Below are 56,075 nucleotides of genomic sequence, written 5' to 3'. Positions count from 1 at the left end.
ATCCTGCGATCGCATCTGCACGTGCATGCAACTTTGCAGATGCGATTGCCCTTCCGCTTGTCCATCCGGCACCATACGCCGCGTGCGCAGCCAAGTGCTCCCTCCCAGGCAGCCCTCGCCCAGCCGGCTGGACGGTCGCCCGAACCAGGCTCACCAGATCCTGGGGCGCCAACTCCGTCTGCTGAGAGAGTCCCGCGGCATGTCCGCCGCCGGAGCGGGACTGGGCATCGCGGCGTCGAAGTCGAAGATCAGCCGGATCGAGTGCGGCCAGATCGGAGTGGCCGAAACCGACCTGCACCGCATGCTCGAGATGTATGCCGTGACCGAGCCTCACCAGCGGGAAGCCCTGCTCCGGTTCGTTCGCGAGCTCAGCCAGCCGCAATGGTGGCACGACGACCGCACCGTCCTGGGCGGCTCCCTCTGCTCGTACCTCATCCTCGAGTCCCTGGCGCAACACATCAGGACGTACGAGGTCAGGTTCGTGCCCGGCCTGCTGCAGACGCCCGCCTACGCCGAGGCCGTCATCCGCCTCCGGTACACCGACACGACCGAGATCGACCGGCGCGTACGGGTCCGCATGCAGCGACAGAAGGAGATCCTGCGCGGCCGAACACCCCGCTTGTGGGCTCTGGTCGACAAAGCCGCCCTGTCCGAGGCATTCCCCGGAGAGAAGGTCATGCGTGAACAGATCGAGTTCCTTCGCCAGGTCAGCTGGCTGCCCAGCGTCAGTCTGCAGGTGCTGCCGTCCGGCGCGGGTGGCCGGCGGGGCATCGGCAACTCCTTCTCCATCCTCCGTCAGACGATCACCAACTTGTCGGACGTCGTCTACATCGAACACATCGGAGATCCGCTGTTCCTCGACACGACAGCCGCATCGGATCCCTACCGTCAAGCGATGGAAGAACTCGCACTCGAGGCGGGCAAGCCGGCGGACACCATGGCCGAGCTCGACGACGCCCTGGCCAGGCTCGGCAAGCCCTGAACCGGGGCCGGCCCATGACCGTCTCGCCCGCTGACGCCTGGGTGTTCCGCTGGAGGGTCACCTTCACCCTGCGCCTGGACTCCCGCAGCACCTACGAGACCCACCGCACCGTCAACACTCCCGACGAGCTCTGCGATCTCGTACTGCACAGCAGCATGGACCCCCGGATCGTGGCCTACAGCTACCACCGATACGCCGTCCTCGACACGGGCGCCGCGCCCACCGCGTGCCGATGGTGCGACGAGGCCTTCACCGACACCCCTCCCCAGCGGGAATGGCGCAACTGCTCGTGCGGCGTCCACGTCGTCGTCACCTGCGCGGTGTGCGGCTCGGGCGACATCTTCCCTCGCCCGAGTCACGCATGCACACTATGCGCCGCCTCAGCTGAACCACAGTGGCGCTAAGACGGGCGCGGGGCGCCCTGGGCCGTCCGGCGGAACGCCGCCAGTTGGGCCGAGCGCTCCGGATCTGCCGAGAAGCCGCTCCAGTTGACCGGGCAGCCGGCACTCTGCAGTCGTTCCGCGACCTTGTGGCGCCACCGGGGAGTGTCGTCGAGGCGTACGTAATTCAGGCCGGCCAGATCGGCGGTCTCTCGCATGAGGCCCGCTTGCAGGACGATTGTGCTTGACGGGTGCGTTGCCAGGGCGATGCCCAACTCCAAGAACACATTGGGCCGGGCCTGGCAGCCGGTGCGGCGTTCGGCCGCGGTGTCGCCATCGCCGACGAGCGCGGGGTGGAGGTGGACGACGTCGTCCGGGGTCAGCAGCGCCACCACCGCTCGGGCGCGGCGGGGAGCATTCCGGACCACGTCGGCGAGCGAGGGTGCGGTCGACCTCGTCGCGGCGACCAGTTCCTCCCATTCGAGCGGGTTGAGCCGCAGCGCCAGGAGGTAGTCGAAGACGACCTTACGCGCCTCGTCGTCCCGTCCGTAGATGACGAAGACGTTGCGGGAAACGTCGTCGGGGTCGGTCTTCCGATCCGAGCCGCTGGGGCCGGTTACGTAGTTGTCGTCACCGGCGCGGCTGTAGTCACCGGTCGTCATGTTGTGGGTCTGGACGCTGCCGATGCTGGTTCGGCTGCTCTCGCTCATGAGTTCCCGTCCCCGGCCCGCTGATTGGTGTCGCCGGCCTGGCTGTGGTCACCGAAGGTGACATTCTTGGCGTGCAATTCCTCGATCTTGGTCTGCTGGTTGTTGACGACGGTCTTGATGTCGTCGTCGAGCCTCGTGGCGTCGATGTCCCGGCTCTCCAGATAGTCCCGGAGACCGTTCTGCAGCAGTTGCATCAGAAACGCGATGGCTGTGTTGATGTCCTGTACGGCATCGGGATGGACGACGACCGCGCCTTCGGCGAGCTTCTCGCGGATCGAGTAGACCGCGCCGTGCTCGAGTGGCCGGCGATGCCACCCGTGATTCTGGATGGACAAGCGGCCCCAGAGCCGGCGGAGAAGACCGCATACATCCCAAAGAACCCGCACCGGGCTGACCGCCGCGACACCCCAGATCCGCGTGATCCCGAGCCGGAGCGCCCCGCTCGCGTGGGTCCATGCGTCGGTCGGGATACGAGGCCATGTCCGGCCGATGATCATAGGACCGGGCAGGATCAGAATGTCGTTGTGCACGATGAGGTGGTCGCCGGTGAGGTCGGCTCGGACGAACAGCGTCAGCATGATTTGATATGCCCAGTTCGCCAGCGGAAGCTGCACGCACAGGTAGGTCCGTTCCCCGACCATGGGCTGTCGCAGGCGGTCCAGCACGACGCTCAGCTCCTGTGTCGCCACCGGCCGCCCCGACCGCGTCGGCAGTAGCTCCTGGGAGATGCTGGCGCCATCGACGTACATCCGGAACCCACACCACAGGCCGGTGGCGTCTTGACGCGCCGCGGCGGAGGCCACGGCGTGATGCAGTTCCTCCAGGTTGACGGGGAGGGGCTCGCGTCGCCTACCGTCCGGGTCCCGGCGGCCTTTGGAAACGTCGATGTTGATCTCGAACGGGCCGAGGGACTCGCCGCTGCCGACGAAGGTGTTGTTGACGAACGTCCGGCGCCGGGTTGGTAGGTCGTACACGAGAACGCGGGCCAGAGGTCCGTCGGATCCCTTCGCGGGAGAGGCGCCGTCCTCGAGCGCGCTCAGACGACGCTCCAGCCGCACGGGGAGAGGCGGCGCCGCATCCCGCAGCGCAACCGCCGGCGGCGTTGTCGCGTGGAGATGGGGCAGGAACCGGCGCGCCCGTCCCAGCACCACGAAACCATCGACGGTGCCGATCAGGACGACCGCCGCGACGGCGATCTCCAGCACGACGGCGTCGCCGGGACGCAAGGCCCGCACGAGCCCGTGTCCTGACAGGACACTGGTGATCATCAGAGCCAGCGCCGCCAGCACCGCCGCTCGGCGTCCGAACCGGCCGCGCTTGCGCAGCCATGTGAAGGCTTCGCGGAGGCGGATTTTCCGGCGCCGCAGGGTCCGCCGAGTCAGTATCAGCAGCCCGATCAGGCCCACGGCCACGCAGGTCGGCACCAGGGCCCCGCGGTTCAGCCAACGGGTCGCGAGCACCACCAGCGCGCTCAAGACCACAAGGCCCAGCAGGATGTCCCGGTGGCGCATCCATCGCTGAGCCCGCCACGCATGTCGCACGACGGCCGTGGTGTCGAGCCCGTAGTTGGGTGGCCAGGTGCGCAGGCCGGCGTCGAGGAACTTGTTCAGGACGAACCGGCGCAGGCCCAGGTCGACATAGACGGCGCCGCACAGCCACTGCGTCGGATTCGTGTCCATCGGGGGCGACGGATCGTGACTCGCGTGCTCCGGCTCGTCGGGGGTGCTCGTACCGATGGTCATTGCCGCCTCTCCGTCGGTGGATTGAGCGGCGCCAGCTCATCGGCCTCCGGAACTCGGAGCTGCAGCCGGACCGCGCGATAAAACTCGAACATTCCGGCCAGCGCCCGCTCTCGCGGCGCGGCACCGTCGCCGGCCGGGCCGGCGCCGATCGCGACCTTCTGCACGGCCCAGGTGTGCCGAACCACCTGCCGGGCGGCCAGTTGCACCCGGGCATCGGCGAGCAGCCGGATCTCGGCCAACAAGACGTGGAGCCGGCCGCGCTCGCGGGCCATCGTGGCGACGGCCTCCTGGCGTCGGCGTGCGTCCGCCTCAGGTAGTTCCTCGGCAATGTCGATCAAGGTACGGGCGGTGACCGCGAACTGCGCGCAGGTCTGATGAAGGGCCGTATCCCATCGCGTGTCCAAGGTGGTGCGTACTCGTGAGCGCTCGATGGCAATCGCCGGCACGGCGCCTACCGCCGCGCCGACCAGGACCGGCAGAAGTACGAGGATGACCTGCGACAGGCCGGTCGTCATGGTGTACGCATCCGATAGGAATCGAACCGCGTCGTTGTCGTCATTCGATCGCCGCCCTCCCGACTGATACCGGCGGACAGGGCCGCGCCGGTATCGTCACCACCTGGCCCGACGCTCTGTCCACCTCACATGAGAGCCGACCGATGCTTCCCGAGAAAGGCTCCGACCGCTTCCCGACTGCTTCCGACCCGCTTCCGTCATTGAACGCGCTGGGGCCCATACGGCTGACGGCCCGCGGCAGTGACCGCTCGCTGCCACCCAAAGCTCTCGTCGTTCTCCTCCGGCTGGCCACGGCCGGCGAAGCCGTGCCGGTCGAGCAGCTGTACGTGGACGCATGGAACGCCCCGGGCCACGTGGTGCGTCGCGAGGAGCGCACCGCCGTTCAAAAGCGCGTCCTGGAGATCCGGCGTGCGATCGATCCGCCCGGGACGGGACCGGCCGGGTCACTGGTCGAGCAGCTCTCGGAGGGCCGGACGGCGTACCGGCTGCTCGTACCAGCCCACCGGATCGACTTCGTCCAGTTCCGCCACCTGGTCGAGCAGGCCGCGCGAGAGGACGGCGTCATCGCCATCGAGCTGCTCCGTAAGGCGTTGTCGCTCTGGCGTGGCCGGCCGTTCGCCGCCGTCGAGCAGTTGCCGTTCGCCCGGCCCCTGATCGACGACTTGTGGGCGATGCGCCGGACCGCGACTCTCGAGCTCATCGAGATCTACCGGCAGATGGGCCGACCGGGCGAGGCGCTGGCGGCGGCGGAGGCGTTGGCCGCCGACCGCCCCGGCGACGCGGTCCTGCTCGGATTGATCACCGAAATCCGGGCCGCCCTACGCCGGCAGCGGCGCGGATTGCTGCGGCTCACGGTCGGCGACCGCGCGACCAGCACCGTCGTCCTCTCGGCCGGCGACCTCTTCGCCGAGCGGGACGCGCATCTGGTGGTCGGCTTCACCGACACTTTCGACACCGACACCACCGACGACCGCGTGATCAACGGCGCGTCGATGCAGGCTCGGGCCGCGCGGGAGCTGTTCGCCGGCGATCGTGGGGCGCTCGACCGTCAGTTGCGGGCGGCACTGCGGGATGTCCGGCCGGCATCGCGGGAAACGCGGGCGGTCAAACGCCGGGGCAAGCTCGTTCGCTATCCGCTCGGCACGGTCGCCGTGCTGCGGCCGGACGACCGGTGCCTGTTCGCTGTGGCGTACAGCCGCATGGGCAACGACCTCGTCGCCCGCTCGACGCCGGCCGACCTCGCCGTCAGCCTGGACAGTCTTTGGGAGGCGATACGCCTGCACGGACAGCTGCGCCCGGTCGCCGTGCCGCTCATCGGCGGCGGATTGTCACGCATCGACGAAAGCTCACCTGATGACCTGCTGCGATTGGTGATCAAGTCGTTCGAGCGCCGCAGCCGGTCAACCCGGATATGCCCGGAGCTGCGCATCGTGCTGCGGTCCGAAGATTTGGCGCGGGTGGACTTCCGCGCGCTGCGCACGGTGACCGGCTAGACGCCTTTTGGGGTCAGGGTCGGGCCGGGGTTGGTGGGGATAGACCCGTTCCGGTGAGGTAGCCGTCGAGCCGGCCAGGGCGGTATTGCCGGCGTTTGAGGCGGTTCTTCACCGCGGCGAGCAGGTCAGCACCGGTGCGGCGGCAGTGGTTGGCCAGGCTCCGTTTCATCGTCGATCAGACCTTCTCGGCCGGGTTGAGCTCGGGTGCATAGGCCGGTAGCTGATAGATGCGAAGCCACGACCGGCGGGCGGCCGCGGCGCGCATCGCCGGGCTCTTCAGACGGCTCGGCCGCCCCGGGCGGTAGCAGCACAATCCGGCCACCGACACCCGAGCGCTGTTCTTCGCGGCACCTTCACCACCGGCGTCGCACCCCGATCTGGCGATTGGAGGAACGGCTCATGATCGACGGCGAGCCCGCCGGTTCCATTCGCCGCGAGCGCCTGGACAGCGACGTCTCCTACGTCGACCTGCCCGCGCGGCCACCGGCTCGGCAAGTGTTCGCGTTCATGGTTGTGCTCGCGGGTTGGGACGTCGCCGACGCGAATGCCGGCTGAGGACCGTCCGACGTGACGCCGCGTAACACTTTTCGTCGCCCGCCGGCGGTCGCGCTTCGCTCATGCCGAAAAGTGAGCTCGCGTCGCCGCGGCGTTGTGAAGGTTAACATTGCTGAACCTCAATGCGTGGCGAACGGCGAAGGAGTGAAGGTGCACCGATCTGGACGTGCCCGATGGCAGGGCGTTCTGCTGACAGTCCTCGCGATCACCGCCATCGCCGTGGCGTTGGGAGCCGTCGGGCCGCGGTCCGCGCAGGCGCTGGAGAACGGGGTGGCGCGGACCCCGCCGATGGGCTGGAACACCTGGAACACCTTCGGGTGCAACATCAACGAGACGCTGATCAAACAGACCGCCGACGCGCTGGTCGCCAATGGGATGCGCGACCTCGGCTACCAGTACGTGGTCGTGGACGACTGCTGGTTCGACCCCAACCGGGACGGCGCCGGCAACCTGCAGGCCAACCCGTCCCGGTTCCCCTCGGGCATGCGGGCCCTCGGCGACTATCTGCACGCCCGCGGGCTGAAGTTCGGCATCTACCAGGTGCCCGGGACCAAGACCTGCGCACAGTCCACCGGCGGCTACCCCGGCGCGACCGGCAGCCGGGGTCACGAGGTGCAGGACGCCAACCAGTTCGCGGCCTGGGGCGTCGACTACCTCAAGTACGACTACTGCGACGGCAGCGGGACGATCAACGACCAGGTCGCCACCTTCGCCAAGATGCGCGACGCGCTGCGGGCGACGGGACGGCCCATCGTGCTCAGCATCAACTCCAACAGCTTCCATTGCTGTACGGGCCCGCAGCGCAACTGGACCGACGTGGCCAACATGTGGCGCACCACCGAGGACATCACCAACCGGTGGGACACCGGCAACACCAACGGCTACCCGATGGGCGTCAAGAACATCATCGACGTCACCGTGCCGCTGGCCGGGTACGCCGGGCCGGGCGGCTTCACCGACCCCGACATGATGGTCGTCGGCCGGGGCGGCATGACCGACACCGAGATGCGCACGCACTTCGCGATGTGGGCGGTCATGGCGGCACCCCTGATCGCCGGCAACGACGTACGGTCCATGGACAGCGCGACCTCCACGATCCTCAAGAACAGCCGGCTGATCGCCATCAACCAGGACAGCCTCGGCCGCCAAGGCGCCCAGGTCGCCAACGACAGCGGCCGCCGGGTGCTGGCCAAGCCCCTCGCCAACGGTGATGTGGCGGTGGCGCTCTACAACCCCGGCTCCGGGACCGCGACCATGACCACCAGCGCCGCCGCGATCGGCAAGTCCGGTAGCTCGTTCACGCTCACCGACGCGTGGACCGGCGCGGTCACCACTACCACGGGGACCATCAGCGCCGCCGTGCCCTCCCACGGGACGGTGGTCTTCCGGGTCAGCGGCGGTGGCACGACCACCCCGACCGGGACCACCCTGGTCAGTTCGGCGTCGGGGCGGTGCCTGGACGTCCCGAACGGCACCACCACCAACGGCACCCAGCCGGTCATCTGGGACTGCGGCACCGGGGCCAACCAGCGCTGGACCGCCTCCGGTCAAACGCTGCAGGCCCTCGGCAAGTGCCTGGACGCTCCCCTCAACGCGACCGCCGGCGCGAAGGTGCAGATCTGGGACTGCAACGGCGGCGCCAACCAGCAGTGGACGACGCAGGCCAACGGCACCATCCGCGGCAACCAGTCCGGCCTGTGCCTCGACGTCGAGGGCAACCTGACCGCCAACGGCACCGCGGTGCTGCTGTGGACCTGCACCGGCGCCGCCAACCAGATCTGGACGCGCCGCTGATCCGGCACCCGCACCGAGGCCGGCGGCCCGTCTCCCACCCGGGAGGCGGGCCGCCGCCGGTCGCCGATCAGCCGAAGGTCGGGTAGCCGCTGCAGCTCTTGCCGGTGAGCTTCTTGACCGAGGAGATCTTGTCGCCGAAGTTCCACTTCTCGAGGTGCAGGTCCACCGTCTGGTTGGGGCGGATGCAGTAGTGCCGGTCCTCGAACTGGTTGTCGTCGTACAGCACCCAGGCCCGGCAGTCGTATTTGTTCCACACCCGGCTGGCCTTGTCGTTGAAGCCGAACACGCGGAAGTCGATGACGGACACGGTGGCCTGGAAGACGTCACCGCTGCCGTTGCGGTTCGCGTACAGATACAGCGCGGCCGGCTCGGGCTCGATGCAGACCGCCTGCGCCTCGGCTGGTGCGGACAGGGCGAACAGCGACGCCGTGGCCATGGCCACGACGCTCATGATGCCGGCCGCCAGCCGGCGTTTCCTCGTAGTCGTCATGGCCGGTAACGGTGCGCCCGCCGTGTGGAAGCGATGTGGAAGAAATGTCTAGGGCAGGGCGTCGAGGCTGCGGCGGATCTGTTCGGCGTCGGTGTGGCCGAGGTCGGTCAGCATGGTCAGCGCCCTCTCCCACACCTTCCGGGCCGCGCCGGTCTCGCCGAGGGCCTGGTACGTGTCGCCGAGCCGGCCGAGGGTGCCGGCCTCGTTGTAGCGGTCGGCCACCTCACGCCACGCGTCCAGCGCCGCCCGGTATTCCCGCACCGCCCGATCGTGGTCGCCCAGGTGGTGGTACGTCAGCCCCAGGCTGTCCAGGGTGTTCGCCTCGCCGTACCGGTCGCCGATCCGCCGGTGCAGCCGCAGCGCCTCCCGGCAGCGGGCCAGCGCGCGGTCGCTCTCGCCGAGCTGGGTGTGGTACCAGCCGAGGTTGTTGAGCGCCCGCGCCTGCCCGTCCTGGTCGCCCACCCGGCCGAACAGCTCGACCGCCCTCTCGGTCTCGCGCAGCGCTTCCCGGGGATCGCCCTGGTTGCCGAGGACCGAGGCGAGTGCGTTGTGGGTGTGCGCCTGCCCCTTCGCCTGGCCGAGACGCCGGTAGCCGTCGAGGGCGAGCCGCAGGTGGCGGATCGCGTCTTCCGGGCGGAGCTGGGCGAAGGCGAGACCGAGGTTGAGGTGGGCGAACGCCGCTCGGGCCGGATCACCCGAGCGGGTCGCCGACGACAGCGCGATCCGCTGGGTCGCCACCCAGTCCTGCCAGTGACCTTGGAAATCGAAGTACGTGGTCAACCCCCGCGCCAGCAGCCACGCGCCGGAGTCGAGGCCGGCCTGGTGGGCGCGCCCGACCATGCGTACCAGGATCTGGTGTTCCTCGGCGAACCAGGCGAGCGCCTCGGCGCGGTCGGCCGGCCTGGTCACGGGGCCGTCGGTGGTGAGTTCGGGAACGTCCCGGTGCGGATAGAGGATCAGGTCGGCGGCGTACGCCGAGTGCACATAGTGGTCGAGCAGCCGGCTCAACGGCTCCGCTGACTCCTCGGGCCGCAGCAGTTCGCCGGCGTACGTTCGGAGCAGATCGTGCAGCTGGTAGCGGTCCGGCCGGTGCTCGGTGATCAGATTGGCCCGGGTCAGCGCGCGCAGGTGCCGCTCGGCGGCCTCGACCGGCTCGCCGAGCAGGGCGGCGACGGCCGGCAACGCCACGTCGGGGCCCGGATGCAGGCCGAGCAGCCGGAACAGCCGGGCCGCCCCGGGGGTCAAGGCCCGATAGGACCAGGACAACACCGCTCGTACGTCGGTCGCCTCGTCGTCACCGGCAAAAGCGTCAAGGCTTTCCCGTACGGCGTACAACTGCTCCGCCAGCCGTGTCAGCGGTAGCTCGGGCTGCTGCAGGGCCCGGGCGGCGGTGACGGTCAACGCCAGCGGAAGCCGGGCGCAGGAGGCGAGGATCCGGTCCACGGCGGCCGGCTCGGCGGCGACCCGCCGGGCGCCGAGCCGGCGGCTCAGCAGCTCCCGGGCCTGCGCGGGCGGCAGAAGACCTAGCTCCACCGGCCGGGCGCACTCGGCGGCGACCAGACCGGGCAGCTGCTTGCGGCTGGTGACGACGACCAGGCAGTCCGGTGCGCCGGGCAGCAGCGGGCGCACGTCGCGTTCATGGGCCGCGTTGTCCAGCACCACCAGCACCCGGCGGTCGGCGAGAACGCTGCGATAGAGCGCGGAGCGCGCGTCCACCTCGGCCGGGATGCGGGCGGTGGGCACGCCCAGGGAGATGAGCAGGTTGCGCAACGCGTCGGCCGGGCTCAGCGTGACACCGGCCGGGTCGAAGCCGAGCAGATTGACGTAGAGCTGGCCGTCCGGGAAACGGCGGCGCACCCGATGACTCCAGTGCACGACCAGCGCGCTCTTGCCGGCCCCGGCCGTACCGGAGATGACGATCACCGCGGTGCGGGCCAGGTCGTCCAACCGCTGCAGCTCCGCCTCGCGGCCGACGAAGTCCGGCACGTCGAGGGGCAGCTGGGCCGGAACGATCTCGTCGGGTTCCGGCGTCTGGCGCAGGACGTCCCGGTGGGCCGCCCGCAGCTCGGCGCCGGGCTCGACGCCCAGCTCGTCGACCAGGCGACGGCGTACGGAAAGGAATTGATTGACGGCTTTGGCGGTACGCCCGGCGGCGGCCAGGGTACGGATGAGCGCGGCGGCCAACGGCTCGACGAGCGGATGCTGCTCGGCGAGCTCGGTGAGAGGCCCGATCGCGGCGGCCGGATGGCCGGTCCGGATCTCGGCATCGGCCCACTGGACGGTCGCCTCGATCCGCTCGTCGACCAGCAGCGTGCGCGCCCGGCCGGCCCAGTCGCCGGGCAGGCCGGCGAGGGGTTGACCTCGCCACAGCGTCAGGGCCTCGCGCAGCAGGACCACGCGTTTCGGATCGGCCCGGTCCAGGTCGGCCGCCCGGGCGACGAGCTCCCGGAAGTCGGACAGATCCAGCGACTCCTCGGGCAGCTCGAGCAGGTAGCCGCCGCCGCGGTGACGGTGCAACCGGACCGGGCCTTCCCCCGGCTCCAGCAACTGCCGGATGCGGGAGACGTACGTGTGCAGCGTGCGCGCCGCGTGGCCGGGCGCCTCGGTTCCCCAGACCCGTTCCACCAGGACCTCGGTGGTGAGCGGCCGGTTGGCGTCCAGAAGCAGGGCGGTGAGAACGACCGCCTGCTTCGGTGGCCCCATCGCCACGACCCGCCCCGGAGCGTGAATTTGCGGCTCTCCGAGCAGCTGAAACCGCATGACGCCCCCGCGCTCAACAGTTCTTCAACAAAACATCGACCGACATCGAACACGGTAGACGCAGTGCCACACCGAAGCCCGGGAGAGGAAAATTCATGACACGATCCCTTGCCGCCGTGACCGCCGCGGCCGCCATGACCACGGCCCTGCTGGCCGTGCCCACGGCCGCCCAGGCCGCACCGAGCAGAATCCAGACGCGGTACACCAGCACCACCACATCGGTGAGGTTCACCGCCGGCACCGGACTCATCCGCGCCTGGCAGGACTGCGAGTCCTCCAGCGGCCAGACCGAGTTCCGGCAGTACGGCTCCTGGAAGACCATCAACAACTGGTCCACGACGGGCTCGTGCAGCACCCGCATCATCAAGCGCGGCTGGCAGACCGCCAACGCGAGCTGATCCGAGCAGCCGGATCACCGGCGCGTCCCGATCTGCCGGGCCGCGCCGGTGCCGCTGTCGTAGGGCATGATGCGGGACTCGACCATCACGAAAGCGAGCCCGTCGATGCGCAAGCTGGTGTACTACGTCGCCACCACTCTCGACGGCTTCATCGCCGGTCCGGACGGCGCCGATCCCAGCGGTCCCGGAGGCTTCTGGCCCCTGCCCGCCGACTACATCCAGCACATCGCGGCCCACTACCCGGAGACGCTGCCGGCCGGGGCCCGTGCCGCCCTGTCCGTCACCGCCGAGGGCACCCACTTCGACACCGTTCTGGAAGGGCGCCGCAGCTACGAGCTCGGACTTCGGGCCGGGGTCACCAACGCCTTCCCGCACCTGCGCCACCTGGTCTTCTCCCGCACCCTCACCGAGAGCCCCGACGCGGGCGTCGAGCTGGTCGCCGCCGGCCCGGTCCCGACGGTGCGTGACCTCAAGCGCCGTGCCGGCAAGGACATCTGGCTGGTCGGGGGCGCCGAGCTGGCCGGCGCGCTCTACCAGGAGATCGACCGGCTGGTCCTCAAGGTGGGCGCCCTGACCATCGGCGCCGGCATCCCCCTGTTCTCCGCCAGTGCCACCTTCCACCCGCGCGCGTGGCACCTCACCGACCACGTCGTGCTGGGCAGCGGTGCCGCCTTCCTCACTTACGACCGCCTGGCCGAAGGGAGCGCCGCCGAGTGAGGCCCCGCCGAGCCTTCCCCGGCGCGGCGGGACCGGACCGATGTCGAATCGGTCATCCTCCATCGCGGTGGCGGCGGCGGGCGAGCGAGTAGGCGACTGCACCGGCCAGAAGGCCGGCCACGGCGCCCAGCAGCGCGGTGCCGACCGCTGAGTCGATCGCTTCGTAATCGCTCGCGGACCAGCCCCAGAGCCAGCCGGCGCCCGCGCCGGCGGCCAGCCCGACGAACGGCCGGCTCGCCGGCCTCAGAGAGCTCACGTCCGTCGCCGGCCGATCAAGAGCGGGAAGGCCACACCGACGAGTATGAGCTCAGCGGCGGGGGGGGGGGGGGGGGGGCCGGCCCCCGGGGGGGGGGGGGGCCACCGCGGCCGGCCCGCGGGGCGCCCCCGGGGGGGGGTGACGTGGCGGGGGGGGGGGGGGGGGGGCGGGGGCGGGGGGGCGCGGTGGGGCCGCCCCCCCCCCCCCCCCCCCCCCCGCGGCGGGGGGGGGGCCCCGCCCCCCCCCCCCCCCCGCCGGATGGCTACCGAGACTCCGTCAGCGGCCGCAGGCCGCCCCGTTGAGAGTGATCAGTTCCGGCGCCGGGTTGGGGCCGCCCGGCGTGGTGGCGTTGAAACCGAAGTACACGGTCGCCCCCGGTTGGAGGCGCCGGTTCGCGGCGACGTTGCGGGCCGTCACCGTGGCGCCGGACTGCGCCGCCTCGGCCGACCACGCCTCGCGGACGCGCTGACCGCCGAGGAAGGCGAAGCGCACCGCCCAGCCGTCCACGACCGTGCTGCCGGTGTTGGTGACCGCCAGTTGCGCGGTGAACCCTCGTCCGTCCGCCCAGTCGCCGTAGTTGCTGTACGAGACCCGGCAGGACGCCGCCGGGACCGGTTCGCCGGCGCCCTGATCGGCCAGGAACGACGCCACCCAGGCCAGGGCCGAGTTCCAGTTGATGGCGACCTCGTTGGTGGCGTACGACTCGATGTCGTCGACGTAGCAGAACATCGGCTTGCAGCCGGAGAGCAGAGCCTTCGCGTACGGGTCGTCCAGCCCCGCGTTCGCGCCACCGGCCAGCGAGCCGGCCGGCGGATGCGGCAGCGCGGCGTCCTTCTCGTGGGCGTAGATCCGGGTGTGCTGGTTCTGGGACGCCTTCTCGCCCCAGCCGGTCACGTAGGACTGGTTCAGCGCGTTCCGGCCGAGGATGTAGTCGACACCCTGCACCGCCCCGTCGCGGTACTTCCCGGCGTCGGTCAGATCGAACGCGGTCGCCAGCACCTGGACGTTGTTGAGGACGTTGCTGTTGCCGCCCCAGAAATAGCTGCCCGCGTTGCCCGGCATCGGCAGCCCGTACGCCTGGGCGCCGAGGGTGGCCAGATAGCCGTCGGCGGCGGTGACCACCGACTGGCGCACCCGCTGCCGGTCGGCGGACGGCAACGCGCTCGGCACGGTGGCCAGGTCGAGCCGGCCCAGCGCCGCGGTGTTGGCCCAGCCGAAGCCGGTCGCGGCGAAGACGTCGCCGGTGTGGTGCCTGGACGCCGTCACATCGGTCAGGAACGCCGCCTCGCCGGTGGTCAGATAGAGCTCGGCGGCGGCCCAGTAGAACTCGTCGGAGACGTCGTCGTCGCCGTACGAGCCGCCGCCCCCGCCCAGGTCCTGCGCCAGCTTGGCCGGGTTCGCCTTCGCCGCCGCGTACGCGGTGCGGGCCGAGGTCAGCAGCTTGGCCGAGAACGCCGCGTCGTACGGGGCGAACAGCCGCGCGCCCTGGGCCGCGGTGGCCGCCAGGTTCAGCGTGGCCGCCGTCGACGGCGGCTGCAGCTCCCGTTGCTCGGGGTCGTCCTCGGGCTGCATCGGCAGGCCGGTCCAGTTGGCGTCGTGGATCTTGTGGTGGGCCATGCCGGCGAACGGCCGGCCGGCCGGCACCTGCATGCGCATCAGGAATTCCAGCTCCCAGCGGGCCTCGTCGAGGATGTCGGGAACCTTGTTGCCGCGTTCGGGCACCCGCAGGGTGCTGTCGGCCAGGCCGGCGCCGCCGTCGGCGGTGACGGCGGTCTTGGTGCGTTCGAAACTGCTCAACAACTGCTGTACGGCGATACCGCCGTTCACCACGTACTTCCCATGATCTCCGGCGTCGTACCAGCCGCCGCGCACGTCGAGCCGGTAGTCGCAGGAACCGGCCCGGCACGGCACGCTGGTGTCGCCCTTGTTGGGGGCCACGCCGAGGTGACCGGCCGGCCGGGCGTACTGCTCGCCGACCAGGCCGCCGTCGATCGCGATGCCGCTGCGCTGAATGTAGAAGAACTGCAGGGCGTCCGAGCGCAGCCGCTGGTAGACGGTGCCGGAGATGTCGAACGGGTGGCTGGTCTGCCCGTCGGCGACGAGCGTGTAGCCGGTTCCGGCCGTGGTGTAGGCGGAGAAGTCGATGGTGTGGACGTTCTGGCCGGAGGCGGCGTCCACCCCGCGCGGCGTGCTGCGGCCCGACGCGGCCACGGCGCCGGCCGCGGTCTTGAGCTGCCAGTCCAGCGCCGCGGTGGCCTCGGTGACCAGCGTGGCGTTCTTCGGACCGGCCGGCAGGTAGCCGACCTGGTTGACCCGCACCCGTGGCCCGGTGTCCGGCACGTACGGCGGCTCTTCCTCACCGCCGATCAACGACACGTTGTCCAGGCACAGCCGGTACTCCGCGGCGGCGCCGCCGACCTGGAAGGCGACCTGGCCCGCGGCGGTGTCCTCGGTGGCGGTGAACGTGTATTCCAGGTGCTGGCGCTCGGCGGTCAGCGCGACGTCACGGCTGAAGTACGACGTGTACGGGTCGGCGCCGAGCTGGACGGTGGCCCGGACGCCGGCGGCGGGCGTGGCCGAGGCGTCGAACGACAGCGTGTACGACGATCCGGCCTTCAGCGCGACGTTGTTCTGCCCGATCCCGGCGTCCCAGGGGTTGGCCAGCCCGGCCGGCACGGTGGCGCACAGCTGCCCGTCCTCGACCCCGGTGGCCGTGGTGCCGTAGGAGTACCAGCCCGCGGTGCCGTCGGCGAAGTCGCCGTTCTCCAGCTGCTCGGGGCCGGCCGGCGGGACGGCGGCGTCACTGGTCAGCGACACGTCGTCGAGGCAGAAGGTGAAACCCTCGGAACGGCCGCCGAGCTGGAACGTCAGGGTGCCGCCGGGGGAGTCCAGGGTGGAGGTGAACGCGTACTCGAAGCTCTGGTCCTCGGTCGTCAGCGCCACGTCCCGCGACAGGGCAGCGGTGTAGGGCGCCTCATTGAGCTGGACATTCGCCCGTACGGTGGCCGGCGCGCTGGCGTGCGCGCGGAAGCTCAGCCGATAGGCGGCGCCATCGATCAGCGGGATGTCGTTGTGGCCGAGGCTGACATCCCACGGGTTGGCGGTGCCACCGGGAACGTCGGCGCAGAGCTGTCCACCGGCGCCGGACAGCGGGGCGTTGTCGGTGGACCACCAGCCGGTTGTCCCGGCGCTGAAGTCGCCGTTGGGGATGTGCTGCGTCGGTTCGGCCGACGCCGGCTGCCCGGACAGGCCCGTCAGCGCCACGGTGGCCACGACGGCGGCCGCGGTCAGCGCGGTGACCCGCTTACGCAGGTTTGAAGTCACGAAGGTTCCCTTCAGGCTTCGCGGAGCGGCGGGGGAGTGGGAGCGCTCCCAGAGGCGTCCATTGTCTCCAGCCTGTTACGGCCCGTCAATCGATCCGCGTGAATCGAGTGTGCCGGTGCCCGACCTGGACAGCCGTCGCGTGAGCCAGACCGTGAGAACGGCGCTGAGGATCATGTCGTAGCGACCGAGCAGCGCGACGAGCAGGTCAAGGAGGACGAAGAACGTGAGCAGGCCGGCCACCACGCGGATGCCGTCGGTTCCGTACGGCCCGGTGACGGCCAGGCGCGGTATCAGGAAGAGACCGATGGCCACGGGGAGCAGTGACAGCGCCACGCCGAGAGGCCAGGACAGCCCGGTCGACGGGACCGTGTAGGTCAGGACCCAGTGGGCGCCGGCGCCGGTGAAGGCGAGCAGTCCGAGCCCTCGGCGCGGTCGGCACGGTGGGGAGAGGGCCGGATGTCGCCGGCGGCCCACGAGGAAGGCCGCCGTCACGAGCGCGACGAGCAGAGCCGCCGCGGCCGCGAGGACGAGGGCCGGCGGGCGCTGGTCGAACTCGCCGTAGACCACCGGTGTCACGGCGAGCACCAGGCCGGCGGCGACAAGCCCCGGGCGGCCGGTCCACGGCCGGTCTCGCGCCCGGGGAACGAGCCACTCGACGACGAGAACCGGCGAGCAGATGCTGATCGCCGTGTGGAACACCGTGAGGTGACCGGCGAGCAGCACGTTGGTGTGCCACACGACGCTGTAGGCGCCGATGCCGGAGTCCTGCCAGAACTGGGGGAGGAACCAGTACCGGTCGACGAGCGCCTCCTCCCACACGCCGTACGCGGCGCCGAGCAGGACCAGCCCGGCGAACCCCAGCCCGAACCGGTGGGCGACCTCCCGGCAGATGAGCGCGCCGCATCCGTACAGGGCCACCATGAAAGCGAGGTTCCAGGGCAGCAGAAGCTCGAAGGGCGGACTGGAACCGGACAGGCCCTCACCGAAGAACGGCGCTGTGAAAAGGACGAGCAGGACCGGGCTGGTGACCGCTCGCCGCACCAGCCCGGGCCTGCTCCTGTCGACTGTCATGACGTCAACGTGCCCGACCCGTCACGGCGGCGCAGCCGTCCAAAGTCGTCCCGGCCGAAACCAAAGTCGACCCGACCGGTCCGCCCTCGGCGGTCTCGTACTGATCGCGGTGGACCTCGAGGGTGCGGCATTGCGTGATCCGGCTCACCGTCGCTGAACCACATAGACCTCTTCCCGTAGGGCCCTGCAACCAACCGACCGACGGCAAGCTACGGGGGTTCCCACATGCACAACGCATCAGCGCCGGACGTGAAACAGGCGGCAAACCGAACCGCGTCATGGGCCGGCGTCGTCTCGCTCGGTCTGGGTGTCTTCGCTCTGGTGATGGCCGAGTTCCTGCCGGCCAGCCTGCTCCCGGCCATCGCCGCCGACCTGGGCGTCAGCGAGGGCACCGCCGGTCAGGCGGTCACCATGACGGCCATCGGCGCGGGCCTGTCGGGCCTCTTCCTGCCGGCTCTGCTGCCCCGCACGGACAGGCGGCTGGTGCTGGTCGGGCTCACGACGGCGGCCATCGTCTCCGACGTGCTGGTGGCCATCGCCCCCAACCTGGCCGTCCTGTTGCCCGCGCGCCTGCTGATGGGCGTGAGTCTCGGCGGCTTCTGGGCCGTCGCGATCGCCATGTCGGCCCGCCTCGTGCCCAGTGACTACCTGGGCCGCGCCGTGACCGTGATCAATGCCGGCGTCTCGGTCGCCACGATCGCGGCCGTCCCGCTCGGCACCTGGCTCGGCGCGCTCTGGGGATGGCGCGGGGTGTTCCTGCTGGCCGCCGGGGTGGCCCTGGTCGCGCTGATCGTGCAGGCGGTGACCCTGCCCCGCTTCGTCCCGGACGCGGCGGGCAGCCTCCGGGTCCTGGTCGTGACGTTGCGGTCACGGCCGGTCCTGTTCGGACTGGGGTCGATCCTGGTGGTTGTCGCCGGTCACTTCACCGGCTTCACCTACATCCGCCCGGCCGCGGAGAGCGTGTCCGGTATCGACGCCGCCGGGCTGGCGGTGCTGCTGTTCGTCTACGGGATCGCCAACGTGGCGGGCACGGCAGCCAGCGGCGTGCTGGCCGACCGCGTCCTGCGTGCCGCCGCGCTGCTGTTTCCCGCGATGGTCGGCCTGGGCATGCTGACCATGATCCTCACTGGAGGCGGCCGGGCCGGCCTGTTCGTCGCCGCCGCGTTGTGGGGCTTCGGCTTCGGCGGCGTCCCGACCACGGCCCAGACCTGGGCCGCCCGGACCGACCCGGCACATCTCGAGCAACTGGGCGGGGTGACCGTGACAGTGTTCCAGGTCGCCATCGCCCTGGCCGCGGTCGGCGGCGGTCTGCTGGTGGACCACATCGGGGCGGGTGCCCCACTGGTCGCCGGCAGCATCGCCGCCATCGCCGGTGGGGCCCTTCTCACCAGCGCCCTACGGCCGACCGCCCGTTGAACGGCGGCCCGGGCGCCGGGCTCCCGAGAAAGGAAGCAGCGATGACAGAGGTCGACACCGTTGTGGTCGGAGGTGGCACAGCCGGCCTTGCCGCCGCCTGGCACCTGCGTGCGGCCGGTAAACGGTTCGTGGTGCTGGAGCGTGACGACCGTCCCGGCGACGTCTGGCGGCGGCGCTACGACTCACTCCGGTTGTTCACTCCGGCGCGGTTCTGCCGGCTGCCGGGACTGCCGTTCCCCCTCGATCCGCGGGCCCATCCCAGCCGCACCGAGATGGCGGACTATCTGAGCGAGTACGCGGAGCACTTCGCCATGCCCTTGCACACGGGCGTCAGGGTGCGCTCGCATACCGTCGACGACGGAAAGCACCGCATCACCGCTGACAATGGGACCGTCTTCGAGGCGGACTCGGTGATAGCGGCCACCGGGGCCTTCGGCGTTCCCATGATTCCGGCCTTCGCCGGTGATCTGAGTCCCGGCCTTCCGCAGATGCACTCCGCCGACTACCGGAACCCGGCGAACGTGCCGCCCGGGCCGGTGCTGATCGTGGGCGCGGGAACATCAGCCGGCGACATAGCCGTGGAGCTCGCCCGTGAGCACGAGGTGTGGATGGCCGGGCCCAGCACCGGCTCGGTGCCCGTCGCCCTTTCCCGCAGCCGGGTGTTGCAGCGTCTGGTGTTCAGCCGTCGGGTGCCGTCGGGTGCGCTGGGTGGGTTGGTGCGGGCCAAGGTCCGGCGGGCGGCGCCCTTGGTCTGGCAGTCGCCGGCGAGTCTGCGAGCCGCCGGCGTCCGCCGGGTACCCCGAGTCGCCGGCACCCGGGACGGCCGGCCCCGCCTTGCCGACGGCCGCGTTCTCGATGTGGCCAGCGTCGTCTGGTGCACCGGGTACCGGCCCGGCTTCGGCTGGCTGACCCCGCGCGCTTTCGGTCCGGACGGCTGGCCCGCGCATCGGCGGGGAATCTCGGCGACCGTCCCCGGCCTGGGGTTCGTCGGACTGCCGTTCCAGAACACCTTCTCTTCGGGCCTCGTGTCCGGCATACCCACCGACGCCGCCGTGGTGGTGAACCGTCTCGCGCGGCACCGTAGCCGCTGACCGGCGGGCCCCGCCCTGGTACAGCTCGAGCTGCCCATGCCAGTCAAGCCCGGCGCGGCCGCTGAGGTCAGCGGCCGCGCCGGGCGTTGTCGTGTCCTGGTGTTGTCGGCCGGTGTCAGTCGCCGAGCAGCATGGCCGGGTCGCCGTCGAACCAGGCGTTGGCGATGTCGAGGTGCTGGATGCGCCACTGGGCGCCGTCGCGGCGCATGGTCGCGGTGTAGCGGTTCATCATCAGCGCGTGCCGGGTCACTGCCGGATCCGAGCCGACGCCGGGCTTGAAGTGCTGGGCCTGCGCGTAGGCGTACACCGTCGCGGTGTCCCCGTCGACGGCGGCCCGAACGTTGCTGATGGCGTGGCTGCTGTCCAGCGGCCCGACCGCCCCGATCAGGCTGGTGACCACGGTGTCGCGGGGCGTGAGCGGAGGGAAGTCGTAGCCGATGCGGCGCATCGCCGGGCCGAGGTCGACCGTGGCGTCCTCGGTGAGCGAGGACGCCAGCAGGTCGGCGTCGTTGAGGTCGAGTCCAGCGGTGTAGCGGTGCAGGGTGTCGATGATGGCGGCCTGGTCGGTCAGGGCGGCCAGGGCGGTGCGATCGGTGTCGGTCATGGTCTCAGTCCACCGGCCGGGCGCAGACGCGACGCCTACGAAACGTTGACGACCGGCCCCGCACCTGTGTCGGCACCGACGAGGGCTAGGGTCGTCGCGGACGGTCCACGCCACCGTCCGCGACGGGTACCTCGCCGCGTGCAGACCTCAGGCGGCGCTGAGGGCCACCGCGTCCCGCACGGCGTTCAGGCCGTCCGCGTGCGCGACGATCGCCCGGTAGCCGAGGTCGTCGACGGCCTTGTCGGTGCGCAGCGTGCAGGTCTGCTCCAGGAACCAGCGCGCGGGAACGGGAACCACCTGGGCGGCGGTACCGGCGTCGATCTCCGGGATGGTGGCGTCGACTCCGTACATCGCGAAGATCGTCTCAAGGAACTCGCGGAGGGAGACGCGGTGCTGATCGGTGATGAAGTACGCGTGACCCGGCCGGCCGTGCAGCCATCCGCGGACGAGACCCTCGACCGCGTTGTCGACGAACGTGACGTCGGTGGTGTGCCGGCCGCCCTCGATCCAGGCGAACTCGCCGTTGCGGGCCGCCTGCACCAGACCTTCGACGAGGGAGCTCTCGGGCCCCCACACGAACCGGGGCCGGATCGAGACGGTGGCGAATCCCGGCGCGTTCGCGGCCAGGACCAGCGTTTCGGCTTCCGCTTTGGTCGCGCAGTACGCGGCTTCGGAGTCCGGCCGCAGTGGCGCGTTCTCGTCGACGTCGACGAGCGGCTCGCCGGCCAGAAGCGCGGACTCGCTGCCGCAGTGCACGAAACGGGTCACCCCGGCCTGCCGGGCCGCCTGCAGCGCGGCTCGAGTGCCGCCCACCGTCACCAGCTCCTGCTGGTCCCGGTCGGTCGTGATGTCGGTCTCCGCGGCCAGGTGGAACAGCACCTCGCTGCCCTCGACGCCGGCTCGCCAGGTTTCGGGGTCGGTCAGCTCGCCGCGTACCGGCTCCGCGCCCAGCGCGGCCACGACGTCGGCTGACGCTTTGCTGCGGACCAGAACCTTGACGGTGTGACCGTCGGCCAGCAGACGGGTGACCAGTCGCCGGCCGATGAAGCCGGAACCGCCCGTGATGAAGGTCTGTGCCATGTCGTTCTCCTCGGTGGTGGTGATCTCCGTACGGTTTCAGCACTCGCCGGCCGGAATCGCTTCCCTCCGGAAAATCCGAACTTCGACGGTCTGCGATAAGATTTCTGAATGGCTTCGTTGCGGGCGCTGGAGTGTCTGGTCGCGGTGGCGGACACCGGATCGATCACGGAGGCGGCCCGGTTGCTGCACTCGTCGCAGCCGGCGGTGTCCCAGCAGATCGCCGCGCTGGAACGCGAGACCCGCACGCCCCTGCTGCACCGCGAGTCACGTGGGGTGTCGCTCACGCCGGCCGGGCGCGCCGCCGTCACGGACGCTCGGCGGGCGATCGACGCGGCCGCGTCGGCGGTGCGCTCGGCCCGGGCCACGGGTGAGGCCAAGGGCGGAACGTTGCGCCTGGTCTGCGCGCAGAGCCTGACCGTGCCGCTGCTCGCCCCGGTGATTCGCGCGTGGCACCGGCATCACCCGCGGGTGGCCATCGGTCTCAAGGAGGCGGTCGTACCGGACGGCCTGTTCAGCCTTCTCGAAGGTGGGGAGGCCGACCTTCTGGTGCTGCCCGGCCCGGTGGACGGCCGTTACACCTCCACGGTCCTCGCCGAGGAGGAGATCGTGCTGACGGCGCCGAGAGACCATCGGCTGGCCGAGCGGCCATCGGTGGAACTCCCCGAGCTCGACGGCGAGGACCTGGTGCACTTCGCACCGGACAACGGCTTGAGCGCCTGGCTCGACCGGTCACTCGGCGCCGCCGGGGTCAGCCTGACGACGGTGCTGAGAACGGCGGTCACCTCGGCGGCGCCCCAGCTCGCGGCGGCCGGCCTCGGCATCGCGATAGGCCCGGTCAGTGCGGTCAGCGCGGGCTTCCCCGGCGTCGTCCGCTCCTTCTCGCCCCGGTGGGTTCGGCCGCTGGTCGCGGTGACGCCGGGCGAACCCGACCCGCTCGCCGCCCGCTTCATCGCCGATCTGCGTACTCGCGGTGTGCGGGTGCCCCGCGACGTGAGGAACCAACTCGAGGGCGGTTGACGACCTCGCGTGAGGCAGCGAGGCCTGGTTCGAGGCACTTACCCCTCAGCACTGAACGTCTCGGCGCCGGGGCCGTCGACCCGAACATGACAAACTTGCAGAACCAGTCCTCGGTCCGCACGCTGGTGCTCGACAAGGTCCGTTTCACGTACGTCGTCGACGGCGCCATGGCCTTCCCCACAGCCGGTTTCTTCCCGTCCGTACCACCCGGCGAGTGGACACCCGATCTGCTGGACGAACGGGGCATGGTGCCGATGTCGGCCGGCGGTCTACTGGTCGAAACCGGTGAGCGGCGACTGCTGATCGACGCCGGGCTGGGCCCGGTGCGGGGCGAGGCGGGTGGCGGCGTGGTCAATGGCGGATCGCTGCTCGACACACTGAAGGATCTCGGCCACGACCCGTCGGCGATCGACCTGCTGGCGCTGACCCACCTGCACCCCGACCACGTGGGCTGGGCCGATTCCTTTCCTCGCCACGCGATCGCCGCGGCGGAGTGGCGGGCGGCGCCGGAAAAGGCGGTGCTGGCCGGCGCCGCCATGCTGGCGGACGGCGACGAGGTGATTCCTGGCGTACGCGCGATCGTCACTCCCGGCCACAGCCCGGGTCACACGTCCTATCTGATCACGGCCGGTGCCGACCGGCTGCTGTGCTTCGGTGACGCCTTCCACCACCCGTTGCAGTTGAACCATGTGGAGTGGGGCTCCGGCCCGGATTGGCAGGGCGGGAGTGTGCCGGCCGCCCGGCGGCGCCTGCTCGACGAGTTGCTGGTGCCGGGGACGGTTGGTTTCGCCTTCCACTTCGGCGACCAGCCCTTCGGCCGGGTCGCCCGGGCGGCCGACGGGACGATCACCTGGAATCCGCTGCCGAGCACCGTCCTCGCCGCCCCGCCGCGGCTGTTGGCCTGAGCCCCGCGGAGCGACGGCGCGCCGGCCCGAGACGCTCGCCGAGGTCGGGTTGCCTCCGAGACCGGAGGCAACCCTTTCACTATGCCGTCAGCTCGAGCATCGCCGCCCGTGTCGGCTCATCAGCGGGAACGTAGGTGAGGATGCGGCAGCCCGGCATCTCCGTCACCTCGAGACTCAGCGTGGTGAAGGCCAGGCGCCCCGCCGACGGATGCCGGAAGACACGGTGGCTCGTGGCCGGGGCAGCGACCTCGTGCCGGTCCCAGAGATGTGCGAACTCATCGCTGTGCGCGCGCAGATCGGTCACGAAAGCACGCCACCGCGGGTCGTGCAGATGCTCGACGTACGCGGCGCGGAACATGGCGACCAGATGCGGGCCTTCGAATTCCCAATTCTCGACCCCCGCTCTGACCTGCGGATCGGTGAAGCTGCACCACATCAGGTTGCGGTGTCCGCACGGAACGTCGTACAGCGTTTCGATCAGGGTCTGCCAGGGCTGATTCCACACCAGCAGATCGAAGCGCTCGTTGATCAGGGTGGCCGGGATCGGATGCATGGCCGCCACCACCTCACGCACCGGGGCGGGGATCTCGGCGTGGGAGGCCCGGTCCGGCGGCAGCGCGGCCCGGGCGCCGGCGAGCCGGTAGAGGTGCTGATGTTCGGCCGGGTCGAGATGGAGCACCCGCGCCACCGCGTCGAGCACCTGGGTGCTCGCGTTGATCGGGCGGCCCTGTTCGAGCCAGGTGTACCAGGTCACGCCGACCCCGGCGAGCTGGGCGACCTCCTCGCGGCGCAATCCCGGCGTACGGCGGCGGCCGCCGACGGCGAGACCGACCTCGCCCGGAGTCACCCGCTCCCGGCGTACCCGCAGGAAGTCGGCCAGTTCGGCGCGCCGTGCCGTTCGCGGATCCGCGGTCGTCGACGTCATGACGCAACCTTCGCAGGGGGCCGCCGCCGGTGCCTGGTGCCGGTGATACCCGGATAACCAGGCTCCTGTCGCGCGGGCGGGCGCCGCCGGATGGTCGAAGCATGGACATTCACCATGCGACAACCCTACGACCGGCCCCGGGCGCGGCCCCGGCTCCGGAGCGCTCGCGCTGGGCGGCTCTGGCGCTCCTGGTGACCGGACTGTTCATGGTCTCGGCGGACGTGACCATCGTGAACGTCGCCCTGGGCGCGGTCCGGACGGATCTGCACGCCTCCGGCGCGGTGCTCGAACTCGTCGTCTCGGGGTACACCATCGCGTACGCCGTGTTGCTGATCACCGGTGCCCGCCTGGGCAACCTGCTCGGCGCCTCCCGGATGTTCGCCGGGGGCCTGGCACTGTTCGTGGCCGGCTCGCTCGTCTGCGGTCTGGCTCCCACCACCGTGGTGCTCGTCATCGGGCGCTTCGTGCAGGGCATCGGCGCCGCCGCGACCGTTCCGCAGATTCTCAGCGTCGTTCAACAGCGGTTCCACGGCGCCGACCGGGCGCGGGCGCTCAGCGTGTACGGCGCCACCATGGCGTCCGGGATCATCGCCGGGCAGGTCCTCGGCGGTCTCATCGTCACGGCCGACATCGGCGGCCTGTCCTGGCGGCCCGCTTTCCTGCTCAATGTGCCGGTGGGCCTGGTCGTCCTGGCCCTGATCCCGCGTCACCTGCGGGGCGGCGGCACCTCCCGGGGGCGCCGGCTCGACGTGCCCGGTCTGGTCACCGGGTCGGCGGGACTCCTGTTGATCGTGCTGCCGCTCGTACTCGGCCGTGAGCAGGGCTGGCCGGCCTGGAGCTTCGCCGCGATCCTGGCCGGTGCGCTGGTGCTGGGCGGGTTCGTCGTCATCGAGCTCCGCGTCGCCGCGGGTGGCGGTGACCCGCTGCTCGATCTCCAGGTGCTCCGCTCCCCGGGGATGGCGGCCGGCGTGGCCGCGCTGGCCGCCGGGATGATCGCGTACGGCGGCTTCCTGTTCACCGTCTCGCTGCACCTGCAGTCGGCGCTGGGGGACAGCGCCCTGCATGTCGGCTTGTTCTTCGCGCCCATGGCGGTCGCGTTCGGCGCGCTGGGCTATGCGTGGCGGCTGTTCCCGCCGACCTGGCACGCGTGGGTTCCGGTGGTGGGTGCGCCGACCGCCGGAGCCGGCTACCTGCTGACCGCGTGGGCCCTGCGCGGCGGCGGCCAGAGTCCGCTCGCTCTGGTGCCCGTCATGGTGCTGACCGGTGCGGCCACCGGGGTGAGCTTCAGTCCGCTGCTGACACAGAGCCTCGTTCAGGTTCCCGTCGACCGCGCCGCGGACGCCGGCGGGATCCTCGCCACGACACAGCAGCTCGCGCAGGTCATCGGCGTGACCGTGCTCGGTGGCTTCTACCTCGGCCGGGTGCAGGCCGGGCATCTGCCCGGTCCCGCGGTGGCCGGTGTGCTGGGCGGGTGTGCCCTGGTCGCCGCCCTCGGCGTCGGCGGCGGCGTGGCGCTCAGCCGGGTGGTGCGGCGGGCCGGCTGAGGCGACCGTCTCATTTTCCGGCGCGGTGAACAACCGCGTGGCCGTGCCGTCGTCCGCGCTGATGGCCCACAAGACGAGGGGAGACGAGAAGACATGGATCTTTCCGATGCGGTGGCGGACGCGTATTTCGCCGGGTTGCGCCGCTTGTCCGAGGCGGTTGCGCCGCCCGTCAGCCGGCAGGGTGACCGTGGCGTGGAGCTGTTGCTCAGTGGCGTTCCCCTGTCGAGGCTCAACGGTGTCTTCCACCGCCGCCGCGAGACGGACCCGGGCGAGGTCGACCGGTTCGCGGCGACGGCGGCGCGGGCCGCGGTTCCCTGGACGATCCAGACCCGCGTCGAGCCGAGCCGGGCGACCCGTGAGATCGCCGCGAAGTGGGGGCGCACCGAACAGGAGCGCACCCCGACGATGGTGTGCCGTCCGGCGGATCTGACTTCGGCCGGCGACGAGGCCGCCGGCCTGACGGTCCGGGTGGTGGGGTCGGCCGGGCATGACGACTTCCTGACCGCGATGGCCGCCGGTTTCGAGATGCCGATGGAGGTCACCGCGGACATCATGCCGCCGCAGTTGCTGGATCTTTCGGGAGCGACGGCGTACGTCGGCTACGTCGCGGGCCGTCCGGTCGCCACCGCGTACGGCATCCGCGGCGGCGATCTCGTCGGCGTCATGAACGTCGCCACGGAGCCCGCCGCCCGGCGCCGTGGATACGGGCGCGCCCTCACCGAGCGGGTCGTCCGGGACGCGTTCGCCGACGGAGCCGTCGCGGCGTATCTGCACGCGTCGGACGAGGGCCTGTCGCTCTACCGCGCGATGGGCTTTCGCACCGTGGAGACCTGGACCTACTTCGTCTGAGCCGAGCGTGGCCCCGAAGCCGGCCGGCCCGTCAACGTTTCGTCTGCGCCACGTCGGCGCGACGCCGATCAACTGGAGTCATGGTGAATTCAATCGACAACGAATCGACCGCGGTCGGCGCCGCCGACGTCGCCGAACTGGCCCGGCGTGTCACGGGCCCGGTCCTGCTGCCCGGCCAGGAGGGCTACGCGGAGGAGTGCGCGATGTACAACGTGATCGTGCCCAACAATCCCGCTGTGGTCGTGGGCGCCACCGGACCGTCCGACATCCGGGCCGCGCTGGCGTTCGCGGAGGCCCACGAGCTCGCGGTGGCGGTCATGAACACCGGCCACAGCAGCGCCGTCGGCGGTGACCGCGTCCTGATGATCACGACGCGCCGGATGGACGAGGTCACCGTCGACCCGGCGGCGCGCCGGGCCCGGGCCGGCGGCGGCGCCCGCTGGCAGCAGGTCGTCGAGGCGGCGGCGCCGTACGGGCTCGCGCCGCTCAACGGCTCCTCGCCGCTCGTCGGCGTCGTCGGTTACACCCTCGGCGGCGGCCTGAGCGCCACCATGGGGCGTAGGTACGGCTGGGCCTCCGATCACGTCACCGCGCTGGACGTCGTCACCGCCGACGGAGAGGAGCGGCATGTGGACGCCGAGAACGAGCCGGACCTGTTCTGGGCGTTCCGCGGTTCGAAGAGCAACCTCGGCGTCGTCACGGCCATCGAGTTCGACCTCTTTCCCGTCACCCGGCTGCACGGCGGGGCGATCATCTTCCCGGGGGAGCACGCCGAGGCTGTGCTGCGGGCCTACGCGGATCTGACGGCTCAGGCCCCGAACGAGCTGACCACGTCCATCGCCTTCATGCGGATGCCCGACCTGCCGGTCTTCCCGGAGCCGCTGCGCGGCACCTTCACCGTGCACGTGCGAATCTCGTTCCTCGGATCGGCGGCCGACGGCGAGGCGCTGCTGAAGCCCTTGCGGGCCGCCGCGCCGGTCATGGTCGACACCGTCGCCGACATGCCCTATTCCGGCTTCGCCGCCATCTACTCCGACCCGGACAGCCCGGCCCCGTTCGCCGAGGGCACGCTGAGCCTGCCACCCCTGACCGCCGACCTGGTGACCCGGCTCATCGAGGAGATCGGGCCGAAGGCCGACGTGCCGGCGAACATCGTCGAGCTGCGTCATCTCGGTGGTGCGCTGCGGGACACCCCGGCCGGTGCCGGCGCGGCCGGGCTGCGGGAGGCGGAGTTCGTCCTCTGGATCGCCACGGCCGGTGGCCCCGAGCAGACCGAGCCCGCCGTGCGCTGGACGAGCGAGCTGTTCGCCGGCCTCGAACCCTGGGCGCTGGCCGGCAAGCACCTCAACTTCCTGGGTGAGGAAGGTCTCGACACCGAGGCCCTACGGGCGGCCTACCCGGCCCCGGTCTACCGCCGTCTGGCCCGGATCAAGGCGAACTACGACCCGTCCAACGTCTTCCGTCTCAACCACAACATCCTGCCGTCGGCCGGAGACATCGAACAGCAGTGAACTTCGCTGGTCGGCGTCCGATATTCTTCTCATGGTGCGCTTTACCCTCTTGGGGCCCGTGGGTCTCGTCACGGACGCCGGCGATGTTCCGCTGGGATCTCCGCAGCAGCGCGGGCTGCTGAGTCTGCTGCTGCTGCGGAAGACCCCGGTGCCGATCGACGACATCGTCGACGCACTCTGGGGTGACGACCCGCCGCCGTCGGCGCACGCCACCGTACGCACGTATGCCGCCCGTCTTCGGCAGTTGCTCGCCGCCGGTGGAGTGGAACTGCTCAGGTCGGCGAGCGGGTATCACCTCGTGCGGCACGGCGCCGGCCTCGACGTCGACGAATTCGACCGGTTCGCCGGCGAGGCGCGTGACGCCCGGCGTGCCGGTGACATCGCCGGAACGGCGGCGGCCCTGCGCCGGGCAGTGGCGCTGTGGTCCGGCCCGGCGCTCGGTGGGGTGAAGGCGGAGTTCGCCGCCGACCAGCGCACCCGGCTGGAGGAGTCGCGCCGTACCGCCTACGAGCAGTTGTTCGACGCGGAACTCACGCTCGGCCGGCATGAGGAGATCTGCACCGACCTGGGCGCGGCGGTCGCCGATCGGCCGCTGGACGAGCGCCTGACGGAATTGTGGATGACGGCGCTGTACCGCTCCGGCCGGACGGCCGAGGCACTTGGGGCCTTCCGGCGGTTGCGCACCGATCTCGCCGAGCAGTTGGGCATCGAGCCGGGTTCCGGCCCGCAGCGGCTGCATCAGCGGTTGCTGCGAGGTGAGGAGCCCGCCGGCGTTCCGAACGTGTCACTGGAGCCGCGGGCTGTTCGCCCGGATCAAATTCCTCCGGATGTACGGGACTTCACCGGCCGCCGCGCCGAGGTGGACCGGCTGCGCCGCATCCTCACCGAGGACAGTGTCCCGGTCGCCGGCATCACCGGTCTCGGCGGCTCCGGCAAGTCGACGCTGGCCGTGCACTTGGCGCATCTGCTGGCCGACCGTTTCCCCGACGGGCGGATGTACGTGGATCTGGGCACGCGCCTCGGCCGGACGGTCAGCGCCCACGACGCCCTCGCGACGTTGCTGCGGACGATCCAGCCCGGCATCTCGCTGCCCGAGACCACCGCGGAGCGCTCGGCACTGTGGCGCACGGTGACCTCGGGACGCCAGATGCTGGTGATCCTCGACGACGCGGGCGACAGCGCCCAGGTCGAGCCCCTGCTCCCGGGATGCGCTCTCATCGTCACGGCGGCCCGCCGGTTGCTGGAGTTGCCGGCCGTCGCCTGGCAGCGGCTGGGACCCCTCACCGAACTCGAATCTCTCCACCTGCTCGGCGAGATCGCCGGGCATCAACGGATCGCCGCCGAGCCGGACGTGGCCCGCGACCTGGTGGCGGCCTGCTCCGGTCACCCGTTGTCGGTCCGGGTCGCCGCGGCCCGCCTGCTCGACCGGCCGGCCTGGTCGGTCGCGCAGATCATGAGCCAACTGGCGGACGACCTGCGGCAGCCGGTCGTCATGCATGAGGACTGCAAGATCGTCGATGAGCCGATCCGCCGGGCGGAGGCCCGCCTGGACGGGGTCTCAGCCGGCGTCTTCCGCCTCGCGGCGCTGGCCGCTCCGCCCGTTCGCAGCGTCGACGAGGTGTGCGCCATGACGGGGCTGCCCCGGGCCCAGGCCCGGGCCGCCCTGGAAGACCTGGTCGATGCCCATCTGGTGGAGGCGGTCGATGTCGACACCTACCGCTACCCCGTGCTGATCCAGGCCTTTGCCCGCCGCCGCGCCGAGCAGGTCGAGGGCTCGGAACGCTGCCGCGAAGCGCTGGCCGGCCTCGCGCGCCCCCTCCTGCGAGTCGCGTGAGCGTCAGGTGGCGAAGGCCGCGCTGAGCTTTCCGGTACGGCTGCGGCGCAGCGCGAGCGGGCTCATGCCGTACCAGCGGCGGACCGCCCGGCTGAGCGAGGACTGATCGGTCAGCCCGACCATCGGCGCCACCCGGCCGAGTGGTGCGGTGGTGGCGGTGATCAAGTGGTAGGCGGTGTCCTTGCGGACCTCGTCCCGGAGTTCGCCGAAGGTCGTTCCCGCCTCGGACAGCCGCCGCTCCACGGTCCGGGGATGCGTTCGCAACTGGCGGGCGACGTCCAGCAGGGTGGCCTGGCCGCCGCCTATCGACTTTCCCAGCAGGCGTACCACCTGGTCCTCGATGGGTGGCTCGGGAAGGGGCACATGCTGACCCAGGTACTCGCGCAGCGCCTCCCGGACGAACGGATCGGCTCCGGCGACCGGCAGGCCGCCGCTGGTCCGCGTGAGGCGCAGGGCGCTGCCCGGACGGCCGAAATGGGTCTCCACCCCGTAGAACTCGCGGTACCGGTTCGGTGCGGCCGGCGGCTGATGGGCCAGGTGGACGGCGACCAGGCCGTACTCGCCTCCCGACAGCAACTGCAGAACGCGGTGCAGCAAGCCCAGCGACAGATCGGCCACCTGCGGCAGCAACGGCCCGATCAAGCAGTCGAAGCGGAGGGCCCGGAGCTCCGCCCGCTCGGCCACCGACTCATCGGTCACCGCGAGGGACGGGCTGTGCATGAACAGGAAACGGGTGATGGAGTCGATGGCGTCGCCGAGCGTCAGCGAATGCTGAATGACCGGAGCGAGCCGGCCGAGCACCGCGAGATCCTGCCGGGCCGCGAGCCGCAGCCCCAGGTCCGGGCAATGAAGGTCGGCCGCGAACGTTTCCAGCAACTCGCCGGTCACCCGCGCGCTCACCAGCTCGTCGGTCGTGTTCAGCACGGCGGGCGCCATGTCGAAACGGCCGAACATGGCACTCGCGTCACCGCCGATCTCCCGCACGAGTTCCGGCAGACCACGAAGGGCCGCGGCACGAACCATCACGCTCATGTCGTCCTCGGTCAAATTCTTGTCGCCCACGGTCAAGGCCGGGGCCGCTCCTGAACAGCACGCTTGTCGCATGCTGCTGCACTCCGACGGTCCGGCTTCGAACGATACGCCGCCGGCTCCGCCTTCTGACGATCGCGCCGCCGCGGTCGTGCCTGAGCGGCGACGCCCCGCCCCGGACCGATCGGCGCCCGCCTCCGACCTCATGCGCTGCCCGATCGGTTCACCGGCCTGGTGAAAGGACCGCTTCGGCTCCTTGACACGCGTCGTGGCGGTGCGAATGACGCTCTCAGCAACTTTCGAAGCGCACGCCGGCCCCGCCGCGGGGCCGGCATGAACCAGGCGAACAGAACCGCTCGGAGCAGCCGGCCGAGTCGGCCGGTCACCGGAACGCCGTAGAGGCGCCCACCCGGCTCCGGCGTGACCGGCGTCGACGTCGTCCTGCCGGACGGCCGGTCGGTCCAGGCGACTGTCGGCAACGGCTGGTGGGCGGCGTGGTGGCCGGGGGAGGAGACCGCCGATGTCCGGATCGTCGCACGGTGAGACACCAATCACCCGGCATGCGCTCGAACGGAGATGACAAGCCGCCGTCGTCCGGCGGAAGGCGCCAGTACGGCGCTGACCGCGGAAGGGGCTGTCATGGAACACGTAGTCGGGAAACGTCGAGGCCGAGCAGTCGTCATCGGCGGTTCGCTGGCCGGCCTGTTGGCCGCCCGGGTGCTGAGTGACACGTACGAGAAAGTCCTGGTGTTCGACCGGGACGAACTTCCGGCCTCTGCCGTGCCGCGCCGCGGCGTGCCGCAGGGCCGTCAGGCGCACGGGATGCTGGCCGGCGGGGCACTGGCGATCGGCGCGCTGATCGACGGCTTCACGCCGGACTTGGTCTCGGCCGGCGCCGTGGTGGGGGATGCCGCCGCCGACATCCAGTGGTACCTGGACGGTCATCCGATCCTGGCGCACCGGTCGGGTCTGCCGACGGTCATGGGCAGTCGCGCTCTGGTCGAGCACGTCGTGCGGCGGCGGGTGGCCGCCATCGCCAACGTCGAGGTCATCGGTTCGACCGAGGTGACCGGACTGCGTACCGCCGCCGACGGGTCGGGGGTGACCGGTGTGTGGCTGGCCCAGCCGGACCGGCTGGTGGACGCCGACCTGGTGGTCGACGCGGGCGGTCGTGGTTCCCGCAGCCCGGTGTGGCTCGGGCGGCTGGGCCTGCCCACTGTTCGCGACGAGACGGTGGAGCTCGGCCTGAGCTCGGTCTCGCGCCATTTCCGGAGCCGTGGCCGCCATCTGGGCGGCCGCCTCGGCGGAAACTCACCGGCTCACCCCGGGCAACCGCACAGCGGTCTGGTGCTGGCCGAGGAGAACGACACCTGGGTCGTCTCGATGAACGGGTGGTTCGGCGAGACGCCGCCGACCGATCTGGCCGGGATGCTGGCCTACGCCGGGACTCTCGACAATCCCGACATCGCGGAGATCATCCGGGACGCGGAGCCGATCGGGGAGCCGGCGCTGATCCGGTTCCCCCATGCGGTGCGACGCCATTACACGGAACTGGCCGGGATGCCCGAGGGCTACCTGGTGATGGGAGACGCGTTGTGTTCCCTGAGCTACGTCTACGGCCAGGGGATGACCGTGGCGGCGCTGCAGGCGCGAGCGCTCGCCGACGTTCTCGGCGCCGGCCCGGACCTGGTCGCCGCCCGGTTCTTCGCCGCGGCCGACGCCGTGCTGGACGGGCCCTGGGCCGCGGCGACGTCGAACGATCTTCGTTTTCCGCAGGCGGTGGGCGCTCGCCCGCCGATCGACCCGGCGCGGGCCGCCTATCTCGCTGAGGTTCGTGCGGCCACGGCCACCGACGTGGAGGTCGCGCGAGCGTTCATCCGGGTGTTCCACCTCGTCGACCCGGGGTCCGCTCTGGCCGCTCCGGAGATCGCGGCCCGGCTCCGGCCGCAGGTGGGTGCGGAGCTGTGAACGACGCCGCCGGCATGCCGAGAGTGAGCGAGATCTTCGTCGCCGTATCGGACGGTCGCCGCCGGGCGGCGCTGCTGGATCTGGCGAGCCGGGGCCCGGTGAACCGGGTGATCCTGCCTGGAGGCCGGCCGGCCTGGCTCGTCACCGGCAACGCCGAGGCCCGCAGCGCGCTGACCGACACCCGGGCGCGTGACCTTGGAGCGAGGCGGTGTCGTCGATGTCGCGTCGGAATACGCGTATCCGTTGCCGTTCCGCGTCATCTGCGCGCTGCTCGGTGTCTCCTGGCACGCCGAGGAGCGCCTCGGTGACTGGTTCACCGTTCTGGCCGCCGGCTCGGTGAACTCGGTCGCGGTGTTCGCCGAGGCCTCCGGCACCATGCTGAGCTTCCTCCGGGAGACGATCGGGGCCAAGCGGCGGGAGCCCGGGGACGACCTCATCACCGCCTTGATCCAGGCCCGTGACGGAGACGACCGGCTGACCGAGGACGAGCTCGTCTCCATGATGTACGTCCTGTTCATAGCCGGGCACGAGACCACGGCCAGCCTGATCACCAACAGCGTTCTCGCACTGCTCCGCAATCCGGGTCAGCTGGCGCTGGTCCACGATCGTCGCGACCTCATCGATGCCACGGTCGAGGGGACCTTGCGGTACGACGGCGTCGTGCAGGCCACCATGCCGGCCGTCGCCACCGAGACGTTCACTCTCGGCGGTCAGCTCGTCCAGCAGGGCGACGTGGTGGCCGTCTCGCCCCTGACCGCGAGCTTCGCCACCGGGGCCGAGCCGGACCGTTTCGACGTCACCCGCGAGGCACCCCACCTGGGGTTCGGGCATGGCATCCACTACTGCATAGGTGCACCCCTGGCCCGGCTGGAGGCGCGCATCGCGCTACGGCATCTGATCGAGTGGCTCCCCGCCGTCCAGCTCGAGGACGACAACCTGGAACGCCTGCCGTCGATCATGTTCAACCGGCTCGCCGCCCTGCGGATCCATATGCGGGAGCGTTCGTGACAGGCGCGACCTCCCGGGCGACCGGCTCGGCCGCGGCGGTGTGATGCGAAGTTCACCGGTGACGGGGCTGAACCCGGGTGCGCCGCGGGCGTCGTCCCGCCTGACAGCGGAAACGACGGAGGGAGCCGGAAGTGGATGAGCTGAAGGGAAAGGTGGCTGTCGTCACCGGCGCGGCCACCGGCATCGGACTGGACGTGGCGCGCGCTTTCGTGCGCGAAGGGGCGTACGTGGTGCTGGCCGGCCGCCGCCGGCCGGAGGGAGAGGCGGCGGCGGCCGAGTTCGGGGCGTCCGCCTCCTTCATGGCGGCCGACGTCTCGGTCGAGGGCGAAGTGGCCGATCTGCTGAATCACACGGTCGCCCGGCACGGCCGCCTGGACGTGCTGGTCAACAACGCCGGGTCGCCGTCGCACCTCGGCAGCATCGAGCATGTCGATGCCGGACACTTCCGGTCCACCATGGAGGTCAACGTCATGGGGGCGCTGTACGGCATCAAGCACGCCGCCGGTCACCTGCGCCGGCAGGAATCGGGCGGCAGCATCATCAACATCGCCAGCATCGCCGGTGAGCGGGTCGTGTACGCCGGGGTGGCCTACTCCGTCTCCAAGGCAGCCCTCATCCACCTCACGAAGTGGGCGGCCGCCGAGCTCGGCCGGCACGGCATCCGGGTGAACAGCATCTCTCCCGGGTTCATCGCGACCACACGTTTCGGCAAGGCGGCCGGCGCGACCGAGGAACAGGCCCGGGACCGCCTGATCGCGCTCGGGGCCTATGCGCGTGAGCAGGCCGAGTCGATGCAGGCCCTCCCGCGTCCAGGTCTCGGCACCGACGTCACCGGTGCGGCCGTCTACCTCGCCGGCGAGACCAGCTCGTACATGACGGGTCAGGACCTGGTGGTCGACGGAGGACTGTCGCTCGGGCAGCCGTGGGACGCCATGGTGTCGATTCGCGACGCCATGGCTCGTATCAACCTCGGGTAGGGGCCGAGCCGGCTCGGGGATGTCGCGGGGCGACCCGTGACATCCCCGAGCCGGCAGAGAACCTAGAGGGCCGAACGGCGAGACTCGTTCAGAGGCTGAAGAGCTGGTATTCGCTGACGTTCGTGAAACCCAGACGCCGGTACACCAGGGCGCCCCGGGCGCTGGCGGTCAGAGTGGCCACCTTCAGGCCGCGCCCTCGCGCCTCGCGAAGCAGCCGTACGGCCAGCGCGGTCGCGATGCCGCGGCTCTCGTACTCGGCGCGGGTGGCCATGTTGTAGACGCCGGCGACGCCATGGCTGATCGACAGGGCGCCGCAGGCGACCGGCTCGTCGCCGATCCAGGCGAGGTAACGGTGCTGATCGTCGAAGCGGTCGTCGCGGGCACGCTCCACCTCGGCCGCGGCGTCCGCCTCGTCCATGGTCAAGCCGTTCGGCACCAGATAGGTCCGGGCGAACGCGGCGAGTTCCCCGTCGGTGCGCGCCGGTTCGATGCGCACGCCGGCCGGTGCCGCGATGTCGGGCACGTCAGCCAGTCGCGCCGCCATCAGCGGTACGGCGCCGGCGAGGGTGGCGCCGCGGGCGACAAGCAGATCGGCCACGTCGGCGTCGCTGTCGACCGGGTGATACCACCACAGCCAACCGGTGCCCTTCAGGGCCTGACGAGCGCGGCCCACGGCGGCGTCGATGTCGACTCCACGGGCCCGGAGCACGCCGTTCAGCATCGCGTGCGGAAGGTCGCTGCGGTAGATCGGCAACTCGTCGTCGACGTCCGAGGAGCTGCCCCAGCCGAGCCAGTAAGCACGGTTGTTGGCCAGCTGCGGCGCCAGGTCGTCGACCGAGTCGACGATGGGAGGTGGTGTGTTCATGATGCGGACGACGCTCGGACCCGACGAAAGTTCAGAAGGCCGGGCGGTAGCCGTGAGCACTGTGTGCCGAGCCTCAAAGCTGTGGTCGGTCGAACGATGACGCCGGCCTCCCGTCCTCGTTCCAGACGCCGCCGACTGGTAGCGCATGAGTTTTCGCAGGAGGCCGTACATGTCCGTCTTCACCACCCCGGACGATCAGCCGGTCTACCGGCTGCTGGATTCCCGCGCCCGCATGTTGCTCACCGCGGATCAGAGTCAGGGCGAGCTGACCGTGGTCGAGAGCACCGGCAGTCGCGGGCATTCGACGCCGCGGCACCGTCACCTGCTCGCCACCGAGACCTTCATCCTGCTCGAGGGCGAGATGGTCATCGAGGTCGGCGACGAGCGCCGCGAAGCGGCCGCGGGTCACGTCGCGGTGCTGCCGCGCGGCATACCGCACAGCTTCGCGGTGATCAGCCCGTCGGTCCGGTACCTGACCCTGCACGTACCCGCCGGCTTCGACCGTTTCGTCAGCGAGCTGAGCGAGGCCACCGCGAACGGGCCCACGGACCCGGCCACGCTGTCGGCCGTGGCGGCTCGGCACCACATCGAGATGCTGGGCCCGGGCGTCGCGATCCCCGAGAACCGATGAGGGGATCGGCGCCCGTCGCCTTCCGGTCTACTTCGTGAACACCGGCAGGGCGGTGGTGGTCGTCTTCTTGGTGGCGAGATCGGTGACCTGGGCCCGGGTGAAGACACGACGCCCGTCCGACACCTTCACGTTGGTGAAGTGGAGCTTGACGCGGGTGTGCTGGTAGTGGCCGGCGGCGCAGGCGGGTACGCAGGTGTTGATGTTGCGGATGGCGGTGGCATCGCCGGTCGTGGAGGTGAGTGCCGTCCACTTCACGCTGGTGTAATTGACGTCCTTGTACGGCTGGAAGGAAGCCGGCCTGACCTTGACGGTGTGCGCGGCGTAGTCGACGACCACTCCAGGGCCGGCCGGCGCGGCCTGGGCGGTACCGGCGGTGGCGAGACCGGCGACACCGAGCGCGGCGGTGGTCACGACGAGGGCGATGCGACGCTTGTTCATTTTTCTGTGGCCTTTCCTGGTGGATCATGTGTTGTCACCGAGTGTCACCGTGGCTCCCGACCCGGGAAAGGGCGATCGCCGAGCGTGGCACGAAGCCGGGATCTCGCGCTGAACTGCGTAAACAGGCCGGTCCTGGCCCACCGCTCGACCGGGATCGATGTCCGGTACAGCAAGGCCCGGGATCCTCGGGCATCGACACCCGGGCGATTCCTGTGGGTCGGCTGGGACGGGCCTGTGGGTTGCCCGTGCCGGTGAACCGCGCCGGCCAACGACCGTCGCCCCGCACGAGGGCCGAACAGACTGCGGTCCCAAGGTGAGGAGATGCGGCATGGGCAACGTCAAACAATCGATGGCGATCGTCGCCGGGCTGGCCGGGCTCGTCCTGTCGGCGGCGGGTTGCGCCGGTCCGGCGCCGTCAGCGCCGAGCACGCCGGGCCCCTCCACCGCGGCTTCGGCGCCCAGCGGCGACGGTGCGACCGGTCAACCCGATGCGGGGAGCGGTACCGGAGCCGCGAACACCGATTCGGGCAGCAGTGGTTCGGGGGCTGGGAGGGCCTCCTCGCGGCCTGCCGGCGCTGCGGGCGGTAGGGCCGGCACGCCCGAGTGCCGAACCTCCGACCTCCAGGTCGCCGACGAGGCGGGTACCGGCCAGAACGCCGGCACACACACCGAAAAGCTCCTGTTCCGGAACACCGCGACCCGCACGTGCTTCCTCGAGGGCTACCCCGGCGTCTCGTTCGTCACCGCGGGCGGCGGCAAGCAGCTCGGACGAGGCTTCATCCGAGACGGCGGAGCGACCCCACGCGTCCTCCTGAAGCCGGGCGGGCAGGCCCACGCGATCATCGAGGTCACCTACGCGCCCAACGCGTGCGCGCCGGCCAAGGCGGGCGGCTACCACGTCATCCCGCCGGACCAGTACTCGTCGCTGTTCGTCAGCAAGCCGCAATACGCCTGCACCGAGACAGGCCAGGCCGACGGCCACGTCGAGCCCATCGGGGCCGGCGCCTAGCGAAGCGCGGGAAGGCCGGCGACGAAAAGGTCGCCGGCCTTTCTGCTGTTTGGGCTGTTTGCGCCTTGGAGTTTCCTGGATTTCTGAGCGCTGGATGTGAACCGGGGCCCGCCGGCGCCGTTCTTCATGATGTGAGCCGGCCGACATCGGCCGATGGCACTTTCCTTGCACTTCCGTTCATAAAAGTTGCACGCGGCGCTTCTTACGCTCCAGATCGAGATCAGATCGATTTTGGGGGTTGTCGTGACTGCGGCTTCTATCAGTTCGCCGGAATGGGCCAGTGGTCCGCGTCGCCGCGAGGCGGAGTCGCGCATGGAATTCATCATGGCCAATTACTCCCGCCCGCTGATGCGGTTCCTGCTCAGCCTGACCCGCCACGAGCGTCCCGCCGCCGAGGACCTGCTGCAGGAGACCATGCTGCGGACCTGGCGCAATCTGGCGTCGTTGCCCAGCGGCGAGGAGAACGCCCGGCGGTGGTTGTTCACCGTGGCCCGCCGAGTCGCCATCGACGCCGCGCGGATGCGCCAGGTTCGGCCGGCCGAGGTCAGCATCCGGGAAGCCGCCGAGATGGCGATCCAGGACACCTCGGACAGCACGCTCGCGCTGCAGAGCGTGGTCGAGGCCTTCCACGGGCTCAGCGCCGACCACCGCAACGTCCTGACCGAGCTGTACATTCGCGGGGCGTCGGTCGAGCAGGCCGCCGAGCGGCTGGGCATACCACGCGGCACAGTGAAATCGCGCGCCCACTACGCGATGCATGCGCTCAAGACCACGATCGGCGGCGGCGCCGAAGCGGCCTGACGGCCCACACAGGAGGTTCGCATGAGTATGCGTGTGGCACCCGGGTGCGGCCAGGGTTCGTACAGCCGGCAGGCATGAGTGCCGAACTGGTCCGCGCCGCCCTCGACGGCGACGACGCCGCGTTCGCCGCACCGATCGAGCGGCACCCGGGACTGGGTACGCCAGGCCGACGCCCGTGCGGACTTCCCCGCGAGTTGGAATGCCGCCACGGCCGCCATCGAAGCCGCGCACTCCGGCGACCTCTGGCGGATGTTGCCGTTGCCGCCCGGGTCATGATCAGGAATCCGTCGACCATCGCTCGTTGCGGAAGTCCAGCCGGCTCAGGGCCGTCCGCAGACTCCGGCGCTGTTGTTCGGTCGGCACCGCGGTGGCCAGAACGTGACGCATCAGCTCGCTTGTCTCGCGCGGGTGGTGACGAGACACCTCGGCGTGGTGGCCGGCCAGCCAGCTCACCACCCATTCGGTGACCTCGGGCGCGGTGGCCACCAGTTGTTCCAGGACCCGGGTGTCCGCCCGGCCCAGGCGGGCGAGCACCTCGGCCGTGCGCCGGTGCGAGGCCGCCCGGATCTCGTCCGGAATGCTCTCGTAGACGGCCCGGTGGAGGAAGGTGTCGCGGAACGCGAGCTCGGTCCCGGTATCGACCACGACGTCGGCGGCCATCGCCTCCGCCAAGTCGGCCATGAGGCCGAGTGGCGTACGCCCGGTCAGGGCGACCAGGTCGTCCACCGCGAAGCTCATGCCCAGCAGCGACGCCACCCGCAGCGTCTCCCGCGTGCTGTCGCCGAGGTGGTCGACCGCGGCACGCGCCGCCGTGCGGACCGACTGTGGCATCCGTACGGGTGCGGCCGGGTCGATGTCGGCCCGGCCGTCGATGATCCGCATCGCGTTTCGGCGGATCAGGGAGTTGATGACCTGCTGGACGACGTACGGGTTACCGCCTGCCGAACGGGCCACCTCGGCCACATTCGGGCCGGGAGGCGCCCCGGCCGCGACCGTGATCATGTCCGCCACGGCTTCCGCGGGCAAGGGGCCCAGGGACAGCACGTGCCCGTGGCGGGCCCGCACAGCGCGGCGCAGCGGGGTCAGTTCACGGCCACGCGGTTGCCGGCGGGAGGCTATGACCACCAGGAGCGGCAGTCGCCGGGTAGCGGCGATCAGCCTTTCGCACATGAGCACGTCGGTTTCGCCGACCCACTGGAAACCGTCGACGACGAGCACGAGCGGGGCGCTCGCGCAGGCGTCGCGGACGTACGCCAGAATTCGCCAGGCCTCCGAAGGGTGCGCCTCGACGCCGGTCAGGCCGAGGGCCCGCGCCACGACCGGCGTTCGAGCACTCTGATCGCTTTCGTCCGCGACGGCCCAGGCCACGTGGCATCCGAGCTCGCCGGCCCCGGCCAGAGCGGCGTTCAGCAGCGCCGACTTGCCGATGCCGGGCTCGCCCTCGACGAGCACGGCCGCGCCCCGGCCCCCGGCGGTCTTCGTGAGCAGCGCCCGTAGCCGGCCGGCCTCGGCTTCACGGCCGGCCAGGCTCGTCACCAGGCCGTCGTCGCCGAGAGCCGCCGCGGCCCGGGCCCGCCGGTCACCAGTTGACTGCGGTGTCATGCCCGGTGGTCACCGATCGGGGGAGGGAGGGCCGGGCGGTGGACGGCAGGTGCGGGCTCATCCGGTCGAGCAGGGACCGGAAGCCGTTCTGCCGCGACGCGGGAGCGCCGCCGTCACGCAACTCGGCCCAGGCGATGCCGGCGGCGCGCAGGTGGTTGCCGTTCCGCTCGTGGGCGAGCGCGGCCAGCCAGCGCATCTCACCCCTGAGGAGCGGATCGTCCGTGTGCGCGGCCACCCAGTCGGCCTCGGCCACGCAATCGCGGTTCTGCCGCTGCCGCAGCCGGGCCAGCCAGGCGGTGATGACCAGGCGGTCGGCGAAGGCGATGCCGTCCTGAGAGCGTGCTTGTTCGAGGGTCGACAGCGCCAGGTGGGGCGTGCGCTCGAACAGCGACTCGACGTGGTCGGTCAGCCAGCCCACAATCGGGCCTCGCATCGGCACCGGCCCGGCCAGCAGTTGCCCGACGACGCGTTCCGGTGGCCGGTTCGCGTCCGCCAGGCGCGAGGCGAACGAGCGGTGCACCATCACACGCAGCGGGGCGGAGCCCTCCTCGTGCAGGACGCGCGCGACGATCCGGCAGCGAAACTCGATGCGTTCACCGGACACGGTCAGCACACCGCCGCGAACCGCCGGCGCCAGGTCGCGAAGCAGGTCCTCACTGCCGCGGCCGGTGACGACGGCCAGGTCGCCGCGTTCACAACCGGCGACGTCGACGCTTTCGTCCCCGGCCACCAGGTGCGCGACGGCGTTCAGCGCCCGCCGGGTGGCGCCGGCGTAATGCTCCAGGTGCCCGGCGATGGCGAAGGTGAGTTCCGGAGTGATCCGGACGGAGCCTTTCGCGGCCAGAAGTCGCAGATAGCACGGGTTACCGGCGGCCTCGACGACGATCTCGCGGATGAGCCGGCGATCCGGCTCCCGGCCCATCACGGTCCGGACGAGTTGGCTCGCGTGGGCTGCCGGCAGCGGTGTCAGTTCGATCACCTCATCGGCGCCCGGCGGCTGGGCCTCGCCCGGGCGGGTCGCCCCGATCAACAGCAAGGGCATCTCGCGCGTGCTGTCCCGGAGGAGATCCCATACCCGCACGGTGCCGGCGTCGGCCCATTGCAGGTCGTCGGCGACCAGGATCAGTGGCCCATCGGCGGCAGCACCGCGGATCAGGCCGGCCGCCCGGCCGGCGGCCCCGGCCAGAGTCGCGCCGTCGGTCACTTCGTCGGAGAGCCGCCGGAGCGCTTCGCAGCGGTTGTCGTCGGGCAATGCCGTCTCGAGGCATTCGAGCAGGACGCGAAACGGTATTCGCTGGGCGAGTTCGCTCCCCGCGGCCCAGCCGACCCGGCCACCGGCCGGGACCACATCGCGCAGCGCCGCGCTCAGGAACGCGGATTTGCCCATACCGGCGGTGCCCTGGACGCGAATGCTGCGACCGGTGTGGCCGGCCAGCGCGGCAGCCGCGTCGCGCAGCCGCCGGCACTCCTTCTCGCGGCCGACGAGTGTGGCGAAGACGGCCGGAGCGGGGGCCGTCGCGGCGATACCACCGGATCCGGCCACCGGGTTCAGCAGGGGAGGGCGTATCTCCTTCGGGTCCACCGTCATTTCCCCCTACTGATGTGCTCATACGTGCAAGGCGGATGGTTGGTTGTCCGGCGGGGCGAGAGAGGCGATCAAAGCTCAGGACAGGGTCTGGGTGATGCGGCCGACGCCGCCGGCGACAACGGCAGTGGCCTTCGCCCCGTTGACGAACGGCATGGTGGGTGGGACGTGCCCACACTCGACGTCCGCGACGATCGGTACGCCCAACGCTCCGAGCGCGTCCAGCACGGCCTCGTCCTGGGTCAAGGTGGGGATCGACGGGGCGGCGGTTCGCCCGATGAGGATGCCGGTGGCGCGCTCGAAGAAGCCGGCCAGCCGCATGCCGTGCAGGGTCCGGCAAGCCTCGTCGGCCTCGGCGCCGGCCACCTCGACGTAGATCAGCAGGCCTTCGGGGGCGTAGCGGCCGGCGAAGGCGCTGGTGTCCCCGTATGCGGTTCCGGCCAGATTGCCCAGTGTCTCGACGCAGCCCCCGATGAGCCGGCCGGCCAGGCGGATGTCGTCGGCGTGGCCGTTGAGGAGCCGCCAGGAACCGGCCGATTCGTAACCGATCGTCGTGGCTTCGGGGCGCGCCGACCACTCGGCCGGTCCGCCGCCGTTGTGGTAGCGGCCGGGCGAGGTTTGGGTGAAGGTGGCCCCGGCCGGAAGCTCGGCGACGTCCAGCCAGCTCCGGAGACCGGGTGCGGGTTCGTACGGGGTGTCCAGCAGGTTCGAGCCGTGGACCGTGGCGATGCCGGTGAGCAGGGTGAGCGGAAGCAGGATCGTCGAGATGTCGGAGTATCCGCACAGCCAGGTGGGCTCCGCGCCCCGTACGGCGTCCCAGTCGATCGTGTCGAGGAGGTCGATGGCGACGCTGCCGCCTCTGGGCGGAACGACGGCCCGGATCCGCGGTTCGAGCAGCATCCGGGTCAACTCCGCGCTTCGTTCGGCGCGCGGAGCGCTGACGTGACCGTCGCCGTTCACGCGATCGCCGACGATGACGTCGTAGCCACGCTTCTCCAGCGTCGCCACGGCGAAGTCCATCCGGGGCCGTAGGGCCGCGTTGACGCCGCCGGACGGCGCTGTCACGCCGATACGGTCACCAGGTCGCAGGGACGCGGGAAAGCGGAGAGCGGACATGTCGTAACCAGATTTCTCAAGAGTCGGCGCAGCGGAAAGTGACGGCACCAAGGGGACGGCCCCGGCAGGTGCGGGTTCAATGTCCGCGACGTGAATCTTGTGTCGCCGCCGTCAGGCCGGCTCCTGATCCGGCGTCACCTGCCGTAACCGCTCCTGCAGGGCGATCGCGTAGCGAACCCGGCGATCGTCGAAGTGCGTCAGAGCCTCGCGCCAAGCCTCGCGGGCGGCGTCGGTTCGTCCCATGCTGACGAGGATGTCTCCCCGGGTGGTGAGCGCCTCGGAACGCACGAGCCGGAAATGGGTGCCCGTCAGTCGCTTGATGCCACGGTCGGAATACTCCAGCGCCTCGACCGGCCGGCCTTGGGCCAACGCGCATCGCGCGAGTAATTCGTCGCAGATGGCCAGGCCCTGCGTGTCGTTCATCGCGGCGCACAGATCGGCCGCCCTCCGGGCCAGGGATTCCGCCACGCGGGGCCGCTCGGCGGCCAAGTGGTTACCCATCACCTGCAGGGCGGCCGCCTCGGCCTGGGGCAGACTATGAGTGCGCAGAATCAGAAGCGCCTGGCGGTGGTGTCGCAGCGCCTCGGCATATCGTCCCTCGCTGAGCAGCACTCGGGTGATGTTCGTCAGCACCCGTGCACGCTCGGAATCCTCTCCCGCCTGTTCGAACAGCCGCTGGGCCACTCGCAAGCGGGTCAACGATTCCTCGTAGTAATTCTGCAAGTACAGGGCACCGGCCAGGGACCGCTCCATCCGGGCCTGACCGAGCGGATCACCGGCCCGTTCGGCCGCCTCCACGGCCAGCTGAGCCACGTCGCGCCACTCGTTCCACCAGCCGTACCGGTGATAGAAGAACTGAGACGAGACCACCATTCGCCCGGCCGTGGCGGAATCGCCCCGGCCGGCGGCGTCCTCGACGATGGAGCGCACCACCTCGTGTTCGGTGATGAACCATTCCATGGCTTGGGCGACTTCGGCGTCCGAGCCGCCCGGCCCCTCGGCGGTGCGGTTCGCCGCCTCGGCGGCGCGGACGTAGAAGTCGTGCAGACGGTGGGCCGCCGTCGTCTGTTCCGCTCGGCTGTCCGTCGCCGCCGCCAACTCGGTGGCGTACGTGCGGACCAGCACATGAAGCCGGTACCGGTGGAGCCGATGCTGGATGACCAACCGGGTTCGAATCAGTTCGCCCAGCAACGTGCGGGCCTCGGCCGGGCCGAGATCTGCCAGGGCGGCCACCGACTCGGCGGTGATGTCCGGACCGGGGTGTACCGCGAGCAGCCGGAACAAGTGCGCAGCGGCGGGACTGAGCCGGTGATAGGACCACGAAAAGATGGCGCGCAGATCGTTGTCCAGGTTCTCGTCGTCGAACGCGTCCAGACTGCGGCGCGCCGAGCGCAGGTCCGCCGCGATCGCCGGAAGTTGCTGGTCGCCGGCGCGTGCGGCGACGAGAGCCAAGGCCAGGGGCAGGCGCCCGCTGCGTTCGATGATCTCGTCGAGCGCGGACGCCTCGGCCTCGGCCCGGTCGGGCCCGATCCGGCTGACCAGACTCGCCCGCGCCTCCTCGGGTCCGGGCACGTCCAAGGTCATCAGATGCGCGCCCATCGTCCTGTCCAGCCGCGCCAGGCGGGTGCGGCTGGTGACGATGACCAGGCTTTCGGCGTTGCCGGGCAGAAGCGGCAGGACCTGGTCGGCGTCGTACGCGTTGTCCAGCAGCACCAGCGCGCGGCGACCGGCCAGGACGCTGCGGTACAGCGCCGCGCGTACCTCCAGGTCGTCGCCGTCGGACACCCCGATCACGCCCATGCCGGACAACAGCCCCTGCAGCGCCTCGGCCGGGTCCAGTGGCTGACGGAAGGCGTCGAAGCCCCGGAGGTCGGCGTACAGCTGCCCGTCGGGAAAGTCCGCGGCCAGGAGGTGAGCCAGATGGACGGCCAGAGTCGTCTTGCCGATGCCCGGAATGCCGTCTATGACGAAGATGCGAAGAGAGCCTGTCTGACGCCGAGCGCGGCCGAGAAGGTCGTCGAGCGCCTCCTGCCGGCCGGCGAAATAGGGATGGTCAGAGGGCAGCTGCGCCGGGACCGGTCCGGCGGCGCCCGCTGAGCCGTCCGGCGCGGCGGATCCCACGGGCTCCGCCGCTACCGTGACCTCGTCGCCGCTGTGCAGAACTGACTGCAATGCCGCGCGCAGTTCCGGGCCCGCGCTCACGCCGAGCTGGTCGTCCAGCGTTTTCGTCACCTGCTGGTACAACGTGAGCGCTTCCGCCGGTTGGCTGTCGGCGGCGAGCAGCAGCATGGTGTCAGCCTGCAACGTCTCATCGAACGGGTTACGGGCCGCCGACCGGCGCAGAGCCGGCAGGACCGCGGCCGGCCGCCCCCATCGCAGGGCGAGCCGGGCCGCCTCGCGGGCGACGCCGGTGCACTCGTTCTCGAGGGCGACGAACCAGGGATGATCGGACAGGGCGGCGTCCAGGCCGGCCGCACACCGGTCACGCCACAGCTCCAGCGCCCCCGAGATCTGCTCAAGCGCCTCCTCGAAGCGTCCCAACTCGGCCGACGCCCGGCTCTTCTCGACGTCGCGCCGGAACGCCAGCAGATCGAACGAATCGGCGGTGACCCGCATCCGGTAGCTGCCCCCGGACCCGATGAGCCACTGCCCTTCGGCCCGCCGGGGCAGCCCGGGCTCGAGCAGGCGGCGCAGGGCACCGACGTACCGATGAACCACGTTGAGGGCGCTGCCGGGCGGCTGGTCGGCCCAGAGCGCCTCGACCAGATCGGTCAGGCTGACCGAGTCGCCGGCCCGGGACAGGAGGAGGGCAAGGATGATCCGCTGCTGTTTGGCGCCGAGAGGAAGCTCTTCGTCTCCTCGCCAGGCATGCATCGGACCTAGCAGAGTGAATCGAATAGGTTCCAAGTTCTCCGCGCTCCGGCCGTCCAGATCTTGGACGCAACGTTACGCCGGGAGACCAAGGACGGCGCGGAGCGCCGCATCGCCGGCCGGTGTCCGGGCGGTTGGGTTCTCGGACCGTCACGGAATACCGGTTGTTCTCGGGCGGCGTGGGTAGGAGGGTGCCAGCGGCGCCTGCCGTACGACCGGAGGCAGGCGCTGACCACCAGGGCAGGAGAACGAAATGGCAGCAGGGAAACTGACGCAGGACGGCCGGGCGCGGGTGCTCGCCGACGGCACGGAGATTCCGCTGCTCGCGCTGGGCGTGTGGCAGGTGCCCGACGGACCCGAATGTGAGAACGCGGTGCGGTGGGCGCTCGAGGCCGGCTACCGACACATCGACACCGCGCAGGCCTACGGCAACGAGGCCAGTGTGGGCCGCGCGCTGCGCGACAGCGGCGTCGCCCGCGAGGACGTCTTCATCACGACCAAGTTCTATCCCGGCTCCAGCGACCCGGAGGCCGAGGCCCGGGGCAGCCTGGAGCGCCTCGGTGTCGACTCGGTGGACCTGTACATCGTCCACTGGCCGCAGGGTGGCCCGACCTGGGCCTGGGACGGTATGCAGCGTGCTCATGAGCGCGGCTACGCCCGCTCGATCGGCGTCTCCAACTTCAGCGCGGCCGAGGTCGACGCCCTGCTGAAGGTCGCGGAGGTGAAGCCGGTCGTCAACCAGGTGCAGTTCAGCCCGTTCGAATTCCGCCGCGGACTGCTGGAAGCGTGCGAACACCGTGACGTGGCGCTGGAGGCGTACAGCCCGCTGGGAACCGGCCGTCACCTGCGCGACCGGCAGGTGGCCGAGATCGCCGAGCGGGTGGGCCGCACCCCGGCTCAGGTGCTGATCCGCTGGGCGGTGCAGCGCGGGCTGATCGTGCTGCCCAAGTCGACCCACCGGGAGCGGATCGAGCAGAACGGTCAGGTCTTCGACTTCGAGCTCGCCCCGGCCGACGTCGACGTCCTGGACGGCCTGGACCACACCGGCGGGACCGACCAGGCCCTCGAACGACCCTGGTGGTGAGTGGCAAGTGAGGACGCCGGGCCGGGGCTGAGGAGCCCCCGCCCGGTCACGGGCTGGTGCACGAGGCGACGCCTGGTGCCGTCCCGCTGCTTCCGTTGGCCAGGAAGCCGAACGTGGTCGAGGCGTTCGCACCCAGCGAGCCGTTGTACGACGCGTTGCGGACGCTGACCGTTCCGGCGGTGCCGGTGTTGACGCCGTTCCAGACGTTGGCGATGCTCTGGCCGCCGGCGAGCGTCAGCTGGACGGTCCAGCCGCTGAGCGGGGCCGAGCCGTTGTTGGTCACGGTGACCTCGCCCTGGAATCCGCCGTCCCAGGTGCCGGCCGTGCGGTACGTCGCCGTGCAGGCGCCCGGCTGCCCGGTGACCGGCGGCGTGCTGCCTGGGGTGCTGGGGGGCGTGCTCGTCCCGGGCACGGTGGTGGTGGCGGCGTTCAGGGCGTTCAGGACGCCGGTGTACGCGGCCTTGGGGTTGCTGTTGCGGTCGAACAGCAGCGGATTCTCGTTGCCGCGCCACGAGTCGCTGTCGCGGATGCCCCAGGTCGTGATGCCGACGCAGCGGGGAACGTTCACGCACGCCTGGGTCAGCCCGGCGTACTGGGTGGCCGAGGCGTTGGTGACGTCGGCCTCGGTCAGCGCGACGTCCAGCCCCAGGGCGCCGAAGCTCGACAGTGTCTGCTGGAAGTTGCCCGGCAGCGAACTGCCCCCGGTGAAGTGGGTCTGCAGGCCCACGCAGTCGACCGGCACACCCCGCGCCTTGAAGTCCCGCAGCATGCTGTAGACGCCCTGCGTCTTGGCGTACGTCCAGTTCTCGATGTTGTAGTCGTTGTAGCAGAGCTTGACCGACGGGTCGGCGGCGCGCGCGGTGCGGAACGCCACCTCGATCCAGTCGTTGCCGGTGGACTGGAGGTTCGACGAGCGGCGGCCGCCGTTCTCGGCGAAGGCCTCGTTGACCACGTCCCAGTACGCGAGCTTGCCCCGGTAGTGGCTCATGACGCCGTTGATGTGGTCGATCATCGCGGTGCGCAGGCCGCCGCCGCTGAGGCTGCCCCAGAATCGTGGCTGCTGCGCGTGCCACGCCAGGGTGTGGCCACGCACCCGCATGCCGTGCTGGGTGGCCCAGTTGTAGATCGCGTCACCGGCTCGGAAGTCGAACTGGCCGCGGTTGGGCTCGGTCGCGTCGGGCTTCATCTCGTTGACGGCCGTCATCATGTCGAACTCGCGGTTCGCGATGGCGAGGAAGCCGGAGTCGTTGAGGCGGTCTCCTCCCATGGCCGCGCCGAAGTACCGGCCACTGCGCTCGGCCGCCGCCTTCAGCGTGGTCCCGGGCGGGTCGTTGAGGCCGGCGTGCGCGAGGGTGGCCACGGCCACCGAGGCCACGGCGGTCACCACGGCGACGGCACCGCCGACGAGCAGCCGGGCACGGCCGCGGGTACGGCGCCGCGAGTGGGCGGGGGCTTCGTTCATCGCTGTTTCCCCTCTTCCGCGGCGACGATCTTCCACCGCTGATTGGTGCTGGCGGAATCGCTGTACTGACCGGCGCTCGCCCCGTTCGCCGTCCGTCCCATACCGTCGAGATACAGGCCGGTGGCCCGGTTGCGCAGCCGCACGTTGTTGGCGTCGGTGACCACCGTCCACTGCTGGTTGGCCGACGTTCCGCCGGTGTACTGGCCGGCGGCGCTGCCGTTGACGGTGCGCCCCATGCCGTCGAAGTACAGCCCGGTGCGCAGGTTCCGGATTCGCACATAGGTGCCGGCGTTCTCGACCACCCACCGCTGGTCGAGGCTGGTCGTGGCGGAGCTCTGGCCGACGTCGGACCCGGACGCGGTACGGCCCAGGCCGTCGGCGTACCGGCCGGTGGCGGCGTTGACGATGCGGACCGTCGTGCTGCCCCCGGTGCCGAGCCCCCACGAATACCGCAGACGGTTGAGCCCGGAGGGGTTGGTCAGTGTCAGGTTCAGGTTCGGGCCGCTGCCGGTACGCCGGGTCAGGCTGTACCAGTCGCCGTCGCGCAGGCCGGGCCAGTAGACCCCACCCACACCGAGTTCGCGCAGCTTGCCGCTGACGCCTCGGATGTAGTCGGCGAAGAACGATCCGCTGGGTATGTCGTAGTCGATGGTGTCGTACGAGACGCCGTTCTTGCTGCCCGGGCCCATCGGGCCGCCCCACTCGGTGGCCACGGTGCGAGAGGCGTACCCGCCGATGGAGCTCGCGATGTGGTTCGCCCACGAGGTCTCGTCCTCGAAGCCGGCGAAGAACGAGTAATCGTGTACGGCGAGAAGGGTGTTGCCCAGCCGGCCGTCCTGGCCGACCGCGGCGACGTTCTGGGCGAGCCCGGCGCCGTCGAGGATGACCCGGCCGCGTGGTACATCGGCGTGCCGGCTGAGCCACGCGTTGTAGAGGTTGTTCAGATCGGCCGTGGAGTAGCCGTGCGGCTCGTTGATGACTTCGAAGTAGGCGTTGCTGTTGCCGGCGTACCTGGCTACGACGGTGTCCCACATCCGGTCGTAGGCCGCGGCGTCGGCGGGCCGGCCGCCGCTGTGCGCCCAGTACGCCAGAATGACCTTGCCCTTGGTGAGCGCCTGGTCGATCGCGCCGGTGTAGGTGTTCCAGTAGCTTGCGACGGTCGGCTCGTTGATCGGCATGCGGACGGTGTTGGCCCCGGTGATCGAGTAGAGCTGCCCGACCACCCGGTCGGCGACGACCGACGCCGTGGCGTACGTGTCGGCCGAGCCCAGACCCGACACGTACAGCACCCCGTCGACGAAGTTGTCCCGCTGGTCGGCCCAGTTCACCCCGCGGAACTCCAGGGTGCCGGCGTGCGCGGGCTCCTGGATCACCATGGCGCCGGCGACGGCCAGCGCCGCGGCGAGCAGGACCCGGCCCGCACGTGTCGTCACCATCTCGGTTCCTTCCCGACCAGGGCCGTTCGGCGCGACCCGATGCTTGCGTGGCCGTGAAGTTAGCGTTAACCGATACGCCGGTCAAGTGATAAACATCGATGTCTAGCGCGTTCGCCTGGGCTGGGAAATTACCGGATGTATCCGTTTCCAGCGTATTTTTTAGCGCGTCGCGACCTGACCGGCCGGGTCTAGGTAACACCTTTCTGGCGATGATGCGCCCCATCTATTCGCCGATTATGACAACTCCGCTATCGCGAATTGTGAAGGTTAACAGCGACCTCCGCGGCTCAATCTGTCGGCGGCAGTCGTACTTGGGCCGATGCTGGGTAAGCACCACTCAACAAGATCGTTCCATCAGCCGGGAGAGCCCCATGCCTCATGCCACCACCCGCTCCCTGGACGGCACCGTCGTCGCGATCACCGGCGCCAGCGCCGGTATCGGCGCGGCCTCCGCCTACTCGCTGGTCGACGCCGGCGCGCGGGTCGCCGTGTCGGCTCGCCGCGAGGACCGTCTCGCCAAGATCGTCAGTGACCTCGGCGAGGACAAGGTCGTGCCGGTCGTCGGCGACGTCCGTGACCCCGCTCTGAGCGACGCCCTGGTCAAGGCGGCCGTCGACAAGTGGGGCCGGCTCGACACCATGGTCGCCAACGCGGGCATCGGCGCGTACGGCGGCATCCTCGACCTCGACGACGACACCCTGACCGAAATGGTGCAGACCAACTACCTGGGCACGGTCTGGAGCGCGCGGTCAGCCGTCAAACAGTTCCGATCGCAGGACGGCGGCGGCGACATCATCATCGTCTCCTCGGTGGCGGGCTTCCGCGGCGGCGCCGACGAGGCCGTGTACGCCGGCACCAAGCACGCCCAGGTCGGGCTGGCCGGCTCCCTCGACCGCGAGCTGCGCGCCGAGGGCACCCGCGTCACCCTGATCTGCCCGGCCGGAACGGCCACCGAGTTCGCCATCGGCGCCGGCCGTACCGAGGGCTCCCCGGACCTCGACGCCTACCTGCGCCCCGAGGACGTGGCACACACGATCCGCGTCGTACTCGAACAGCCCCGTTCGGTGCGCACGACGGTGTGGCAGCTGTGGAGCACCGAACAGCAGAGCTGAGGCAGTGATGTCACCGCGACGTCGGCTTCTGCTCGCTGGTGTGGCCGGCGTCCTGGTCGTCGTGGCGTCGGTGGTGATCGGCGCGCGCGTGCTCCGCGGCGGCGGCGATGACGGTGTCCGCCCGGATCAGACCCGGCCGGGCATCGTGCTGCTGGTTCCGGGGTACGGCGGTGGCCGCGCCGCACTGAGCGTTCTCGCCGGTCGCCTCGGCGAGGACGGGCGTACCGCCCGGGTGGTGACCCTGCCCGGGGAGGGCACCGGAGACCTTTACGAACAGGCCGGCGCGCTCGACGGCGCGGTGCGCCAGGCCCTTCGGGAGGCCGGCGGCTCCGTCGATGTCGTCGGCTACTCGGCGGGCGGGGTGGTGACCAGGCTGTGGGTGGACCGGTACGACGGCGCCCGGGTGGCCCGCCGCGTCGTGACGCTCGGCTCGCCCCTGCACGGGACGCGGATCGCGGGGGAGGGTGCGGCGCTCGCTCCGGACGCCTGCCCGGCGGCCTGTCGTCAGCTGGTCCCGGGCAGCGCGTTGTTGCGGGAGATCGACGAGTCGCTGCCGGACGGCCTGCCGTGGCTGTCGATCTGGACCGAGGACGACGAGACCGTGCAGCCGCCCGACTCGGCGCGGCTGGCCGGGGCGGTGAACGTGCCGTTGCAGAGCGTCTGCCCCCGGGCTCGCGTGTCGCACGGCGATCTGCCGACCGATCCGCGGGTGTCGGCCCTGGTCGTCGCCGCACTCGGCGTCGAGCCGCTGGCCGCCCCCACGGCCTGTCCCGGCGGCGGTTAGCGGTTCAGTCCGCCACGTCCTTGGTGACGAAGTTGGCCCACGCCGCGCCGAGCAGGACGACCAGATAGACGAGCTGGATGGCGGCGCCGCGCTCGATGTCGCGCCACAGCACCGGCTCGCGGAAGAAGTCGACCCAGGCCAGCCAGTATCGGGTCGGCAGGTACGGCCGGACGGCCGCCGCCGCGTCCAGGGTGACCAGGACCTGGCTCGTGACCAGGACGGCCAGCGCGCCCATGGCGGCACCGAGCGCGGAGTCGGTCACCGTCGACAGGAACAGCGCGATGGCCGCGACCCCCACCATCGACACGACGATGTACGCCACGGTGGCGACCAGCCGCAGGGCCAGGCCGGCCGGGCTGATGGTGACACCGGACAGCGAGGTCACGTCGGGTGGCAGCGCGATCCCGGCCGAGCTGGTCTCCGCGCCGAACAGGGTCACCCCGGTGACGTACGAGGTGACCAGCACCGCGCCGATGGCGAACAGCACGAAGGCGACCAGCGAGATCAGCTTGGCGACCAGCAGGCGGGTCCGGCCGACCGGACGGATCAGCAGGTAGCGCAGGGTGCCGGCGGCCGCCTCGCCGGCCACCGCGTCACCGGCCAGGACCGCCACCGACACCGGCAGGAACACGGGCAGCACCAGCGCCATCGCGGCGGCCGGATAGAGGGCGCCGTTGCTGAGCACAGCCGACAGGAACGCGCCACCCTGACCCGGCGGCGGGGGAATCTCGGTGGTGGCCAGGAACACCGCGACGATGAACGGCAGGGCACAGAGCAAGGCGGCGATCACGTACGTACGGGGGCGGCGGAACAGCTTGGCGAGCTCCACCCGGATCATCGGTCGCCCTCCATCCGGTCGGCGCTCCCGGTCGTCGCCTCGAGCACCACCTGTTCCAGCGTGCGCCGTTCGGGGACGACCGCGGTGACCGTGACGCCGGCCGCCACGAGTTCGGCGGTGAGCGCGCCGGAATCGGCGCCGCGGACGATCAGCGACTCCCCGTCGCGTCGCTCGACCCGGCCGTCGAGCAGTGCCGCGGCCCGCTCCGGGGTAGGGGTGCTGATCAGGGTCCGGCCGGTGGGCTCGTGCATCCGGGCCAGTTCGTCCTGCACCACCAGGCGGCCGCGGTCCATCACGCCGACCCGGGTGCAGAAGGCGTCGATCTCGGCCAGCAGGTGGCTGGAGAGCAACACCGTCGTTCCCTCCGCGTTCAGCTCGCCGAGCAGGTCGCGGACCTCGCGGATGCCGCGCGGGTCGAGCCCGTTCGTGGGTTCGTCCAAAATCAGCAGGCGCGGCCGGCGCAGGAGGGCACCGGCCAGCCCGAGCCGCTGTTTCATCCCGAGTGAGTAGGCCCGGACCGGGCGACGGTCGATGCCGGCCAGCCCGACGCGTTCCAGGGCTTCGCCGACCCGGTGGCGGCGGCCGCGCCGGCCGGGACCCGGACCGCTGGCGTCGAACAGCTCCAGGTTGGTGCGCCCGGACAGGTGCGGATAGGCGCCCGGACCCTCGACGAGCGCGCCGATCGACGGCAGCACCTCGTGCACGCGCCGGGGCACCGGCCGGCCCAGCACCTCGATCTCGCCGCGGGTGGCGAACACCAGCCCGAGCAGCATCCGGACGAGGGTGGTCTTGCCGGACCCGTTCGGGCCGAGCAGGCCGTACCGGTCACCCTCGCGAACGTCGAGATCGACTCCGTCGACGGCGACCGTACGGCCGTACCGCTTGGTCAGATCGCGCGTTGTGATCAACAGCTGGCCTCCCGGGCCAGATCGCCGGCCGCCCGCTCCAGCAGGGCGGCGTCGACCGTGCCGGTCACCAGGCAGTTTCCGCTCGCGGTGCGCACCACGAGCGCGGTGAGCAACCCGGTCGCGATGAGAGCCGCCGTCCCGGCCGGGACGGTCACGACGCGGCCGTACGCCGCGAGCTGCTCGAAGACCCGCGACCCGAACCGGCTCGGCAGCGCCACCACGACGAAGGCGCTCAGCCCGGCGCCGTACGCGCCCGCCGCGGTGAGGCCCGGCACGGTGTCGCGGCGCTGCATGCCGGCCAGCCGTTGCGGCATGGCCGCCGGCTGCCGGTCCGCGAGCACACCGAGGATGTCGGGGGCCTCGGTGACGGTGAATCCGATGCCGGGCCGTTCCGCCGGCGGCGTCAGAACGCTCGGGTCGGGCACCCGGAACTGGACCTCGAGGAAGCGGGTGACGAACACCGGGCGGGTGCCGCCCTTCGCGGTGATCTCGGCCTGCAGCGGCACGCCGGTCCCGGGGTCGGCCCAGATGTCGACGTGGGCGACGGTCGTGCCGGGTTCGGCCGGCACCAGCCGCAACCCGGCCGCGTCCACCCCGGCGACCCGTCTGGCGGCCAGCGGATCGACGCGGTCGCCGGCGGCCAGGCGCAGCACCCGGCGGACCAGCTCGGGCGGGGTCAGGTCGGCCGCCCGAGGCAGCCGCAACGGCTGCTCACCGACGATCCGGGTGAGCTGGCTTTCGCCGTAGTCCCAGCGAACCTGCCCCTCGGCGGTCTGGTAGAGGTCCTGTTCGGTGCCCGGGCCCAGCACGTCCACCCGCCAGCGGTCCGCCCCGGCGTACCAGGTGCGCATCTCGGTGGTGCCGCTGAGCAGAGCGGTCACCTGGGACAGATTCGGCAGCGCGGGCAGGCCGAGCCGGCCGGTGCTCTGCACGTACCCCTGAAAGCTCTGTGTTCCGGAGGCGGCGATGCGGTCGCGCAGCGACGCGAGGTCCCCGCCGGTGGCCCGCACGGGCCAGGCGTTGAGGACCACCGGGATCGCCGCGAGCACCAGCGCGACGGTGAGCACCACCGACCACCGGCGCGCCCTCTGCGCGCTGACGACGGTGCGGCCGCTGAACATAGACCAGCAACGGTACCCCGCGCGGTCAGTCGGTGCCGCCGGCTGCTGGCGAACGGCGACTTCGGCGAGGCGGTGCGGTCGGCCTGGCGGGCTCAGCCTTCGTGGTGATCCGGCAGGAGTTGGCCGGCCAAGGATCGGGCGGTGGCGGTGAGTGCGGCCGCGTCCAGGCCGGTCCGGCTCATGAAGAGCAGTCCTTGTTGCGCGGCCAACAGGGCCCGTGCGAGCGCGATCGGATCCGCGTCGGCGGGTAGGTCGCCCTCGCGTTGCGCGCGGGCGACGCCGTCAGCGATCAGCGCGGTGGACGTCTCGTAGGTGCGGTGGGCGTGATCGAGGACTTCGGGATCGGCGTTGCCGAGTTCCAGGGTGCTGTTGGCCATCAGGCAGCCACGCCGCGGGCCGTCACCGATCGGTGGCTCGAGGATCTTGCGGAGCGCGTCCAGGGCCCGGGGTGCCTCGGCGAGGGCTTGGCGGAGGTGGTCGTGCTGCTCGTGGGTGTAGCCGCGCAGCGCCCGGAGGAAGAGCTGATGCTTGTCCCCGAACGCCGCGTACAGGCTGCCCTTGCCGAGCCCGCTGACCCGCATCAGATCCTCCAGGGAGGTCGCCGCGTACCCGGCGTCCCAGAACTGATCACGGACGGCGTCGAGTACCTGCTTTTCGTCGAACCCTCGCGGACGTGCCATGCGATCGAGGATACCGGTTCTTGACCGCGCGGTCCATTACCCTTAATCTGGACCGGACAGTCAAGAACTCGAGGGAGTGGGGACGTCATGGGGAAGCTGGACAACAAGGTGGCGATCGTGACCGGCGGATCGCGCGGGATCGGGACCGCGATCGCCCGGGCGCTGGCCGACGAGGGAGCCGACGTCGCGATCAGCTACGTGGCCGCGGAGGACCGGGCCAAGGCCGTGGTCGCCGACCTGGAGGCGAAAGGGGTACGGGCGGCGGCGTTCCGGGCCGACCAGGCGGACGTGACGCAGGCGGTGGGCCTGATCCACCAGGTGGCCGATCATTTCGGAAAGCTCGACATTCTGGTCAACAACGTCGGGATCGGTGGCGGCGGCCGCATCGACGAGGCCGATCCCGACGAGGCCGCCATCGAGCGGCAGCTCACCGCCAACTACCGGAGCCCGGCGGCGGCGATCCGGGAGGCGTTGCCGCTGCTGCCCGATGACGGGCGGATCATCAGCATCAGCTCGGGCGTGGGAACACGGGCCGGGTTCCCCGGGATGGCGTATTACACGGCGACGAAGTCGGCTCTCGAGGGCTTCAGCCGGGGCGTGGCCCGCGACCTGGCCGGCCGGGGCGTCACGGTCAACGTCATCCAGTCCGGATTCGTGGACACCGACGCCAACCCCGCCGACGGCCCGGCCGCGGCCGTGTTCCTTCCGACGACGTCGATGGGGCGCTACGGCCGGGGAGAGGAGATCGCCGCGGGTGTCGTCTTCCTGGCCGGCCCGGAGGCCTCGT

At 70.9% G+C, this 56,075-nt stretch carries 50 protein-coding genes (2 of these 50 running past the window's edge); 26 read left to right on the top strand and 24 right to left on the bottom strand.

Going from position 1 to position 56,075, the window contains the following annotated elements:
* Both AB0C26_RS36215 and AB0C26_RS36210 read left to right on the top strand, forming a co-directional pair.
* On the top strand, positions 1-982 hold the 3' portion of the coding sequence (locus AB0C26_RS36215) for a helix-turn-helix transcriptional regulator (RefSeq protein ID WP_360256954.1). It extends 143 nt beyond the left edge of the window; 982 of the gene's 1,125 nt are visible here — the last part of the coding sequence; the start codon falls outside the window, past its left edge; the stop codon is at positions 980-982.
* 14 nt (positions 983-996) lie between these two features.
* Positions 997-1,386, top strand: coding sequence for a hypothetical protein (locus AB0C26_RS36210; protein WP_360256951.1), 390 nt, complete (start codon positions 997-999; stop codon positions 1,384-1,386).
* Here the strand turns inward: AB0C26_RS36210 and AB0C26_RS36205 are convergent.
* Genes AB0C26_RS36205 through AB0C26_RS36195 form a run of 3 tightly spaced genes read right to left on the bottom strand, consistent with a single transcriptional unit; the run spans position 1,383 to position 4,329 of the window.
* Complete coding sequence (locus tag AB0C26_RS36205; protein WP_360256949.1) at positions 1,383-2,072, bottom strand: TIR domain-containing protein; 690 nt, start codon at positions 2,070-2,072, stop codon at positions 1,383-1,385. The two genes, AB0C26_RS36210 and AB0C26_RS36205, sit on opposite strands and share 4 nt — an antisense overlap.
* Positions 2,069-3,814 carry a hypothetical protein gene (locus AB0C26_RS36200; RefSeq protein WP_360256947.1) on the bottom strand — a complete coding sequence of 582 codons (1,746 nt, stop codon included), beginning with the start codon at positions 3,812-3,814 and terminating at the stop codon, positions 2,069-2,071. Before AB0C26_RS36200 ends, AB0C26_RS36205 begins: the two co-directional genes overlap by 4 nt.
* Positions 3,811-4,329 carry a hypothetical protein gene (locus AB0C26_RS36195; RefSeq protein WP_360256945.1) on the bottom strand — a complete coding sequence of 173 codons (519 nt, stop codon included), beginning with the start codon at positions 4,327-4,329 and terminating at the stop codon, positions 3,811-3,813. The genes AB0C26_RS36200 and AB0C26_RS36195 overlap by 4 nt, the downstream gene beginning before the upstream one ends.
* A 143-nt stretch (positions 4,330-4,472) precedes the next feature.
* Between AB0C26_RS36195 and AB0C26_RS36190 the strand changes: the two genes are divergently transcribed.
* The 3 genes from AB0C26_RS36190 to AB0C26_RS36180 all read left to right on the top strand — a co-directional run bounded on the left by AB0C26_RS36190 (position 4,473) and on the right by AB0C26_RS36180 (position 8,171).
* A complete protein-coding gene (locus tag AB0C26_RS36190; RefSeq protein ID WP_360256943.1) occupies positions 4,473-5,822 on the top strand; it encodes a macro domain-containing protein in 1,350 nt (449 codons plus the stop codon).
* A gap of 399 nt (positions 5,823-6,221) precedes the next feature.
* Positions 6,222-6,377 (top strand): hypothetical protein, encoded by a 156-nt coding sequence (locus AB0C26_RS36185; RefSeq protein WP_360256940.1) that lies wholly within the window; start codon positions 6,222-6,224, stop codon positions 6,375-6,377.
* 288 nt (positions 6,378-6,665) lie between these two features.
* Positions 6,666-8,171: a ricin-type beta-trefoil lectin domain protein gene (locus tag AB0C26_RS36180; protein ID WP_360257142.1), complete on the top strand. Its 1,506-nt coding sequence runs from the start codon at positions 6,666-6,668 to the stop codon at positions 8,169-8,171.
* A 67-nt stretch (positions 8,172-8,238) separates the two neighbouring features.
* On the opposite strand, the gene AB0C26_RS36175 is transcribed toward AB0C26_RS36180, so the two are convergent.
* Both AB0C26_RS36175 and AB0C26_RS36170 read right to left on the bottom strand, forming a co-directional pair.
* Complete coding sequence (locus AB0C26_RS36175; protein WP_360256937.1) at positions 8,239-8,661, bottom strand: peptidase inhibitor family I36 protein; 423 nt, start codon at positions 8,659-8,661, stop codon at positions 8,239-8,241.
* Between the two features lie 48 nt (positions 8,662-8,709).
* Complete coding sequence (locus tag AB0C26_RS36170) at positions 8,710-11,421, bottom strand: BTAD domain-containing putative transcriptional regulator (protein ID WP_360256934.1); 2,712 nt, start codon at positions 11,419-11,421, stop codon at positions 8,710-8,712.
* A 95-nt stretch (positions 11,422-11,516) separates the two neighbouring features.
* Here AB0C26_RS36170 and AB0C26_RS36165 point away from each other — a divergent pair, with 95 nt between their 5' ends.
* The gene (locus AB0C26_RS36165) at positions 11,517-11,819 is read left to right on the top strand and encodes a hypothetical protein (protein WP_360256932.1); all 303 of its coding nucleotides are present in this window, start codon (positions 11,517-11,519) and stop codon (positions 11,817-11,819) included.
* A gap of 105 nt (positions 11,820-11,924) precedes the next feature.
* On the top strand, positions 11,925-12,536 hold the full coding sequence (locus AB0C26_RS36160) for a dihydrofolate reductase family protein (RefSeq protein WP_360256929.1): 612 nt from the start codon (positions 11,925-11,927) through the stop codon (positions 12,534-12,536).
* 52 nt (positions 12,537-12,588) lie between these two features.
* Here AB0C26_RS36160 and AB0C26_RS36155 read toward each other — a convergent pair whose 3' ends face one another.
* From AB0C26_RS36155 to AB0C26_RS36145, 3 genes are all read right to left on the bottom strand, one after another.
* Positions 12,589-12,792, bottom strand: coding sequence for a hypothetical protein (locus AB0C26_RS36155; protein ID WP_360256927.1), 204 nt, complete (start codon positions 12,790-12,792; stop codon positions 12,589-12,591).
* Positions 12,793-13,068: 276 nt separating this feature from the next.
* A complete protein-coding gene (locus tag AB0C26_RS36150) occupies positions 13,069-16,116 on the bottom strand; it encodes a glycoside hydrolase family 9 protein (protein ID WP_360256925.1) in 3,048 nt (1,015 codons plus the stop codon).
* A gap of 75 nt (positions 16,117-16,191) precedes the next feature.
* Positions 16,192-17,187: a hypothetical protein gene (locus tag AB0C26_RS36145; protein WP_360256923.1), complete on the bottom strand. Its 996-nt coding sequence runs from the start codon at positions 17,185-17,187 to the stop codon at positions 16,192-16,194.
* A gap of 225 nt (positions 17,188-17,412) precedes the next feature.
* On the opposite strand from AB0C26_RS36145, the gene AB0C26_RS36140 reads away from it, so the two are divergent.
* On the top strand, positions 17,413-18,603 hold the full coding sequence (locus AB0C26_RS36140) for an MFS transporter (RefSeq protein WP_360256921.1): 1,191 nt from the start codon (positions 17,413-17,415) through the stop codon (positions 18,601-18,603).
* 41 nt (positions 18,604-18,644) lie between these two features.
* Positions 18,645-19,694, top strand: coding sequence for an NAD(P)/FAD-dependent oxidoreductase (locus tag AB0C26_RS36135; RefSeq protein WP_360256918.1), 1,050 nt, complete (start codon positions 18,645-18,647; stop codon positions 19,692-19,694).
* A 115-nt stretch (positions 19,695-19,809) separates the two neighbouring features.
* Here the strand turns inward: AB0C26_RS36135 and AB0C26_RS36130 are convergent, their stop codons facing one another.
* Together AB0C26_RS36130 and AB0C26_RS36125 are read right to left on the bottom strand one after the other, a co-directional pair.
* On the bottom strand, positions 19,810-20,298 hold the full coding sequence (locus AB0C26_RS36130; protein ID WP_360256916.1) for a nuclear transport factor 2 family protein: 489 nt from the start codon (positions 20,296-20,298) through the stop codon (positions 19,810-19,812).
* A 147-nt stretch (positions 20,299-20,445) separates the two neighbouring features.
* Positions 20,446-21,378, bottom strand: a complete 933-nt coding sequence (locus AB0C26_RS36125; RefSeq protein WP_360256913.1) for an NAD-dependent epimerase/dehydratase family protein — start codon at positions 21,376-21,378, stop codon at positions 20,446-20,448.
* 108 nt (positions 21,379-21,486) lie between these two features.
* Between AB0C26_RS36125 and AB0C26_RS36120 the strand changes: the two genes are divergently transcribed.
* Both AB0C26_RS36120 and AB0C26_RS36115 read left to right on the top strand, forming a co-directional pair.
* Positions 21,487-22,395 (top strand): LysR family transcriptional regulator, encoded by a 909-nt coding sequence (locus AB0C26_RS36120; RefSeq protein ID WP_360256911.1) that lies wholly within the window; start codon positions 21,487-21,489, stop codon positions 22,393-22,395.
* Positions 22,396-22,481: 86 nt separating this feature from the next.
* Complete coding sequence (locus AB0C26_RS36115) at positions 22,482-23,300, top strand: MBL fold metallo-hydrolase (RefSeq protein ID WP_360256909.1); 819 nt, start codon at positions 22,482-22,484, stop codon at positions 23,298-23,300.
* A 79-nt stretch (positions 23,301-23,379) separates the two neighbouring features.
* On the opposite strand, the gene AB0C26_RS36110 is transcribed toward AB0C26_RS36115, so the two are convergent.
* A complete protein-coding gene (locus AB0C26_RS36110; RefSeq protein WP_360256907.1) occupies positions 23,380-24,225 on the bottom strand; it encodes a helix-turn-helix transcriptional regulator in 846 nt (281 codons plus the stop codon).
* Between the two features lie 101 nt (positions 24,226-24,326).
* Between AB0C26_RS36110 and AB0C26_RS36105 the strand changes: the two genes are divergently transcribed.
* The 4 genes from AB0C26_RS36105 (at position 24,327) to AB0C26_RS36090 (ending at position 29,963) form a co-directional block, all read left to right on the top strand.
* Positions 24,327-25,769: an MFS transporter gene (locus AB0C26_RS36105; RefSeq protein ID WP_360256904.1), complete on the top strand. Its 1,443-nt coding sequence runs from the start codon at positions 24,327-24,329 to the stop codon at positions 25,767-25,769.
* A gap of 93 nt (positions 25,770-25,862) precedes the next feature.
* The gene (locus AB0C26_RS36100) at positions 25,863-26,618 is read left to right on the top strand and encodes a GNAT family N-acetyltransferase (protein WP_360256902.1); all 756 of its coding nucleotides are present in this window, start codon (positions 25,863-25,865) and stop codon (positions 26,616-26,618) included.
* Positions 26,619-26,698: 80 nt separating this feature from the next.
* Positions 26,699-28,129, top strand: coding sequence for an FAD-binding oxidoreductase (locus tag AB0C26_RS36095; RefSeq protein WP_360256900.1), 1,431 nt, complete (start codon positions 26,699-26,701; stop codon positions 28,127-28,129).
* A 58-nt stretch (positions 28,130-28,187) separates the two neighbouring features.
* On the top strand, positions 28,188-29,963 hold the full coding sequence (locus tag AB0C26_RS36090; protein ID WP_360256898.1) for a BTAD domain-containing putative transcriptional regulator: 1,776 nt from the start codon (positions 28,188-28,190) through the stop codon (positions 29,961-29,963).
* Between the two features lie 3 nt (positions 29,964-29,966).
* On the opposite strand, the gene AB0C26_RS36085 is transcribed toward AB0C26_RS36090, so the two are convergent.
* On the bottom strand, positions 29,967-31,025 hold the full coding sequence (locus AB0C26_RS36085; protein WP_360257140.1) for an AraC family transcriptional regulator ligand-binding domain-containing protein: 1,059 nt from the start codon (positions 31,023-31,025) through the stop codon (positions 29,967-29,969).
* Between the two features lie 387 nt (positions 31,026-31,412).
* Between AB0C26_RS36085 and AB0C26_RS36080 the strand changes: the two genes are divergently transcribed.
* From AB0C26_RS36080 to AB0C26_RS36065, 4 genes are all read left to right on the top strand, one after another.
* Positions 31,413-31,535 (top strand): hypothetical protein, encoded by a 123-nt coding sequence (locus AB0C26_RS36080; protein ID WP_360256896.1) that lies wholly within the window; start codon positions 31,413-31,415, stop codon positions 31,533-31,535.
* A gap of 96 nt (positions 31,536-31,631) precedes the next feature.
* Positions 31,632-32,960, top strand: coding sequence for a squalene monooxygenase (locus AB0C26_RS36075; protein WP_360256894.1), 1,329 nt, complete (start codon positions 31,632-31,634; stop codon positions 32,958-32,960).
* A 189-nt stretch (positions 32,961-33,149) separates the two neighbouring features.
* Positions 33,150-33,968, top strand: a complete 819-nt coding sequence (locus tag AB0C26_RS36070; protein ID WP_360256892.1) for a cytochrome P450 — start codon at positions 33,150-33,152, stop codon at positions 33,966-33,968.
* A gap of 131 nt (positions 33,969-34,099) precedes the next feature.
* Positions 34,100-34,945 carry a glucose 1-dehydrogenase gene (locus AB0C26_RS36065; RefSeq protein ID WP_360256889.1) on the top strand — a complete coding sequence of 282 codons (846 nt, stop codon included), beginning with the start codon at positions 34,100-34,102 and terminating at the stop codon, positions 34,943-34,945.
* Between the two features lie 88 nt (positions 34,946-35,033).
* Here AB0C26_RS36065 and AB0C26_RS36060 read toward each other — a convergent pair whose 3' ends face one another.
* Positions 35,034-35,810, bottom strand: coding sequence for a GNAT family N-acetyltransferase (locus tag AB0C26_RS36060; RefSeq protein ID WP_360256887.1), 777 nt, complete (start codon positions 35,808-35,810; stop codon positions 35,034-35,036).
* Between the two features lie 169 nt (positions 35,811-35,979).
* Here AB0C26_RS36060 and AB0C26_RS36055 point away from each other — a divergent pair, with 169 nt between their 5' ends.
* Positions 35,980-36,441 (top strand): cupin domain-containing protein, encoded by a 462-nt coding sequence (locus AB0C26_RS36055; protein WP_360256885.1) that lies wholly within the window; start codon positions 35,980-35,982, stop codon positions 36,439-36,441.
* Between the two features lie 27 nt (positions 36,442-36,468).
* Here the strand turns inward: AB0C26_RS36055 and AB0C26_RS36050 are convergent, their stop codons facing one another.
* On the bottom strand, positions 36,469-36,879 hold the full coding sequence (locus tag AB0C26_RS36050; RefSeq protein WP_360256883.1) for a hypothetical protein: 411 nt from the start codon (positions 36,877-36,879) through the stop codon (positions 36,469-36,471).
* Positions 36,880-37,207: 328 nt separating this feature from the next.
* Between AB0C26_RS36050 and AB0C26_RS36045 the strand changes: the two genes are divergently transcribed.
* Complete coding sequence (locus tag AB0C26_RS36045) at positions 37,208-37,888, top strand: DUF4232 domain-containing protein (RefSeq protein ID WP_360256881.1); 681 nt, start codon at positions 37,208-37,210, stop codon at positions 37,886-37,888.
* 312 nt (positions 37,889-38,200) lie between these two features.
* The gene (locus AB0C26_RS36040) at positions 38,201-38,689 is read left to right on the top strand and encodes a sigma-70 family RNA polymerase sigma factor (RefSeq protein ID WP_360256878.1); all 489 of its coding nucleotides are present in this window, start codon (positions 38,201-38,203) and stop codon (positions 38,687-38,689) included.
* A gap of 276 nt (positions 38,690-38,965) precedes the next feature.
* On the opposite strand, the gene AB0C26_RS36035 is transcribed toward AB0C26_RS36040, so the two are convergent.
* From AB0C26_RS36035 to AB0C26_RS36020, 4 genes are all read right to left on the bottom strand, one after another.
* A complete protein-coding gene (locus AB0C26_RS36035; protein WP_360256876.1) occupies positions 38,966-40,291 on the bottom strand; it encodes an AAA family ATPase in 1,326 nt (441 codons plus the stop codon).
* Entirely contained in the window at positions 40,269-41,879 is a 1,611-nt protein-coding gene (locus tag AB0C26_RS36030; protein ID WP_360256873.1) for an ATP-binding protein, read from the bottom strand. The genes AB0C26_RS36035 and AB0C26_RS36030 overlap by 23 nt, the downstream gene beginning before the upstream one ends.
* A 75-nt stretch (positions 41,880-41,954) precedes the next feature.
* A complete protein-coding gene (locus tag AB0C26_RS36025) occupies positions 41,955-42,941 on the bottom strand; it encodes a S66 peptidase family protein (protein ID WP_360256871.1) in 987 nt (328 codons plus the stop codon).
* Positions 42,942-43,103: 162 nt separating this feature from the next.
* Positions 43,104-45,866: a BTAD domain-containing putative transcriptional regulator gene (locus AB0C26_RS36020; RefSeq protein ID WP_360256869.1), complete on the bottom strand. Its 2,763-nt coding sequence runs from the start codon at positions 45,864-45,866 to the stop codon at positions 43,104-43,106.
* A gap of 250 nt (positions 45,867-46,116) precedes the next feature.
* On the opposite strand from AB0C26_RS36020, the gene AB0C26_RS36015 reads away from it, so the two are divergent.
* Positions 46,117-46,947, top strand: coding sequence for an aldo/keto reductase (locus tag AB0C26_RS36015; protein ID WP_360256867.1), 831 nt, complete (start codon positions 46,117-46,119; stop codon positions 46,945-46,947).
* A gap of 46 nt (positions 46,948-46,993) precedes the next feature.
* On the opposite strand, the gene AB0C26_RS36010 is transcribed toward AB0C26_RS36015, so the two are convergent.
* Together AB0C26_RS36010 and AB0C26_RS36005 are read right to left on the bottom strand one after the other, a co-directional pair.
* The gene (locus AB0C26_RS36010; protein ID WP_360256865.1) at positions 46,994-48,409 is read right to left on the bottom strand and encodes an endo-1,4-beta-xylanase; all 1,416 of its coding nucleotides are present in this window, start codon (positions 48,407-48,409) and stop codon (positions 46,994-46,996) included.
* Positions 48,406-49,845, bottom strand: a complete 1,440-nt coding sequence (locus AB0C26_RS36005) for an RICIN domain-containing protein (RefSeq protein ID WP_360256863.1) — start codon at positions 49,843-49,845, stop codon at positions 48,406-48,408. The genes AB0C26_RS36010 and AB0C26_RS36005 overlap by 4 nt, the downstream gene beginning before the upstream one ends.
* Before the next feature lie 371 nt (positions 49,846-50,216).
* On the opposite strand from AB0C26_RS36005, the gene AB0C26_RS36000 reads away from it, so the two are divergent.
* Positions 50,217-50,957 (top strand): SDR family oxidoreductase, encoded by a 741-nt coding sequence (locus AB0C26_RS36000; RefSeq protein ID WP_360256861.1) that lies wholly within the window; start codon positions 50,217-50,219, stop codon positions 50,955-50,957.
* Between the two features lie 7 nt (positions 50,958-50,964).
* Positions 50,965-51,741 (top strand): lipase, encoded by a 777-nt coding sequence (locus tag AB0C26_RS35995; protein ID WP_360256859.1) that lies wholly within the window; start codon positions 50,965-50,967, stop codon positions 51,739-51,741.
* Between the two features lie 4 nt (positions 51,742-51,745).
* On the opposite strand, the gene AB0C26_RS35990 is transcribed toward AB0C26_RS35995, so the two are convergent.
* From AB0C26_RS35990 to AB0C26_RS35975, 4 genes are all read right to left on the bottom strand, one after another.
* A complete protein-coding gene (locus tag AB0C26_RS35990; RefSeq protein ID WP_360256856.1) occupies positions 51,746-52,579 on the bottom strand; it encodes an ABC transporter permease in 834 nt (277 codons plus the stop codon).
* Entirely contained in the window at positions 52,576-53,487 is a 912-nt protein-coding gene (locus AB0C26_RS35985; protein WP_360256853.1) for an ABC transporter ATP-binding protein, read from the bottom strand. The genes AB0C26_RS35990 and AB0C26_RS35985 overlap by 4 nt, the downstream gene beginning before the upstream one ends.
* The gene (locus AB0C26_RS35980; RefSeq protein ID WP_360256851.1) at positions 53,484-54,608 is read right to left on the bottom strand and encodes a hypothetical protein; all 1,125 of its coding nucleotides are present in this window, start codon (positions 54,606-54,608) and stop codon (positions 53,484-53,486) included. The genes AB0C26_RS35985 and AB0C26_RS35980 overlap by 4 nt, the downstream gene beginning before the upstream one ends.
* 92 nt (positions 54,609-54,700) lie before the next feature.
* Positions 54,701-55,288 carry a TetR/AcrR family transcriptional regulator gene (locus AB0C26_RS35975; protein ID WP_360256849.1) on the bottom strand — a complete coding sequence of 196 codons (588 nt, stop codon included), beginning with the start codon at positions 55,286-55,288 and terminating at the stop codon, positions 54,701-54,703.
* 87 nt (positions 55,289-55,375) lie between these two features.
* On the opposite strand from AB0C26_RS35975, the gene AB0C26_RS35970 reads away from it, so the two are divergent.
* A protein-coding gene (locus AB0C26_RS35970; RefSeq protein ID WP_360256847.1) for an SDR family oxidoreductase crosses the window boundary here: on the top strand, positions 55,376-56,075 show its 5' portion. 47 nt of this gene lie beyond the right edge of the window; 700 of the gene's 747 nt are visible here — the first part of the coding sequence; it begins with the start codon at positions 55,376-55,378; its stop codon lies off the right edge, out of view.

The sequence above is a fragment of the Actinoplanes sp. NPDC048796 genome, from assembly GCF_040650035.1.
GTDB lineage: Bacteria > Actinomycetota > Actinomycetes > Mycobacteriales > Micromonosporaceae > Actinoplanes.
This window is presented reverse-complemented; position numbering and strand designations above follow the sequence as displayed.

Coding starts and splice junctions, on each gene's coding strand:
- AB0C26_RS35975 (WP_360256849.1), bottom strand. CDS start 55,288: ATGGCACGTCCGCGAGGGTTCGACGAAAAGCAGGTACTCGACGCCGTC.
- AB0C26_RS36160 (WP_360256929.1), top strand. CDS start 11,925: ATGCGCAAGCTGGTGTACTACGTCGCCACCACTCTCGACGGCTTCATC.
- AB0C26_RS36105 (WP_360256904.1), top strand. CDS start 24,327: ATGGACATTCACCATGCGACAACCCTACGACCGGCCCCGGGCGCGGCC.
- AB0C26_RS36180 (WP_360257142.1), top strand. CDS start 6,666: ATGGGCTGGAACACCTGGAACACCTTCGGGTGCAACATCAACGAGACG.
- AB0C26_RS36010 (WP_360256865.1), bottom strand. CDS start 48,409: ATGAACGAAGCCCCCGCCCACTCGCGGCGCCGTACCCGCGGCCGTGCC.
- AB0C26_RS36185 (WP_360256940.1), top strand. CDS start 6,222: ATGATCGACGGCGAGCCCGCCGGTTCCATTCGCCGCGAGCGCCTGGAC.
- AB0C26_RS36210 (WP_360256951.1), top strand. CDS start 997: ATGACCGTCTCGCCCGCTGACGCCTGGGTGTTCCGCTGGAGGGTCACC.
- AB0C26_RS36035 (WP_360256876.1), bottom strand. CDS start 40,291: ATGACACCGCAGTCAACTGGTGACCGGCGGGCCCGGGCCGCGGCGGCT.
- AB0C26_RS36000 (WP_360256861.1), top strand. CDS start 50,217: ATGCCTCATGCCACCACCCGCTCCCTGGACGGCACCGTCGTCGCGATC.
- AB0C26_RS36110 (WP_360256907.1), bottom strand. CDS start 24,225: ATGACGTCGACGACCGCGGATCCGCGAACGGCACGGCGCGCCGAACTG.
- AB0C26_RS36005 (WP_360256863.1), bottom strand. CDS start 49,845: ATGGTGACGACACGTGCGGGCCGGGTCCTGCTCGCCGCGGCGCTGGCC.
- AB0C26_RS36135 (WP_360256918.1), top strand. CDS start 18,645: ATGACAGAGGTCGACACCGTTGTGGTCGGAGGTGGCACAGCCGGCCTT.
- AB0C26_RS36060 (WP_360256887.1), bottom strand. CDS start 35,810: ATGAACACACCACCTCCCATCGTCGACTCGGTCGACGACCTGGCGCCG.
- AB0C26_RS36140 (WP_360256921.1), top strand. CDS start 17,413: ATGCACAACGCATCAGCGCCGGACGTGAAACAGGCGGCAAACCGAACC.
- AB0C26_RS36040 (WP_360256878.1), top strand. CDS start 38,201: ATGGAATTCATCATGGCCAATTACTCCCGCCCGCTGATGCGGTTCCTG.
- AB0C26_RS36115 (WP_360256909.1), top strand. CDS start 22,482: ATGACAAACTTGCAGAACCAGTCCTCGGTCCGCACGCTGGTGCTCGAC.
- AB0C26_RS36200 (WP_360256947.1), bottom strand. CDS start 3,814: ATGACCATCGGTACGAGCACCCCCGACGAGCCGGAGCACGCGAGTCAC.
- AB0C26_RS36175 (WP_360256937.1), bottom strand. CDS start 8,661: ATGACGACTACGAGGAAACGCCGGCTGGCGGCCGGCATCATGAGCGTC.
- AB0C26_RS35980 (WP_360256851.1), bottom strand. CDS start 54,608: ATGTTCAGCGGCCGCACCGTCGTCAGCGCGCAGAGGGCGCGCCGGTGG.
- AB0C26_RS36130 (WP_360256916.1), bottom strand. CDS start 20,298: ATGACCGACACCGATCGCACCGCCCTGGCCGCCCTGACCGACCAGGCC.
- AB0C26_RS36015 (WP_360256867.1), top strand. CDS start 46,117: ATGGCAGCAGGGAAACTGACGCAGGACGGCCGGGCGCGGGTGCTCGCC.
- AB0C26_RS36075 (WP_360256894.1), top strand. CDS start 31,632: ATGGAACACGTAGTCGGGAAACGTCGAGGCCGAGCAGTCGTCATCGGC.
- AB0C26_RS36205 (WP_360256949.1), bottom strand. CDS start 2,072: ATGAGCGAGAGCAGCCGAACCAGCATCGGCAGCGTCCAGACCCACAAC.
- AB0C26_RS36055 (WP_360256885.1), top strand. CDS start 35,980: ATGTCCGTCTTCACCACCCCGGACGATCAGCCGGTCTACCGGCTGCTG.
- AB0C26_RS36030 (WP_360256873.1), bottom strand. CDS start 41,879: ATGACGGTGGACCCGAAGGAGATACGCCCTCCCCTGCTGAACCCGGTG.
- AB0C26_RS36020 (WP_360256869.1), bottom strand. CDS start 45,866: ATGCATGCCTGGCGAGGAGACGAAGAGCTTCCTCTCGGCGCCAAACAG.
- AB0C26_RS36050 (WP_360256883.1), bottom strand. CDS start 36,879: ATGAACAAGCGTCGCATCGCCCTCGTCGTGACCACCGCCGCGCTCGGT.
- AB0C26_RS36125 (WP_360256913.1), bottom strand. CDS start 21,378: ATGGCACAGACCTTCATCACGGGCGGTTCCGGCTTCATCGGCCGGCGA.
- AB0C26_RS35995 (WP_360256859.1), top strand. CDS start 50,965: ATGTCACCGCGACGTCGGCTTCTGCTCGCTGGTGTGGCCGGCGTCCTG.
- AB0C26_RS36195 (WP_360256945.1), bottom strand. CDS start 4,329: ATGACGACCGGCCTGTCGCAGGTCATCCTCGTACTTCTGCCGGTCCTG.
- AB0C26_RS36145 (WP_360256923.1), bottom strand. CDS start 17,187: ATGACAGTCGACAGGAGCAGGCCCGGGCTGGTGCGGCGAGCGGTCACC.
- AB0C26_RS36165 (WP_360256932.1), top strand. CDS start 11,517: ATGACACGATCCCTTGCCGCCGTGACCGCCGCGGCCGCCATGACCACG.
- AB0C26_RS36045 (WP_360256881.1), top strand. CDS start 37,208: ATGGGCAACGTCAAACAATCGATGGCGATCGTCGCCGGGCTGGCCGGG.
- AB0C26_RS35990 (WP_360256856.1), bottom strand. CDS start 52,579: ATGATCCGGGTGGAGCTCGCCAAGCTGTTCCGCCGCCCCCGTACGTAC.
- AB0C26_RS36100 (WP_360256902.1), top strand. CDS start 25,863: ATGGATCTTTCCGATGCGGTGGCGGACGCGTATTTCGCCGGGTTGCGC.
- AB0C26_RS36120 (WP_360256911.1), top strand. CDS start 21,487: ATGGCTTCGTTGCGGGCGCTGGAGTGTCTGGTCGCGGTGGCGGACACC.
- AB0C26_RS36170 (WP_360256934.1), bottom strand. CDS start 11,421: ATGCGGTTTCAGCTGCTCGGAGAGCCGCAAATTCACGCTCCGGGGCGG.
- AB0C26_RS36190 (WP_360256943.1), top strand. CDS start 4,473: ATGCTTCCCGAGAAAGGCTCCGACCGCTTCCCGACTGCTTCCGACCCG.
- AB0C26_RS36095 (WP_360256900.1), top strand. CDS start 26,699: ATGGTGAATTCAATCGACAACGAATCGACCGCGGTCGGCGCCGCCGAC.